Annotated in this window: 62 protein-coding genes, 1 pseudogene and 1 riboswitch (2 of these 64 cut by a window edge); of the genes and pseudogenes, 53 read left to right on the top strand and 10 right to left on the bottom strand. The window is 35.6% G+C overall.

All coding sequences use genetic code 11. The annotated features are described in order from the left end of the window. The 5 genes from HMPREF3031_RS01400 to HMPREF3031_RS01380 form a co-directional block, all read left to right on the top strand. A protein-coding gene (locus HMPREF3031_RS01400; RefSeq protein ID WP_002481431.1) for a FecCD family ABC transporter permease crosses the window boundary here: on the top strand, window positions 1-363 show its end. The gene continues 645 nt to the left of window position 1, outside the view; only the last 363 of its 1,008 coding nucleotides appear in the window; the start codon falls outside the window, past its left edge; the stop codon is at window positions 361-363. Beyond that, complete coding sequence (locus HMPREF3031_RS01395) at window positions 360-1,376, top strand: FecCD family ABC transporter permease (RefSeq protein WP_002481432.1); 1,017 nt, start codon at window positions 360-362, stop codon at window positions 1,374-1,376. Before HMPREF3031_RS01400 ends, HMPREF3031_RS01395 begins: the two co-directional genes overlap by 4 nt. A gap of 115 nt (window positions 1,377-1,491) precedes the next feature. Beyond that, window positions 1,492-1,992 (top strand): hypothetical protein, encoded by a 501-nt coding sequence (locus HMPREF3031_RS01390; protein WP_002481433.1) that lies wholly within the window; start codon window positions 1,492-1,494, stop codon window positions 1,990-1,992. Window positions 1,993-2,317: 325 nt separating this feature from the next. Next, complete coding sequence (locus HMPREF3031_RS01385; RefSeq protein ID WP_002481434.1) at window positions 2,318-3,385, top strand: YkvI family membrane protein; 1,068 nt, start codon at window positions 2,318-2,320, stop codon at window positions 3,383-3,385. 228 nt (window positions 3,386-3,613) lie between these two features. Further along, window positions 3,614-4,642 (top strand): alpha/beta hydrolase, encoded by a 1,029-nt coding sequence (locus HMPREF3031_RS01380; protein WP_002481435.1) that lies wholly within the window; start codon window positions 3,614-3,616, stop codon window positions 4,640-4,642. A gap of 156 nt (window positions 4,643-4,798) precedes the next feature. On the opposite strand, the gene HMPREF3031_RS01375 is transcribed toward HMPREF3031_RS01380, so the two are convergent. Next, window positions 4,799-5,305: a GNAT family N-acetyltransferase gene (locus tag HMPREF3031_RS01375; RefSeq protein ID WP_002481436.1), complete on the bottom strand. Its 507-nt coding sequence runs from the start codon at window positions 5,303-5,305 to the stop codon at window positions 4,799-4,801. Between the two features lie 207 nt (window positions 5,306-5,512). Here HMPREF3031_RS01375 and HMPREF3031_RS01370 point away from each other — a divergent pair, with 207 nt between their 5' ends. From HMPREF3031_RS01370 to HMPREF3031_RS01345, 6 genes are all read left to right on the top strand, one after another. Then, on the top strand, window positions 5,513-6,193 hold the full coding sequence (locus HMPREF3031_RS01370; protein ID WP_002481437.1) for a response regulator transcription factor: 681 nt from the start codon (window positions 5,513-5,515) through the stop codon (window positions 6,191-6,193). Further along, window positions 6,180-7,223 (top strand): sensor histidine kinase, encoded by a 1,044-nt coding sequence (locus HMPREF3031_RS01365; protein WP_002481438.1) that lies wholly within the window; start codon window positions 6,180-6,182, stop codon window positions 7,221-7,223. The genes HMPREF3031_RS01370 and HMPREF3031_RS01365 overlap by 14 nt, the downstream gene beginning before the upstream one ends. A 90-nt stretch (window positions 7,224-7,313) precedes the next feature. Continuing rightward, on the top strand, window positions 7,314-8,075 hold the full coding sequence (locus HMPREF3031_RS01360; RefSeq protein WP_002481439.1) for an ABC transporter ATP-binding protein: 762 nt from the start codon (window positions 7,314-7,316) through the stop codon (window positions 8,073-8,075). Further along, window positions 8,065-9,963, top strand: coding sequence for an FtsX-like permease family protein (locus HMPREF3031_RS01355; protein ID WP_002481440.1), 1,899 nt, complete (start codon window positions 8,065-8,067; stop codon window positions 9,961-9,963). Before HMPREF3031_RS01360 ends, HMPREF3031_RS01355 begins: the two co-directional genes overlap by 11 nt. A gap of 389 nt (window positions 9,964-10,352) precedes the next feature. Beyond that, window positions 10,353-10,970: a DUF47 domain-containing protein gene (locus HMPREF3031_RS01350; protein WP_002481441.1), complete on the top strand. Its 618-nt coding sequence runs from the start codon at window positions 10,353-10,355 to the stop codon at window positions 10,968-10,970. Between the two features lie 13 nt (window positions 10,971-10,983). Then, window positions 10,984-11,991, top strand: a complete 1,008-nt coding sequence (locus HMPREF3031_RS01345; protein ID WP_002481442.1) for an inorganic phosphate transporter — start codon at window positions 10,984-10,986, stop codon at window positions 11,989-11,991. 216 nt (window positions 11,992-12,207) lie between these two features. Here the strand turns inward: HMPREF3031_RS01345 and HMPREF3031_RS01340 are convergent, their stop codons facing one another. Further along, window positions 12,208-13,002: a CHAP domain-containing protein gene (locus tag HMPREF3031_RS01340; RefSeq protein WP_061054879.1), complete on the bottom strand. Its 795-nt coding sequence runs from the start codon at window positions 13,000-13,002 to the stop codon at window positions 12,208-12,210. 358 nt (window positions 13,003-13,360) lie between these two features. Between HMPREF3031_RS01340 and HMPREF3031_RS01335 the strand changes: the two genes are divergently transcribed. From HMPREF3031_RS01335 to HMPREF3031_RS01230, 22 genes and pseudogenes are all read left to right on the top strand, one after another. Further along, on the top strand, window positions 13,361-14,008 hold the full coding sequence (locus HMPREF3031_RS01335) for a Bax inhibitor-1/YccA family protein (protein WP_051035999.1): 648 nt from the start codon (window positions 13,361-13,363) through the stop codon (window positions 14,006-14,008). Between the two features lie 277 nt (window positions 14,009-14,285). Continuing rightward, complete coding sequence (locus HMPREF3031_RS01330) at window positions 14,286-16,460, top strand: helix-turn-helix domain-containing protein (RefSeq protein WP_002481445.1); 2,175 nt, start codon at window positions 14,286-14,288, stop codon at window positions 16,458-16,460. 155 nt (window positions 16,461-16,615) lie between these two features. Continuing rightward, window positions 16,616-16,972, top strand: coding sequence for a transcriptional regulator, SarA/Rot family (locus tag HMPREF3031_RS01325; protein WP_002481446.1), 357 nt, complete (start codon window positions 16,616-16,618; stop codon window positions 16,970-16,972). Window positions 16,973-17,167: 195 nt separating this feature from the next. Further along, complete coding sequence (locus HMPREF3031_RS01320; protein WP_002481447.1) at window positions 17,168-17,884, top strand: YebC/PmpR family DNA-binding transcriptional regulator; 717 nt, start codon at window positions 17,168-17,170, stop codon at window positions 17,882-17,884. 3 nt (window positions 17,885-17,887) lie between these two features. Beyond that, on the top strand, window positions 17,888-18,379 hold the full coding sequence (locus tag HMPREF3031_RS01315; RefSeq protein WP_002481448.1) for a cupin domain-containing protein: 492 nt from the start codon (window positions 17,888-17,890) through the stop codon (window positions 18,377-18,379). 384 nt (window positions 18,380-18,763) lie between these two features. Next, entirely contained in the window at window positions 18,764-19,243 is a 480-nt protein-coding gene (locus tag HMPREF3031_RS01310; RefSeq protein WP_002481449.1) for a hypothetical protein, read from the top strand. A gap of 30 nt (window positions 19,244-19,273) precedes the next feature. Next, window positions 19,274-19,726: a hypothetical protein gene (locus HMPREF3031_RS01305; protein WP_002481450.1), complete on the top strand. Its 453-nt coding sequence runs from the start codon at window positions 19,274-19,276 to the stop codon at window positions 19,724-19,726. A 391-nt stretch (window positions 19,727-20,117) separates the two neighbouring features. Beyond that, a complete protein-coding gene (gene gvpQ / locus HMPREF3031_RS01300) occupies window positions 20,118-20,606 on the top strand; it encodes a gas vesicle protein GvpQ (protein ID WP_002481451.1) in 489 nt (162 codons plus the stop codon). Window positions 20,607-20,666: 60 nt separating this feature from the next. Next, window positions 20,667-21,017, top strand: a complete 351-nt coding sequence (gene gvpJ, locus HMPREF3031_RS13640; RefSeq protein ID WP_002481452.1) for a gas vesicle protein GvpJ — start codon at window positions 20,667-20,669, stop codon at window positions 21,015-21,017. 75 nt (window positions 21,018-21,092) lie between these two features. Then, on the top strand, window positions 21,093-21,362 hold the full coding sequence (gene gvpO, locus HMPREF3031_RS01290; protein WP_002481453.1) for a gas vesicle protein GvpO: 270 nt from the start codon (window positions 21,093-21,095) through the stop codon (window positions 21,360-21,362). Between the two features lie 57 nt (window positions 21,363-21,419). Further along, complete coding sequence (locus HMPREF3031_RS01285; RefSeq protein WP_070724559.1) at window positions 21,420-22,184, top strand: GvpL/GvpF family gas vesicle protein; 765 nt, start codon at window positions 21,420-21,422, stop codon at window positions 22,182-22,184. A 1-nt stretch (window position 22,185) separates the two neighbouring features. Then, window positions 22,186-22,440 (top strand): gas vesicle protein GvpG, encoded by a 255-nt coding sequence (locus HMPREF3031_RS01280; RefSeq protein ID WP_002481455.1) that lies wholly within the window; start codon window positions 22,186-22,188, stop codon window positions 22,438-22,440. A 3-nt stretch (window positions 22,441-22,443) separates the two neighbouring features. Next, window positions 22,444-23,253 (top strand): GvpL/GvpF family gas vesicle protein, encoded by an 810-nt coding sequence (locus HMPREF3031_RS01275; protein WP_002481456.1) that lies wholly within the window; start codon window positions 22,444-22,446, stop codon window positions 23,251-23,253. Between the two features lie 17 nt (window positions 23,254-23,270). Then, window positions 23,271-23,534 carry a gas vesicle protein gene (locus tag HMPREF3031_RS01270; RefSeq protein WP_002481457.1) on the top strand — a complete coding sequence of 88 codons (264 nt, stop codon included), beginning with the start codon at window positions 23,271-23,273 and terminating at the stop codon, window positions 23,532-23,534. Then, window positions 23,518-23,802 (top strand): gas vesicle protein K, encoded by a 285-nt coding sequence (locus HMPREF3031_RS01265; protein WP_002481458.1) that lies wholly within the window; start codon window positions 23,518-23,520, stop codon window positions 23,800-23,802. Before HMPREF3031_RS01270 ends, HMPREF3031_RS01265 begins: the two co-directional genes overlap by 17 nt. 40 nt (window positions 23,803-23,842) lie before the next feature. After that, window positions 23,843-24,157: pseudogene (locus tag HMPREF3031_RS01260) on the top strand (gas vesicle protein); the annotation flags it as partial. Between the two features lie 97 nt (window positions 24,158-24,254). Beyond that, on the top strand, window positions 24,255-26,390 hold the full coding sequence (locus HMPREF3031_RS01255; RefSeq protein WP_002481460.1) for a YtxH domain-containing protein: 2,136 nt from the start codon (window positions 24,255-24,257) through the stop codon (window positions 26,388-26,390). A gap of 21 nt (window positions 26,391-26,411) precedes the next feature. Then, entirely contained in the window at window positions 26,412-26,798 is a 387-nt protein-coding gene (gene gvpU, locus HMPREF3031_RS01250; protein WP_002481461.1) for a gas vesicle accessory protein GvpU, read from the top strand. A gap of 237 nt (window positions 26,799-27,035) precedes the next feature. After that, window positions 27,036-27,608 (top strand): ribonuclease FAU-1 family protein, encoded by a 573-nt coding sequence (locus tag HMPREF3031_RS01245; protein ID WP_002481462.1) that lies wholly within the window; start codon window positions 27,036-27,038, stop codon window positions 27,606-27,608. Window positions 27,609-27,740: 132 nt separating this feature from the next. Continuing rightward, a complete protein-coding gene (locus tag HMPREF3031_RS01240) occupies window positions 27,741-28,610 on the top strand; it encodes a LysR family transcriptional regulator (RefSeq protein ID WP_002481463.1) in 870 nt (289 codons plus the stop codon). A gap of 185 nt (window positions 28,611-28,795) precedes the next feature. Continuing rightward, window positions 28,796-29,992, top strand: coding sequence for a sugar efflux transporter (locus HMPREF3031_RS01235; RefSeq protein ID WP_002481464.1), 1,197 nt, complete (start codon window positions 28,796-28,798; stop codon window positions 29,990-29,992). A 14-nt stretch (window positions 29,993-30,006) separates the two neighbouring features. Next, the gene (locus HMPREF3031_RS01230; RefSeq protein WP_002481465.1) at window positions 30,007-30,495 is read left to right on the top strand and encodes a DUF456 domain-containing protein; all 489 of its coding nucleotides are present in this window, start codon (window positions 30,007-30,009) and stop codon (window positions 30,493-30,495) included. Window positions 30,496-30,572: 77 nt separating this feature from the next. Here the strand turns inward: HMPREF3031_RS01230 and HMPREF3031_RS01225 are convergent, their stop codons facing one another. Then, complete coding sequence (locus HMPREF3031_RS01225) at window positions 30,573-31,259, bottom strand: DUF1129 family protein (RefSeq protein WP_002481466.1); 687 nt, start codon at window positions 31,257-31,259, stop codon at window positions 30,573-30,575. 204 nt (window positions 31,260-31,463) lie between these two features. Here HMPREF3031_RS01225 and HMPREF3031_RS01220 point away from each other — a divergent pair, with 204 nt between their 5' ends. The 3 genes from HMPREF3031_RS01220 (at window position 31,464) to HMPREF3031_RS01210 (ending at window position 32,950) form a co-directional block, all read left to right on the top strand. Then, window positions 31,464-31,844: an SA0632 family lipoprotein gene (locus tag HMPREF3031_RS01220; RefSeq protein WP_002481467.1), complete on the top strand. Its 381-nt coding sequence runs from the start codon at window positions 31,464-31,466 to the stop codon at window positions 31,842-31,844. A 71-nt stretch (window positions 31,845-31,915) separates the two neighbouring features. Continuing rightward, window positions 31,916-32,227, top strand: a complete 312-nt coding sequence (locus HMPREF3031_RS01215) for a hypothetical protein (protein WP_002481468.1) — start codon at window positions 31,916-31,918, stop codon at window positions 32,225-32,227. A 177-nt stretch (window positions 32,228-32,404) separates the two neighbouring features. Beyond that, window positions 32,405-32,950 carry a GNAT family N-acetyltransferase gene (locus tag HMPREF3031_RS01210; RefSeq protein ID WP_002481469.1) on the top strand — a complete coding sequence of 182 codons (546 nt, stop codon included), beginning with the start codon at window positions 32,405-32,407 and terminating at the stop codon, window positions 32,948-32,950. Window positions 32,951-33,025: 75 nt separating this feature from the next. Here HMPREF3031_RS01210 and HMPREF3031_RS01205 read toward each other — a convergent pair whose 3' ends face one another. The 4 genes from HMPREF3031_RS01205 to HMPREF3031_RS01190 all read right to left on the bottom strand — a co-directional run bounded on the left by HMPREF3031_RS01205 (window position 33,026) and on the right by HMPREF3031_RS01190 (window position 35,834). Continuing rightward, entirely contained in the window at window positions 33,026-33,601 is a 576-nt protein-coding gene (locus HMPREF3031_RS01205) for an LOG family protein (RefSeq protein ID WP_002481470.1), read from the bottom strand. A 12-nt stretch (window positions 33,602-33,613) separates the two neighbouring features. After that, a complete protein-coding gene (locus HMPREF3031_RS01200; protein WP_002481471.1) occupies window positions 33,614-34,066 on the bottom strand; it encodes a YaiI/YqxD family protein in 453 nt (150 codons plus the stop codon). Continuing rightward, on the bottom strand, window positions 34,067-34,768 hold the full coding sequence (locus HMPREF3031_RS01195) for a hypothetical protein (protein ID WP_070724556.1): 702 nt from the start codon (window positions 34,766-34,768) through the stop codon (window positions 34,067-34,069). Window positions 34,769-34,934: 166 nt separating this feature from the next. Continuing rightward, complete coding sequence (locus tag HMPREF3031_RS01190) at window positions 34,935-35,834, bottom strand: undecaprenyl-diphosphate phosphatase (RefSeq protein ID WP_002481473.1); 900 nt, start codon at window positions 35,832-35,834, stop codon at window positions 34,935-34,937. A 419-nt stretch (window positions 35,835-36,253) separates the two neighbouring features. On the opposite strand from HMPREF3031_RS01190, the gene HMPREF3031_RS01185 reads away from it, so the two are divergent. Then, the gene (locus HMPREF3031_RS01185; protein ID WP_070724554.1) at window positions 36,254-37,894 is read left to right on the top strand and encodes an ABC transporter ATP-binding protein/permease; all 1,641 of its coding nucleotides are present in this window, start codon (window positions 36,254-36,256) and stop codon (window positions 37,892-37,894) included. Beyond that, window positions 37,891-39,558, top strand: coding sequence for a thiol reductant ABC exporter subunit CydC (gene cydC / locus HMPREF3031_RS01180; protein WP_070684252.1), 1,668 nt, complete (start codon window positions 37,891-37,893; stop codon window positions 39,556-39,558). Before HMPREF3031_RS01185 ends, cydC begins: the two co-directional genes overlap by 4 nt. 180 nt (window positions 39,559-39,738) lie before the next feature. Here cydC and HMPREF3031_RS01175 read toward each other — a convergent pair whose 3' ends face one another. After that, entirely contained in the window at window positions 39,739-40,179 is a 441-nt protein-coding gene (locus HMPREF3031_RS01175; RefSeq protein WP_023015420.1) for a MarR family winged helix-turn-helix transcriptional regulator, read from the bottom strand. Between the two features lie 248 nt (window positions 40,180-40,427). Here HMPREF3031_RS01175 and HMPREF3031_RS01170 point away from each other — a divergent pair, with 248 nt between their 5' ends. The 5 genes from HMPREF3031_RS01170 to HMPREF3031_RS01150 all read left to right on the top strand — a co-directional run bounded on the left by HMPREF3031_RS01170 (window position 40,428) and on the right by HMPREF3031_RS01150 (window position 45,721). After that, window positions 40,428-41,357, top strand: coding sequence for a CobW family GTP-binding protein (locus HMPREF3031_RS01170; protein WP_002481478.1), 930 nt, complete (start codon window positions 40,428-40,430; stop codon window positions 41,355-41,357). Window positions 41,358-41,553: 196 nt separating this feature from the next. Then, window positions 41,554-42,462: an aldo/keto reductase gene (locus HMPREF3031_RS01165; protein WP_002481479.1), complete on the top strand. Its 909-nt coding sequence runs from the start codon at window positions 41,554-41,556 to the stop codon at window positions 42,460-42,462. Between the two features lie 25 nt (window positions 42,463-42,487). Continuing rightward, the gene (locus tag HMPREF3031_RS01160) at window positions 42,488-42,775 is read left to right on the top strand and encodes a hypothetical protein (RefSeq protein ID WP_002481480.1); all 288 of its coding nucleotides are present in this window, start codon (window positions 42,488-42,490) and stop codon (window positions 42,773-42,775) included. 190 nt (window positions 42,776-42,965) lie between these two features. After that, the gene (gene mdh / locus HMPREF3031_RS01155) at window positions 42,966-43,904 is read left to right on the top strand and encodes a malate dehydrogenase (RefSeq protein ID WP_002481481.1); all 939 of its coding nucleotides are present in this window, start codon (window positions 42,966-42,968) and stop codon (window positions 43,902-43,904) included. Window positions 43,905-44,185: 281 nt separating this feature from the next. Then, window positions 44,186-45,721 carry an SLC13 family permease gene (locus HMPREF3031_RS01150; protein WP_002481482.1) on the top strand — a complete coding sequence of 512 codons (1,536 nt, stop codon included), beginning with the start codon at window positions 44,186-44,188 and terminating at the stop codon, window positions 45,719-45,721. A gap of 70 nt (window positions 45,722-45,791) precedes the next feature. On the opposite strand, the gene HMPREF3031_RS01145 is transcribed toward HMPREF3031_RS01150, so the two are convergent. After that, window positions 45,792-46,073, bottom strand: coding sequence for a hypothetical protein (locus HMPREF3031_RS01145; RefSeq protein ID WP_002481483.1), 282 nt, complete (start codon window positions 46,071-46,073; stop codon window positions 45,792-45,794). Beyond that, entirely contained in the window at window positions 46,070-46,687 is a 618-nt protein-coding gene (locus tag HMPREF3031_RS01140) for a DUF1361 domain-containing protein (protein ID WP_002481484.1), read from the bottom strand. Before HMPREF3031_RS01140 ends, HMPREF3031_RS01145 begins: the two co-directional genes overlap by 4 nt. A gap of 286 nt (window positions 46,688-46,973) precedes the next feature. Between HMPREF3031_RS01140 and norA the strand changes: the two genes are divergently transcribed. From norA to HMPREF3031_RS01090, 10 genes are all read left to right on the top strand, one after another. Beyond that, complete coding sequence (norA, locus tag HMPREF3031_RS01135) at window positions 46,974-48,143, top strand: multidrug efflux MFS transporter NorA (protein WP_002481485.1); 1,170 nt, start codon at window positions 46,974-46,976, stop codon at window positions 48,141-48,143. A 133-nt stretch (window positions 48,144-48,276) separates the two neighbouring features. Continuing rightward, a riboswitch (SAM riboswitch) is annotated at window positions 48,277-48,382 on the top strand. Between the two features lie 94 nt (window positions 48,383-48,476). After that, window positions 48,477-49,289, top strand: a complete 813-nt coding sequence (locus tag HMPREF3031_RS01130) for a MetQ/NlpA family ABC transporter substrate-binding protein (RefSeq protein WP_002481486.1) — start codon at window positions 48,477-48,479, stop codon at window positions 49,287-49,289. Between the two features lie 15 nt (window positions 49,290-49,304). Continuing rightward, window positions 49,305-50,258 carry a lactate/malate family dehydrogenase gene (locus HMPREF3031_RS01125; protein WP_002481487.1) on the top strand — a complete coding sequence of 318 codons (954 nt, stop codon included), beginning with the start codon at window positions 49,305-49,307 and terminating at the stop codon, window positions 50,256-50,258. 343 nt (window positions 50,259-50,601) lie between these two features. After that, on the top strand, window positions 50,602-50,943 hold the full coding sequence (locus HMPREF3031_RS01120) for a hypothetical protein (protein WP_002481488.1): 342 nt from the start codon (window positions 50,602-50,604) through the stop codon (window positions 50,941-50,943). Window positions 50,944-51,036: 93 nt separating this feature from the next. Beyond that, window positions 51,037-51,525, top strand: coding sequence for a Cys-tRNA(Pro) deacylase (gene ybaK, locus HMPREF3031_RS01115; protein WP_002481489.1), 489 nt, complete (start codon window positions 51,037-51,039; stop codon window positions 51,523-51,525). Between the two features lie 130 nt (window positions 51,526-51,655). After that, a complete protein-coding gene (locus HMPREF3031_RS01110) occupies window positions 51,656-52,414 on the top strand; it encodes a DeoR/GlpR family DNA-binding transcription regulator (protein WP_002481490.1) in 759 nt (252 codons plus the stop codon). Window positions 52,415-52,418: 4 nt separating this feature from the next. Next, window positions 52,419-53,333 carry a 1-phosphofructokinase gene (gene pfkB / locus HMPREF3031_RS01105; RefSeq protein WP_002481491.1) on the top strand — a complete coding sequence of 305 codons (915 nt, stop codon included), beginning with the start codon at window positions 52,419-52,421 and terminating at the stop codon, window positions 53,331-53,333. Window positions 53,334-53,346: 13 nt separating this feature from the next. Next, window positions 53,347-55,290, top strand: coding sequence for a PTS fructose transporter subunit IIABC (locus HMPREF3031_RS01100; protein ID WP_002481492.1), 1,944 nt, complete (start codon window positions 53,347-53,349; stop codon window positions 55,288-55,290). A 414-nt stretch (window positions 55,291-55,704) separates the two neighbouring features. Further along, a complete protein-coding gene (locus tag HMPREF3031_RS01095; RefSeq protein WP_002481493.1) occupies window positions 55,705-57,093 on the top strand; it encodes a hemolysin family protein in 1,389 nt (462 codons plus the stop codon). A 193-nt stretch (window positions 57,094-57,286) separates the two neighbouring features. Next, a protein-coding gene (locus tag HMPREF3031_RS01090) for a DM13 domain-containing protein (protein ID WP_002481494.1) crosses the window boundary here: on the top strand, window positions 57,287-57,671 show its 5' portion. It continues 44 nt past the right edge of the window; only the first 385 of its 429 coding nucleotides appear in the window; it begins with the start codon at window positions 57,287-57,289; the stop codon falls past the right edge of the window.

Genomic DNA, 57,671 nt, shown 5'->3' with positions numbered 1-57,671 from the left:
TTACTAAGTCGACAATTAACAATTTTAAACTTAGGAGAAAGCTTAGCTAAAGGCTTAGGCCAAAATGTGCGCGTCATTCGTACAATCAGCTTAATACTAACGATGCTGTTAGCAGGTGTTGCTGTAGCAATGGTCGGACAAATTGCCTTTGTCGGTTTAATCGTGCCACATATTGTACGCTTTTTAATTGGTACGGATTATGCGAAAGTGATTCCGTTAACTGCTGTTTTAGGCGCATTTTTAGTTCTTTTAGCAGATACCGTCGCACGTATGTTAGGAGATGCGCCAGTCGGTGCGATTGTTTCCTTTATTGGCGTGCCTTACTTTATCTATTTAATTAGAAAAGGAGGTCGCTCAATATGATAGAAGATAAATTACGAAGACGTCAGTGGCTGGCTTTATTAATAACTAGTGTCCTTTTGTTTGCGGCCTGTGTTTGGAGTATCACGTCAGGTGAATATCAAATGTCAGTCGGCACGTTCTTTAAAACTTTATTTGGTTTAGGTGACTATACGGACAGTTTGATTCTACTAGATTTTAGACTGCCGAGAATGTTAGTAACGATTCTGGCAGGTGCTGCATTAAGTTTAAGCGGTGCGATGATGCAGAGTGTAACCAATAATCCACTAGCTGAACCTGGTATTTTAGGTATTAATGCAGGAAGCGGCTTCTTTATCGCACTCTTTATTGTCATCGGACAAGTGAGTGCAGATAGCTTTATCTATGTTTTACCAATACTGAGTATGACTGGCGGTATTTTAACTGCATTAATTATTTTCTATTTCAGTTATTCTAAAGAACGCGGTATGACTCCAGCTAGTATGGTCTTAGTCGGTGTCGGGTTATCTGCCGCACTCTCTGGCGGTTCGCTGACATTGATGTCTAAATTTGATAAAGACCAAGCAGAGTTTATGGCAACATGGCTTGCGGGTAATATATGGGGTGATGAATGGCCGTTTGTCATCGCATTATTACCATGGTTGATTGTCATCATACCGTTCCTGTTTATGAAAGCAAATACATTAAATATCTTGAATACCAATGACTTATTAGCACAAGGCTTAGGTGTAAATGTCAGACGAGATCGTATGATTATTTTACTGGCTGCTGTTGCTTTATCATCAGCAGCTGTAGCGGTAAGCGGTGCTATCAGCTTTATTGGTTTAATGGGACCGCATATTGCGAAAACGATTGTGGGACCAAGACATCAACTCTTTATGCCTTTAGCAATAGTTATTGGCTCGTTCTTACTAGTATTCTCGGATACAGTTGGTCAAGTGATTTTACAACCATCAGGTATTCCAGCTGGTATTGTCGTTGCGTTAATCGGTGCACCTTATTTCTTGTATTTAATGTATCGTACACGTTCATTGTAATTTAACGTAATGAAATATTGTTATACGTTATAGTAATTGATGTGAAATCCAAAAAAATATGGTAAACTAATACTAATTGTAGATAAAATCTGTTCAACAATAGGAGGACATTGGCATGAAAGATTTAATCAAGCGACATGTCTTAAACGGCGAATTTGAATCTGTGAAACGATTAATGTCCGAATCAGATTTTATGGAATTTGAAGAACATTACATTTCAAGTGCGCATGAAGCAGAAAGTGTTATGTTTTATACGTGTATCTTAGATATGATCAAAGATGGAGAAACAGCTGAAATGCATGATTTAGCATTCTTACTCCTTGTTTATCCATTAAGTGACTTAGAAGGTGCATTGGATTCTGCTTACTATCATGCAGAAGCTTCCATAAAACTCACTGAGGGCAAAGAAGTGAAGAGTTTACTACAAATGTTGTTGCTCCATGCAATTCCTGAACCTGTTATTTCTGATAAAAAAGCTTTCGATATTTCTAAACAGATCTTGAAATTAGATCCTAATAATAACGTAGCCCGTAATATCCTTAAACAGACAGCGAAACGAATGGATAACGTGGTGGTCAGCATTGATGAACTGAACCAAAATCGTGATGCAAAATAATGAATTTAAAATGAATTAAAGGGTATCTCACATGAGGTATCCTTTTTGTTTTGCACAAAAAAATATTTATCCATAAGTTTTACTAATGGGTATGTTTACAAAGTTTAATGAGTAATTCTATCAAATTGAGGGTAATTTATTGTTGTGTTTGGGTAATTACACTTAACGGCTATTGCGCAATTGAGTGTTTTATTGTTACTATATACTTTTCATGGAATAAGTAATGGCCTTTTTCAGAAAAAGACAGAAACATAAGCTATGGATAGTAAGTATTAACGTTGGCAAGCATTGTTTTTAATTACACGAGGAGGTATTCAACGTTATTATGACGTTTAATAAAGAAACAGTAAAAATTGGCTTTGCCTATGTCGGTGTAGTCGTCGGCGCAGGTTTTTCAACAGGCCAAGAAGTTATGCAATTCTTCACTGAATATGGTCTATGGGCTTATATCGGTGTTTTAATTTCAGGTGTTATCTTAGGATTCATCGGAAGACAGGTCGCAAAGATAGGGACAGCTTTCGATGCTGAAAACCACGAATCAACTTTGGCATATTTATTTGGAAAATACGTTGGACGGATCGTCGACTATATACTGGTCTTCTTCTTATTCGGAATTTCTGTCACAATGATTGCAGGGGCAGGTTCTGCATTCCATGAAAGTTATGGCATCCCTACATGGTTAGGTTCACTGATTATGGTAATTGCTATTTATATTACATTACTTATGGACTTCAATAAGATTGTCCGCGCACTTGGTGTGGTAACACCTTTCTTAATCATCTTAGTGATTGTGATTGCAGGTGTTTACCTATTTAAAGGTCAAGTGCCATTTAATCAAATTAACGCAGAAATGCCTAAGACAAGTCCGCTTTGGGGCATTATCATGGGAACAGTTTACGGCGGTTTAGCGTTTGCGGTAGGATTTAGTACAATCGTCGCTATCGGCGGTGACGCAAGTCGTAGAAGAGTATCAGGTGCCGGTGCAATGTTCGGCGGTATCATTTATACGATTCTGTTAGCATTGATTACATTTGCATTGCAAACTGAATTCCCAGCAATCAAAGAAGCGGCTATTCCAACATTGACATTAGCGAATGGTATTCACCCAATCGTAACAATTGTATTGTCAATTGTGATGTTAGCCGTAATGTACAACACAATTTTGGGTCTGCTTTATTCATTCGCAGCAAGATTCACAACACCTTATAGCAAAAAATATCACATTTTAATCGTGATTATGATGCTTGTCGCTTACGGATTAAGTTTCGTAGGTTTCTCAAGTCTGATCAACTTCTTATACCCAACAATGGGTGTTATCGGACTTGCTATTGTTATTGGCGTGTTAGTGAAATATTTCAAACGTAAAAAAGAGAATGAACAACATATCGCATAAATTGCCCAATGTGTGACATTTACTAGATATAGCAGAAAACTTATGAATAATGAAGGTCAACTTACTGCTTGTAAGCAGTAATGATGAAAACAATAGGTATAGCGCAGCTGATTTTGCTGCGCTATTTTTCTTGATTTCACCCTTTGAGATGACTTTAAATATAAAGTACAATAAATACAAACTGAAAATTATCTTGCCGATAGAATAAAGAGAGGACTTGGTAATCAAATGAACAGTCGAAGAAAAAAATGGCTGGCAATCGGTGCGATTATCTTCGTGTTATTAGGCATCGCTGTCGGTGTTGGTATAAAACTTTATATGGACTATCAACATAAACAAAATATGAAACCTAAAGTCGCGATTAACAATAATAATGTAAAGGTCTTTAATAATATTACATATAGTAAAGCATTCCCGAAGAGTCAGCTTGATATCATCACACCAGCAGAATTAGATAAAGATGTGAAATTACCAGTGATTTTTTGGATGCATGGCGGCGGCTTTATTGCGGGTGATAAACAATATAAAAATCCATTGTTGGCAAAAATTGCAGAACAAGGCTATATTGTAGTGAATATTAACTATGCTTTAGCACCACAGTACAAATATCCGACCCCTTTAATTCAAATGGATCAAGCTGTAAAATTCATTAAAAAGAATCCGCATGAATTGCCGATTGATTTTACGCAAGTGGTGTTCGGCGGCGACTCAGCAGGTGCACAGTTATCCAGTCAATTTACTGCGATTCAAACAGATGAACAGTTAAGAAAAGATATGCACTTTAAACAACGTTTCAAACCGAAAAATATTCGTGCAGCTATCTTTTTCGGTGGTTTCTATAACATGAATACAGTCAGAGAAACAGAGTTCCCACGTATTCAACTCTTTATGAGAAGTTATACTGGTACAGAAGAGTGGGAAAGTGAATTCAGAGATTTATCTGAAATGTCGACAGTGGAACATGTCACAAAAGATTATCCACCGACTTTCTTATCTGTTGGGGATGCAGATCCATTCTTCAGTCAAAATCAAGAATTTGCACGGGTCTTAGAAGAAGACGGTACATCAGTCGATACATTCTTTTTTGATGGGTCACACCATTTAAGACATCAGTATCAATTCCATTTAAACTTACCAGAATCAAAAGAAAATCTAGTCTCTGTACAACGTTTCTTAAGTAGAAATACAAGCTCAACAACGATTAAAAATCCAGATGAGCAATTTGAACCGATTCAATTAAATCCTTATAAGGATTAGTATGTTAATAACAGATCATGTTTTAAAAGAAGTATCACAAAGTAATCGGCTTTGTAGATACTTCTTTTTGTTATAAGATAATAAGTGGGTTATATGTAAAATAGAAAATGAAAGTAATAAAAAACCTGATATGTTTGTGACATATCAGGAGAAATATTAGTGCAATAGTTTAGCCATAACGTATTCACTATAGTATTTATTATCTATTTTGAGTTTATCGCGCATTTCGCCTTCAATTTGATAGCCTGCTGATTTGAATAAATCTACAGCATGCTCATTTTGAGGGACAACTAATGCTTCTAAACGACGAATATCGTGATTGTATGCCCATGCATCCACTGCATTTAATAATGATTGCCCAACACCTTTGCTGCGGTATTGTGCGCGAATGCCAAGACGCACGCGTGTTTCGTGGCGTGTACGTTCATATTCGCGAGATGTGACAATCGCAAAACCAATCAACTTACCGTCGATTTCTGCAAGATAAATAGTATTCGATGGAGAAGTGATAAAATGTTCAAGCTGTTGTAATGCGCTTGAAAGAGATGGCACATATTCGCCAGGGCTATACAGCATATAGCTAGATTCATCATAGATATCTTTTAATAAAGCAATATATGCATCTGCATCATTGATACTTATTTCTCTAATCGTATGTTCCATAGACACCCTCCATAATATAAGGTAGTATTACACTGAGTATAGCGTAAATGACGATTGTCTGCATCGTTTTTAGTTTCATTTTACTTTAAAATGATAGAACGCAATGATTGTTAGAGAATCGCACAAAGATAAGTGTAAAATAAAAGTTGTGAAATGTAAATGAAACAGTTTTGAAATAATTTCGAAATAAAAACAATAGGTGATAACATGAAAATTTTATTGGTAGAAGATGACAAGTCCTTATTTGAACAATTAAAAAAAGAACTAGAACATTGGGATTTGCAAGTGTCTGGTATTGATGATTTTAATCAAGTTATGGAAGCATTTGAACAGGAACAACCAGAAATTATTATCATGGATGTAGAGTTGCCGAAATATGACGGGTTTTATTGGTGTCGTGAAATACGTAATCAATCGAATGTACCTATCTTATTTTTATCAGCGAGAGATAATCCAATGGATCAAGTTATGAGTATGGAACTAGGGGCAGATGATTTTATGCAGAAGCCTTTCTATACTAATGTCTTAATCGCGAAGCTTAAAGCCATATATCGCCGTGTATATCAATTCAATCTAGAGGAGCAACGTATGTTGTCATGGGGCGATGTCCAAGTGGACCTTGGTAAAGGCGTATTAGAGAGAGGAAATGAAACCGCACATCTTTCTAAAACTGAAATGCTTATTCTAGAGATTTTATTAAAACATCGTAATCAAATTGTCAGTCGTGATGAGATCATTACGGCGTTATGGGATGATGAAGCGTTTGTGAGTGATAATACGTTGACGGTTAATATCAATCGACTACGTAAAAAGTTAGCAGACTTTGGATTAACTAATGCGATTGAAACACGGGTCGGCAAAGGATATTTAGCACATGACAATATTTAAACGTATCTCAAATTACTTAGTCTCTCGTTTGAATTGGTTGGCGTTGATTGTTGGCTTTCAAATATTTTTAGTGATTTTAGCTGTACTAGATCAAAATTTATCTGTTGAATCTATGCTTTATGTCATTTTATGTAATGTTATCTTCACATTGGTGTTCCTCATTTTTTCTTACAACTATGAAACTTCGTTCAACAAAAAATTGTCTGAAATGAAAGAGGTTGAGGAGTTGAAGCATAAAGAAGCGGCCAATACTCCGATGGAAGAAGAAGTCTTACAATATTTATATCTGATGATTCAAAGACAAAAACAAATTGTATCTAGGCAATCTGTGCAATTAAAAGAAAATGAACAAAGCCTTACGGAATTTGTGCATGAAATTAAAACACCTTTAACCGCATTGAAATTAATCATTGATCAAGAAGAAGATATGACTCGTCGACAAGCTTTATTGTTTGAATGGTCACGCATGAATGAAATGTTAGACCAACAATTGTATTTATCACGATTAAGCCAAAAGCACCAAGATTTATATTTTGAAGGCGTTTCATTAAAACGTATGGTGATTGAAGAAATTCAGTTAACACGTAATATTTGTAGACAGCGCGGTATTGGGTTCGATATAGATTTTAATGAAGAAGATAATGTCTTTACAGATATGAAATGGTGCAAGATGATGATTCGCCAAGTCCTTTCAAATGCGGTGAAATACAGTCAAGCGGGTACAGAGATACAAATCATCACTAAAGAAGTCGAAGGACATATTGTGCTTGAAATCAAAGATACAGGACGCGGAATTGCTTCTCAAGATATGCCGCGTATATTTGAACGTGGTTTTACGTCAACACAATACCGCCACGAGACAACTTCTTCAGGTTTAGGTTTATATTTAGTGGATCAAATCAAACAGCCATTACATATACAAGTATCGGTTGATTCTATTGCAGAAGAAGGGACAACAGTCTCTTTTATCTTCCCTAAACAGAACGAAATGTTAGAACGTATGTCTGAAGTGACAAAATCGTCACTTTAAACATGCGTTTTGTAATATCAAATCAACGACCATAAAATCACTTATGCGTACACTATAAATACAAGAGTTAAGAAAAAAGGAGCGCAAAAAATGGAAATTCTAACAGTATCCAATTTAACAAAAGTATTTGGAAATAAGCATGTGGCGCATGAAGTGCTGAAAGGCATCTCGTTTAAAGTTGAAAAAGGTGAATTCATTTCAATTATGGGACCGTCTGGTTCTGGTAAAACGACATTATTGAATATGTTAAGCTCCATTGATTATATAACACAAGGTTCAGTGGAACTTAACGGACATCAATTGCAGAAATTAAGTAACAAAGCACTGTCAGAAGTGCGTAAAAAAGAAATCGGCTTTATTTTCCAAGATTATAATTTATTAGACACGTTGACAGTTAAGGAAAATATTATGTTGCCGTTATCTATTCAAAAGTTATCCAAAAAAGAAGTGGATGCACGATTTGATGAAGTGACAGAAACATTAGGTATCAGAGATTTAGCAAATAAATATCCATCTGAAGTTTCAGGTGGTCAGAAACAAAGAGTTTCTGCAGCCCGTGCATTTATCACACGTCCAGCAATTATCTTCGCAGATGAACCAACAGGGGCGTTAGATTCTAAAAGTGCACAAGATTTATTAAGACGTTTGAAAAATATGAATGAACGCTTTGATACGACTATTTTAATGGTGACACATGATCCGGCAGCAGCCAGTTATTCAAACCGTGTCATCATGTTGAAAGATGGTCAAATACATTCTGAGCTATACCAAGGTGAACGTTCTAAACAAGCGTTCTATAAGGAAATCATTCAAGCACAAAGCGTCTTGGGCGGTGTGTCTTATGACGTTTAGACATATTGTATTAAAGAACTTAAGACAAAACATCAGACATTATGGTTTATATCTTTTTTCTCTCATAATGAGTATTTCCTTGTACTTTAGCTTTGTGACATTAAAATATACAGAAACAATCAATAATAGTGAATCTTCGAAATTAATTCAAAAAGGCGCGAGTTTAGGTAGTGTTGTACTGTTCATTATCATTATAATCTTTTTAATGTATGTGAATCAGCTCTTCATTAAACAAAGAGATAAAGAACTTGGACTCTATCAATTAATCGGATTAACGAAAGTAAATGTAGTTCGTATGTCGATGTTAGAGCAATTTGCGATATTTGTTGTCACAGGTCTTGTCGGCATAGTTGTCGGCTTAGTAGGGTCTAGAATTTTATTATTGATTGTGACGAAATTAATGCAAATGAATGAAACGGTACATCTGCATTTCAGCTTAAAAGCAGTAGGCGCAACGGCATTGATGTTAGTAATTGCGTACATCTTAGTTATTGTTCAAAACGCAATCTTTATCAAACGACGTTCCATTTTAGGATTAATGCAAACTCGTCGTACGGCTGATGTGAAATCAAATAAAATTACAGTACTTGAAGCAATCAGTGGTATTGTAGGGCTTGCGATGATTATTTCAGGATATGTTATGGCGGTTGATACAAAGCTTTTAGCGAATATGGCTATTCCGTTTTTAATTTTATTCCTGACAATTGTCGGTGCTTATTTATTCTTTAGAAGTACGGTATCTTTATTATTCAAGACGTTGAAGAAAAGAAAAAAAGGCCAAGTTTCAATTAATGATGTCATTTTCACGTCATCTATTATGCATCGTATGAAAAAGAATGCCTTATCATTAACTATTATTGCGGTCATTTCTGCGATTACAGTAACTGTCCTTTGTTTTAGTGCCATACAAATGAAGATGGAAAAAGTGCAACTCAATATGTTTTCGCCATATGATGTGACATTACAATCGAAACATGATGTGGATTTATATGAAAAAGCATTAAAAAAACATCATATCGATTATGACTTAAATTATAAAGAGTTGTTGATGGTACAGTCTCAGAAGAATAATTTATTTAAGAAAAATGTCGGCTACGAGATAGGTATTCGCGTCACAAGTGAAAAATATGTCGACAATGCAGGGCTCTCTGATCATACCGCAAAACTTTCGCACCCTTTTGGAACAGGTATGCTCTTAAAACCGATTACTAATGATTCTTATGTAGCATTTCAAGATAAACAAGGACAACAACTCTTCCGTGTGAAAGTACAAGACACTGAACTTGATACACGTTTCAGCTTGCTTACGTTACGTGGCGGTGTGTTGGTAATCGTCAATGATGAAGACTATCGTTTATTGAAAGAGAAAGGGGAAATAGATAAAGATGACCTTTCTACGCAATATGGCTTTACTATTACAGATAAATCTCAAATGAAAGAAGCTTCGAAAGCATTGGATGAAGTTGATCCAGGTTATGAGACAAAAGAAGAAATAGCTAAGGATAATAGAGAAAATAATGGTATGTTCTTATTCATATCATCATTCTTAGGTATTGCTTTCTTAATTGCGGCAGGTTGTATTATCTACATTAAACAAATGGATGAAACAACAGATGAAATCGGTAACTTTAAAATATTGAGAAAGCTAGGTTATACACAAAATGACATGCGTCACGGTTTAAAACTTAAAATCATGTTCAACTTTGGTTTGCCATTGATAGTAGGTTTGGCACATGCATACTTTGCATCATGGGCATTCTTGAATTTGATGGGATCTGATGATCATTCTCCAGTCTTTATCGTAATGGGAGTTTATACATTGATTTATGCATCATTTGCGATTATTGCTTATATACACACAAAACGTACTATAAAACAGTCAATATAGTATAGTAAACTTACTTCGAAAACTTGAAATAATGAGTTTTCGGAGTATTTTTTTGGATTGGAATGTGTAAGAATGGTGAAGTTAGGTAAAATTTTTAGAGAGGAAGTATTTACTTTTCGCTTAGGATTGTGGAAATTTTGAAAACTTAGCGAAGTAATCGGACATTACAATTATGTTCAATTGTTAAGATTTTGTAAATAGAATTGTAGTGTTGTAAATTTTGTGCTATTTTCTTTTTAGGAAGGTAAAATTTATTTGAAGCTAGTGTGAAGATGGTATACATATTAGTTTCAAAAGTATCACACGATTACTTTTTACAATTATATACTTTTGAGTTCAAATTTATGAAATGTGATTGGGAAGCAATCGCTGAAAATGGAGGATTTTCAATGTTTAACAAGAAAAAGGATAAGTTCATGGTTAAATTGGAGGAAATGGTATTCAATTTAGATCGCGCAGCAATTGAGTTCGGGAAAATGGACTTTAACACACACCTAGATTTAAAAGCTTATTCTGATAATATCAAAACGTATGAGTCACACGGTGACGAATTAATGCACCAAGTAATCTCAGACTTGAACCAAACGTTCATTACCCCAATCGAGCGTGAGGATATTTTATCTTTATGTAACGCTATTGATGATGTTTTAGACGCAATGGAAGAAACATCAGCAATGTTCGAAATGTATTCAATCGAGTATTCAGATGAATACATGGCTGAATTTGTAGATAATATTCAAAAAGCAGTAGCTGAAATGAAATTAGCTATCGGCTTATTAGTAGAAAAGAAACTTTCTCACATGCGTATTCATTCAATTAATATTAAAGAGTTTGAAACAAATTGTGACGGTATTTTAAGACAATCAATTAAACATATCTTCAATAGTGAAACAGACCCAATCACATTGATTAAAATTAAAGACATATATGAAAGCTTAGAAAACATTGCAGATAAATGCCAAGCAGTCGCAAATAATTTCGAAACAATTATCATGAAAAATAGCTAAGGAGTAATATAAAATGGATTATATTATAATTATCACTGTAGCTATCGTTATTTTTTCATTGGTGTTCGACTTTATTAATGGTTTCCACGATACAGCGAATGCGGTAGCTACTGCAGTGTCGACAAGAGCACTGACACCAAAACGCGCAATCTTTTTAGCAGCGATTATGAACTTTATCGGTGCATTAACATTTACAGGTGTAGCAGGGACAATTACAAAAGACATTGTGGATCCATTTAAATTGCAAAATGGATTAGTCGTGGTATTAGCGGCTATTTTCGCAGCGATATTCTGGAACTTGTTAACATGGTACTTCGGTATTCCAAGTTCTTCATCACATGCCTTAATCGGTTCGATTGCAGGTGCAGCGGTTGCATCTCAAGGTTCATTTTCAGTGTTGCATTTCCAAGGCTTCACTAAAATTATTATTGTGTTGATTGTATCGCCATTGATTGCCTTTTGTGTAGGTTTCATTATGTATAGTATTGTTAAAGTCGTATTTAAAAATGCGAATTTAACAAAAGCTAACCGCAACTTTAGAATATTCCAGATTTTCACAGCATCATTACAATCATTCTCACATGGTACAAACGATGCGCAAAAATCAATGGGTATCATTACACTAGCTTTAATTGTTGCGAACTTACAAGATGGTAACAATGTTGAACCGCAATTATGGGTTAAAGTAGCCTGTGCTGCCGCTATGGGTCTAGGTACAGCAGTAGGTGGTTGGAAAATCATCAAAACTGTCGGCGGTAACATTATGAAGATTCGCCCAGCTAACGGGGCTGCTGCAGATTTATCTTCAGCATTAACAATTTTCGTCGCATCTTCATTACATTTCCCATTATCAACAACACACGTTGTATCTTCATCTATCCTTGGTGTAGGGGCATCTAACCGCATCAAAGGAGTGAAATGGAATACAGCTCAACGTATGATTGTAACTTGGGTAATTACATTACCAATTTCAGCATTCGTCGCAGCAATGATTTACTGGATTATGAATATTTTCTTATAATCATTCTCAATCATTGAGACATAAACATAGAGAACATTAAATAGAAAGCGGATCATTTTCTGATTTTGAAAATGATCCGCTTTTTTGCGGTAAATCGGGCTTAGAACTATATAAAAGCTATTGAGGCGCTCAGTTTGATTAGCATGTTACATCATCTATTGGTTTCCAAATTTAAGCCAAAATAAAAAGACGATGCGTCATCGCCTTTTTAGATTATTAATGAATGTAGTTATAGCTAGAAGCCATTGAAGCAGGAATTGTACGGTAGTCGACAATGCCTGGAGGTGTATTGTAGTTCATTTCAGAAATTAAAATGCTGCCATCACCATTCACTTGTTCTACATATGCAACATGACCGATTGGTCCTTCATAGTTCTGCATAATTGAACCAGCTGCAGGTGTGTTGTTTACTGTGTAACCGTCAGCTTGTGCATTGTTTGCCCAATGATCTGCGTTCCACCAGTATGTACTGATTGGTTGGCCTGTTTCAGCACGACGATTGAATACATGCCAAGTACATTGTCCCCAGTCATATAAGTTAGCATGATTAAATGTCGGTGATTGGTTCGTTGCAGGTGTAGCTGTAGGTGTACCGCCTGAACCACCAGCTGCGCCAGAAATTTTTAATTGTTGGCCAGGGTGAATTAAATAACCATTCAAGCCGTTAGCTGACATGATTGCCTCAGCAGATGTACCATATTGATTTGCGATGATATTTAATGATTCACCAGCTTGCACTGTATGTGTGCCACCAGAAATGTTAACAGTCGCCCCTGTATTTGAACTTTGACTGCTGCCATTTACTGTAATGACTTGGCCAGGGAACACCATATTATTTGATAAATTGTTATCTTGTTTAATGCTTTCGATAGAAGTGCCGTATTCTTGTGCAATAGACCAAAGTGATTCACCAGCTTGTACTGTATGCTGTGTCGATGCATCAGCATCTTGTTGAGTAAGCGCTAAGGCTGCACCTGTTGCAACTGAAAATGTAACTGCTAACTTTTTCAAATGAGATTCCTCCTCTAATAAGTTTGGTTCAGTAATTATACATTCGTTTTATATTTGCTATGTAATACGAATATCAATCATTATTTCTATACTTCCACATCTTATCAAAAATATGCGGAGATTTGTCGGTTGTTACGTGCTTGTAATAATTTTTAATAAAACCTGAATTGTCTAAAATTCAGAAAACACTAGACAATATAGGGTTTATTGAAGGAAAATTTGGATTTTGATAATACTAATGTAATGTTTGTAATGAAAAATGACAATACACTAAAGCGCTTTGAAGATTTATAGTTGCTAAATCAGAAAGTGGAAATCAGAATACACTCTATGAAATAATAATTAACAAATAGTTTCAATGAAGGAGTTGAACAACTTGGTAAACGCAACACATACTACCTCTAAATCGAGTGCTTATGCGAAGGTTTGGCTTTACTTTATGTACTTTTGGCTTATTTTTGGTATTGGTACATATTTTGGCCAGTATCTGCCTGATGCTTGGAGAAGACCACTCTCTATCGGTTTGACGGTATTAATTTTGATTTCGTTATTTGTGAATCGATCACGTAAATTCGGCTTTTTAATATCTAATATATATGCTGTAGCAATTGGGTTATTAGCTTATGCTGCATTTACGACATACATGCAGAATTTAGGTCCAGAGTTATTTTATAAAAACGTAGCACTTGCAGTAGGTGCCTTTATTGCGTTTGGTGTCATTGGATACTTTTTCGTGCAGAATGCATCAAGTATCGGCAAATATCTATTTGTAGTATTAATCGCGTTAATTGTGGCCACTTTAATTGGTTTCTTTGTGCAAAACCCGATTTTTTATACTGTTATCAATGTTGTAGCAGTTGGTTTATTCTTGCTGTATACATTGTATGACTTTAACAGATTGAAACGAGGACAATTTGCACCAAGTGAAATGGGCTTTAATTTATTTGTGAACTTATTGAATATTATTATTAATATCTTAAGTTTAGCTAATCGTTTTAGAGATTAATATCATCAAGAATAGGACTGGAACAAAGAAAAACAATGTTCCAGTCCTTCATTATATTATACAATCTAGTTATCATTGATAAGAATAGTACGATATAATCATACGTTACGTAATTTGAAACAACATAAAAATACTATTAAGTTTTAAAATTTGTGTCTAATTGCGTTGTGTGCTAAATTTGTAGAGTATAGTCCTAGAGAAATTACAGGAAGGAATAAAATAAAGAGAGATGTATCATTACGACTTAAAACAGCTTATTTTATTAAAGGTTATATAAATGAGAAGTAGTATTATCGATTTATACGCAGCTGAAAATTTGCCAGCCAATCGTTGTTATGATGGAGTGTTATTACTTTGGCCAGTAAACGATACAGCAGAAATCCAAAGGTCCGCTCAAGTTGAAACAGTAAATAACACGGTTTGTCTCATCAACCATAATGAAGTTTTTCAAGTTTCGAAAAACAAAAAGATGATGATGGTTTATGTTGCGAGTGATTGGTTCCTTGAGAAGGATTTCGCTTTTTTTAATTATTGCTTTAATATTCAAATGGTTCAGTCGAACAGTAAAATTGAAAAAGCAATGTTGATCTTATTGGAAAAGTATCTTGAAGAAACCTTAACAGAAGAACTGATTAAAAAATGTATTAGTGAGATATGCGACATTTTAATTGAAGAGGCGAGTGTTGAAATCAAACATACGTCACACCAGTTAATTGCATCGCTAGATTATAGAGAAAAGAAAATCGTAGATTATATCAACGAACATATTGGAGAGAAACTGACTTTAGAGACAGTAGCTAAAGAAGTTTATATTTCTCCGACAACACTCTCTTCTTCCTTTTATAAAATATTTAATATGGGTTTCAGAAATTATATTGAAACATTACGAATTGGACTTTCTATAGAAATGTTAGTAACGACTGACCGAAAAATTTTGGATATCTCTGAAGAAGTAGGTTTCAGTAATTTCAGTGGTTATTATCGGAAATTTAAACGTCATTTAGATACCACGCCTAATGACTACAGACATAAATCTAAGCTGAGTAAAGACCTTTGTTATTTAGTAAAGGATCAAGATTCTGAAGTCAGTGAACAAGGTAAAAAAGTATATTTAAAGAAAATCAAAGACATACTGAAGAACTGGACAGAAGATAAAGAGAACATTATTTATGTAGATAATAATAATCCCATCTATTCTCCTACACGTCCGTTTGTGATGACGATTCAAATTCGCACGCTTGAAGAATTGAAGGAAGTGATGGTTTATCACAGGCATCAAGAAATCTTTGATTTCGATGATGAAGTGATGTTCTTAATCCATCCAAGTATACCAACGATTCATCAACATTTTAGCACGAGTGAACTAGTTGCTATGCTTGATACTATCTATCAAAGCAATGCGAGAGTAGCTTTTGAACTTGAATCAAAAGAAGATATTGATTATGTGAAACATGAATTATTACAGTCACGTGCATTTACAGATCATCAAGCCTATGCAGATCTTAAAAAGGATACATCTAAGATTTCGATAACATTTAGTTTGCAGAATCAATCATTGAAAGACATCTATATACAAAAAATGAGAATTAAAGAAATTGGGTTTAATGTTAATTTTAACCTAGATGTTACTAAATTGTTTAATGATCCTGAAAAATTTAAAGCATTAGAACTCCCAATTAAACGAGTGAATTTTGATTATTTCTTTATTGATAATGAAAAGTTGAAACATCCTTATTTGGAAAAATCTTATAAAAAAATGCCGATGAAACAACTAGTCAATTTGAATGCGCTGCAGTCAGTTATGAAACAAGTTCATTTAGAAGAACGTAAATATATACTGCTTAATGTTCCGAATAGGAAATTATTGAATGAAGATATGAGTCTCTTAGATAGCACACCATTAATGATGTATATGTTTATGCGCTTTTATAGTATTTTATCTGGAATCGGCGTGGATTTATATCAACGTACTGATACGAATATCGCATTTCTTTTTGATACAAATGGTTTCAAGACCACACTGTATTTTTTATATAGACAACTGTCTGGATTTGAGACGTTTTATTTCTATGAAGATGATGCTTGTCTCATGACACGTGGGGATGAACATTACAGTATTATCGTCTATGACTGGCGTATTATTGAAAATGAAATACATGAAGGTAATCAAAGTTGTCATCGTTTCTATATCGGTTTTAAAGATAAAAGTTTAAGAGACAATTATTTGGTAACACGTGAAGTAACAGATTATAAACACGGTAATATCAAGGAGATTATTTCACCCAATATCATGCCTACATTTAAATGGCCAAAAGATTTAAAACGTAAGATAAAAAACGCCAATAATCCAAAGTTTGATGTATTTGAACACAACTTTAACAATGGCACATTGAGTGTTGATGTTGAATATAATTCATTGCAATTGATTTCTTTATATAAAACAACGAAATAGATTGAAGTTTATAAAAGGTAATTGTATTTTATATAATTCAATTTGTCGTACTTAGGAAAATTGCAAAGACAATGTGGGGAAACACTAAAGACTTTTAGAGTTTTAATATTCATACTTAATGTATTATATCGATATAAAATCTGGAGGCGTATACTTTGAAAAAAAGTAACTTAGAGAAATTGCTCAATGAATACAAAAAATTTATGGATTTGACACGTTTCATTGAAGAAACATATAAAATCAACATGAATGACTTTGTAATACTTAATTGTGTTCATGAGAATTGCACCGAAGAAAAGATGTTAATGCAGCCCTTTTTAAAGATTGCAACAGATTCATTTGAAATTAGCCGAACTAAAGTTTTGGCATCCATTCGTAAACTAGTCAATCAAGACCGTGTCAGCAAAGTCCGTTCTGAGTCTGACGAACGTAAGGTTTATATTTATATGGATGATAAAAACATAGAAAAACTTGATCAAATGCTTAAAGACATTGATAAGTTTTTAGGTTGATAATACATCTGAACACCCCATACTAGAGAGATATAATATTGTGGATGAACAGCCCGGTTTTTGGGCTGTTTTTTTATGAGGATTCAAAGTAATTATGCACAAAAGGGGAACTTGGTTTTCAATAACTATATATTAAGCGTGAAATCATGTATAATAGTTGATGTTAAAAATTGAGAGCGAAAGCGAGATGGAAGTATGGGACGTAAATGGAATAACATCAAAGAGAAAAAAGCCCAAAAAGATAAAAATACAAGTCGTATTTATGCGAAATTCGGTAAAGAAATTTATGTAGCTGCGAAATCTGGTGAACCTGATCCAGAATCGAACCAAGCATTACGTTTAGTGCTTGAACGTGCAAAAACGTATAATGTACCGAAAAACATCATCGACCGAGCGATTGACAAAGCAAAAGGTAATGATGATGAAAACTACGATGAATTACGTTATGAAGGGTTTGGTCCTAGCGGTTCAATGCTGATTGTTGATGCATTGACTAATAATGTTAACCGTACTGCATCAGATGTACGTGCTGCTTTCGGTAAAAATGGCGGTAACATGGGTGTATCAGGTTCAGTATCATATATGTTCACACATACAGGTACTTTCGCATTTGAAGGCAAATCTGCAGATGAAATCTTAGAAGTTTTAATGGAAAAAGATTTAGATGTGCGAGATGTTGTCGAAGACGGTGATTTAACTATCGTTTATGCTGAACCAGATCAATTTGCACAAGTACAAGAAGCTTTAAAAGAAAGCGGCGTTGAAGAATTCGAAGTTGCTGAATTTGAAATGTTACCTCAAAACGACATCCAATTATCAGATGAAGACAAAGCAACTTTAGAAGGCTTAATCGATGCGTTAGAAGATTTAGAAGATGTTCAAAACGTTTATCATAACGTGGACTTGGATTAAGTAATGGAACATTCTGTATCGGAATGGGTGCGCCAATTAGATTTATTACCGCATCCAGAAGGCGGCTATTATAAAGAAATTATTAAAGCTGAACGCCAAGAAGAAGGACAAGCACGTCCAGCTTATACGAGTATTTATTTTTTATTAACAGATGATAATATCTCACATTTTCATCGTATAGATGCAGATGAAATTTGGTATTACCACTATGGTAACACTTTAACAGTGCATATGATTTATCCTAATGGCCAATATGAAGCGGTAGACCTTGGACCCGATAAAACAAAGGGTGAAGTGCTACAACACGTTGTGCCTGCAGGTACAATTTTTGCATCTTCGATTAAAGATGAAAAAGGCTATGCGCTGGTTGGATGTATGTGCCAACCAGGTTTCATGTTTGAGCATTTTGAAATGTTTGATCAAGCGGAACTTAAAAAAGCGTATCCTCATTTGATTGAAGTGATTGAACACTATGCACTAGAAACTATTGATTGATTTTAAAATTGAATCTATGTTTTACCAGGCACTTGCTTTAGATTTTGGGAACGAGCCCAAGCTAAAACAAGTGCTTTTTTTGTATCTCGAAATATTTTAACTATAGCAGAAATTTATATTAGGGTAACACCTAGAATTTAATACGTCTTACGAATCAGCTATTTAATCTATTCGCATTGATGAAGTTTAAATGTTTAAAGCGAATATTGGAGAGGATTTTATTGGTAAATAGTTTTTATCTTACAGGCTAATTCTCAATCGATAAAAATAAAATACAAAATACGTTTTACCTAAAAAGTATAAATGAATACGAAAATGATTTGTTTGTAAATTAGAGTTGAGGGTAAAAACAATAATACCAATTAAAGAGAGAGGGGTGTTATCGTGAGCAGGTATAAAAAGGGCGTAAATATTAAAAAGAAGAAAAACAAGGGCAATAAAAACATTCATGTCGCTGATGCTATTGTAGGCGGTGTGTTCGGCGCAACTTTCGGCTGGTTCTATAGACGAGAAGGCACTCAAAATATGATTCACCGTGTAAAAGAATCAGAGTTATTCCAAAATATTGCTTCAGATGTTTATGAAATTACTGAAGAAAATATTAAAGCCTACATCGCGATGAATATTGAAAATAAAACCCGCGATTTTTTTCAAAAGCCCGATGAAGAGGACGAAGACGAAGAATATTATGAAGATGATGAAGAATTTGAAGAAGCATACGTAGAAGATGAAGACGATGCTTACGATGATGAAGACGAAGAAGAGTTAGATGAAGAAGAATATTACGAAGCATTATTAGAAGAAAATGAACAGCTTAAAGAAGCTATCAGTCGTTTAGAAGATCGCTTTGAAGAGTTACTGTAAAAACATTAAGAAAGTAGAGGGGAAAACAGTATGAGCAAACAAATTAAAAACCAGACAGAAAAAACTAAAAAGTTACAACCTAAGAAGAAAAAATGGACATCTAGTCCCGTATACCGCACAGTGGCTGGGGGAGCAGTCGGTGCAGGTCTTGGTTATGTCTTAAAACCTAAGCAAGATAAAAAAGCACTTTATACTAAAAAGAATGCTTCAAATGCATCATTAAAAGATAAAGCTTCTGATTTAAAAGACTCTATCTTTGGTGATGATAAGAAGAAAAAAGGCAAAAAAGGTAAGAAAAATGCTAGGTTATTCAGTAAAAATACTAAAGGTAAAAAACGTAAAAAGAAACCAAATAAGAAACAGTTTCAGTTATTGAAATCCGAAAATGAAACATTGCAACAACGTTTACAATTTTTAGAAGATAAATTAGATCAATATACAACATCGAAAAAACGTAAGAAATCTCTTTTCCGTAAAAAATAAACTTTGGTTAAACGTTCAATCGAAAAGGTGCACAGTTAAAAAAACTGGCACCTTTTTTAACTAGTAATACAAGCACTTTCAAAACCTCAAGATGTTAAACGTCAATACAATGATTGTAATGTAGATTAAGAGAATGTTTCAAAAGTTGTAATTGTGTTTGAGTTTAAATTCAAAGTGGTGCTGTAATTAACATGAAAGAAAATAGATTTTACAACTAAATCGAATATTCAACTAAAAACAATAAATAATTTAAAGGTATTCAGACATCCTTTGAATCAAACGATAAGAATGTACAGAAAAACATCTTAGACATCTTTATTTATTTTATTTATTGATAAGTCAAAGGTGGTTTCTATCAAAAAAGAAAATATCAATTTAAAGGAGGTCTACAATGCCTAATAAAATGGTGAAAAAAGCTGCTGGTGCAGTGGCAAAAAAAGCAATTGAAAAGACTCCTGACGAAATTGAAGATAAAGCAAAAGATAAATTAAAAGATAAAGCACACGAGATGATGGAAGAGAAAATAACAGAAGGCGTTCAAGATAAAGCAGATCAAGCAGCAGGCAAATTACAACAAGTGAAAGAGAAAAACCAAGAAGTTGTGCCTGAAGTTGCAGATAAAGCAACAGACAAAATGCAAGGCGCCCTGTTAAAGACACGTGATAAATTAGGACAAGTCAAAGAAGCTGGGGAAGCATTCCAAGAAAAAATCAACAAAGATGAGTCCGGCAACAGCAAGAAAAAAATCAAAGGTGTTCAAGACATCAAAAGTGTTCAAAATATCAAAGGTATTTCTAACATTAAAAGCTACAACGACATTAAACATGCCTCAGACATTAAGGGAGTAGAAGATAATAAATCAACATTGATTGACAACTAAAAGAAACATTAAAAGTTTAACGAATGAAAACAATATCAATTTGAGAGGGGATTGAACATTATGAGTTCAGTACAAAGAAGTGCAGATACGTCTAGTTTAGCAGAAGTAATCGACAGAATTTTAGATAAAGGTATCGTTATTGATGCTTACGTTAGAGTTTCAGTAGTAGGTATCGAAATCTTAACTATCGAAGCAAGAATCGTAATTGCCAGCGTAGATACTTGGTTAAGATATGCAGAAGCTGTAGGCTTACTGCGTGATGAAGTTGAAGAAGAAGGCTTACCAGGCCAACAACAAGAACAACTTTCAGGAGATACGAACCAACAGCAACAAATTTCTCAACAAAGTGAACCAGAAGAAGCAGAAACAAAAGAAGCAGACGACAAGAAAAAATCAAAATATAGTGTTTAATTTTTAAATTAAAAGGGAGGCGGCGACGGAATGTTGTCGTCATCTCTTACTATATAAGATTGATGGAGGATAATTATGACGATCAAAGAACTTATGAGTAAAATTAGAGAATTCTTCAATGAAAATGTAGCACCGCCTTTCAAAATTACTTCAATCGAAGAACGTGAAGGCGATGAATCAGGTTGGACTGCGACAGTTGAAGTGATTGAAGAGAAAGAATATATGAAACGTTACGCGAAAGATGAAATGCTTGGCACGTATAGCGTTGTATTAGATAAAGATGGCGAAGTCACTTCATTTAAACGTGAAGGTATTCGTTACAGAAGTAAAGTAGACGGTAGTTAATTAATAAACGCTTTAATTAAAGGACACTAATACTAGGTACTCAAAGGAGATAAGCTTATGGCACAAGAAGAAACAGGGATTTATATATTTTGTGGAACACAGACAGATCAAAACGACGATTTCGGAACTGTTGAAGTAGAAGGTGAAAATCGTGAGTTGTTCACAATCAGATATAAAGATGCAGCTATTGTTGCTGCAGAAGTTCCGATGAAGATTTATGCACCGAAGAAAGATAATTTAATGATGCACCAAAATGTTGTGGCGACTGTTATGAAAGAAAAAGATGCAGTGATTCCTATCAGTTTCGGTAACGTATTTAAGTCTAAAGACGATGTTAAAGCTTTACTTGAAAAATTGTACCCGCAATTTGAAACGTTATTCCCTGAAATCAAAGGAAAATTTGAATTAGGACTAAAAGTCATTGGCAAACAAGAGTGGTTAGAGTCAGTAGTGAATGACGACCCTAAATTACAGGAAATGGCAAAATCAGTACGCAGCAAATCAGAAGATGCAGGCTACTATGAACGTATTCAACTGGGTTCTGCGACACAAGATGTTTTCAAGCAATTATCTAATAAAATAGAAGCGGATATTTATGAACCGCTCGCAGAGTTGAGTGCATCTGCTAAATCGAATGAACCTCAAAGCGAGAAAATGCTATTAAATGCAGCATTTTTAGTTGATGAGAAAAATGATCAAGCCTTTGATGATTTAGTAAATAAACTCTATGAAAAATGGGAAGACAAAGTAGAGTTCAAGTACACAGGTCCATGGGCCGCTTACAACTTTGTGAATATCCGTCTTAATATCGAGGGATCATAAAATGATAGTATATGGCTCACTTAAGTTATTGAAAAAAATTGCAGAACAAGTCAAAGATGAAGCGGACAAAGAACTTTATGACCTTCCGACAATTGAAAAGAAATTAATTCAATTACAAATGCAAGAAGAACTAGGTGAGATACCAGAAGACGAATACAAGGAAAAAGAAGAACAATTATTAGCACGTTATGAAACGGCTAAACAAAAAGAAATTGATGAAGCAGAAGCAATGATACAACAAAAGGAAGATGAATAGCGAATGGAAAACTTGTTATATTTATATGCACTTGTTCCAGAAGCGGAACTAGAAAACCAAGACCTTCCTTCCCTAACTGGTTTTGATGGTGAAGGCAGCTTATATACAGTTCCTGTTGATGATAAAATCACAGCAATTGTATGTGATTTAGATGGGAATGAATATTCAGAAGAAGTAATCGAAGATAAAATCGATAATGATATGGAATGGCTACAGAAGAAAGCTGTTCATCATCATGAAACGATTGAAACACTTTATCAAAACTTTACTTTAGTTCCATTGAAGTTCTGTACGATTTACAAAACAAAAGACAGTTTGAAATCAACAATTCAAGGTTATAGCGAAAAAATTACTGCCACTTTCAATTTCCTAGAAGATAAAGAAGAATGGACAGTTAAAATTTATACAAACGATAAGAAACTTCGCAAAGAAGTCAGCAAAAATAACAAAGCTGTTGAAGAAAAACGTGAAGAAATCAAAGACTTGCCACGCGGCCGTCGTTTCTTTGCGGAAAAGAAAATTGACAGCATCGTTGATAAAGAGTTAGAAAATGAAAAAGACCGAGTCAGCGAAGACTTACATCAAAACCTCAAAGCATTAGCTGTTGATTTCTCAATTAAAAAGAATTGGGGCAGAGATGTAACAGGTTTAGAAGAAGAAATGGTATATAACAGTGTCTATCTTGTACCTAATGAAAAGGTAAATGATTTTCTTGAAGTCATTGATGACACTAAAAATGAATTACCTGAAGAAGGATGGCATATAGAAGTCGCTGGACCTTGGCCTGCCTACCATTTTTCTAGCTTTAACTAATATGGAGGTGGATAGAGATGCCGTCGACAAGAGAAACTATAGAAAACAAAGAAGTCGGTCTCATTGATATTTTAGATGTCATTCTCGATAAAGGTGTTGCGATCAGAGGAGATTTAATCATTTCGATTGCCAATATAGACTTAGTCTATTTAGACTTACGTGTTTTGATTTCTTCAGTAGAAACATTAGTACAGTCTTCTATGGGCAATCGTCGACATGATATTACTTCCGAAGCATTTGATGAACAAAGGAGGGAACTTCTAGATGCCACAGATGAATAATAATAGCTCACGTATCAACTTAGGCCAAGATAATGCAGAAGATGGATTAGCGCAATTAGTAATGACAGTAATTGAGTTATTGAGACAAATTGTAGAACGCCATGCCATCAGACGTGTAGAAGGCGGAACACTGACTGACGAACAAATCGAAGAGTTAGGTGTTGCCTTAATGGATTTAGAAGAAAAAATGGAAGAACTGAAAGACGTATTTGGACTAGACGATGAAGATTTAAACATCGACTTAGGTCCTTTAGGAAGACTTATGTAACAGTTCGTTATGAATTTGATTAAGGGAGTGAGAATAAGTTATGGCAAATGAACAACTGCCTCCTGCTTCAAACGGTTCTAGTAACTTAGTAGATGTATTAGAGAAAGTATTAGATAAAGGTGTCGTAATCGCCGGAGATATCAGAGTCGGCATCGCAGATGTCGAATTATTGACCATCAAAATTCGTTTAATCGTAGCTTCAGTTGATAAGGCTAAAGAAATGGGCTTAGATTGGTGGGAAACAGATCCGTATCTCACATCTAGAGCTACAGACATGAAAATTGCAGAACAACAAAATGCTGAAGCTGAAAACAAAGAACTACAAAAGAAAGTTGAAGCTTTAGAAAATAAACTCAACGAACAAAATGAAGCACCTTCAACAGAGAAGTCTACAGCTAAAAATGCTTCAACCAAAAAGGCATCCGATAAGCAATTAGATGGAGAGGATAAGGATGAGTAAAAAATCTAGAAAAAAACAAAAAAAGAATCAAAAGCGTGAAATCAACTTAACCAAAACCATAGCTGGTGGATTAGTAGGGGCTTCTTTCGGTTATCTTACGGCTCCTAAGAGCCGTAAGAAAATCGTAAAAGAATTAAGTAAAATTGTATTAAAAGGGACTGCCAAAGAATTTGGTCATACAACTAAGAAAAAAATAAGCAGCTTAACACCTTCCCCTAACAATCCTTTCAAAAAAAAAGCACCCGACGAAGAAAAATCACACGACATTCAAGAAGATGAAGACAAAGAAGAAAACACAACAGTATTAGTCCAAGGTGAAGATGATCGAGAAAATGAAGAAAATCAAAACGATCAAGACAACGATGAAAATGACACTGATGAATCTGAAACAGAGGAAGTAGAAGATACAGAAGACAACGAAGAAACTGAAGAAGATGATTCAGCAGACGAAGACAGCGATAAGCCTAAAGGTAAGAAGAAAAAGAAATTCTTCGATAGATTCAAATCGCATAAATCTGATAAAGAAGAGTCAGATGATGATGAAGACTCAGAAGATGAAGAGAACGATGAACAAGATAAAAAAGCATCAAAAAAATCTAAGTCAAAAGAAGATGACACATCGAAAGATGAAGACACTGATGAATCAGAAGAAACTAGTGCGGATAAAAAAGCATCAAAAAAATCTGAGCCGGAAGATGAGACAGAATTAGTATCAGAAGATGACACATCAGAAGCAGATGAACCTGACGAATCAGAAGAAGAATCCGACGACGCAGCTGAAGAGTCCAAAGAAGACACTTCAAAAGACGAGGACGCATCAGAAGCAGATGAATCTGATCAATCAGAAGATAAATCAGACGATGAGACTGAAGAGTCCGAAGACGAAGCTGAAGATTCTAAAGAAGACACTTCAAAAGACGAAGAAGCATCAGAAGAACCTGAAGGGGATGAAAAAACTACAAAAGCATCAGCCGGAAAAACTTCTGAAAAACCAGAATCAGAAGAAGAGTCTGAACCAGAATCAGAAGATGACACTTCAGAAACAGGTGAACCTGAGGAATCAGAAGAAGAATCAGAGGGTGAGACTGAAGAGTCTAAAGACGAAGCTGAAGATTCTAAAGAAGATACTTCAAAAGATGAGGACGAGTCAAAAGAATCTGAATCAGATGATGAGGTTGAAGAGTTAGAAGACGAAGCAAAAGATTCTAAAGAAGACACTTCAAAAGACGAAGAAGCATCAGAAGAACCTGAAGCGGATGAGAAAACATCAAAAGCATCAGCTGAAAGAACTTCTGAAAAATCCGAGCCAGAAGAAGAGTCTGAATCAAAATCAGATGATGAGACATCAGAAACAGATGAATCTGATCAATCAGAAGAAGAATCAGACGATGAGGCTGAAGAGTCCAAAAATCAAGTTGAAGATTCTAAAGTTGATGACACTTCTGATGATAAAGATGAAGCTTCAGATGAGAAAAAAGAATCCGAAGAAGATAGTAAATCAGACGATGAGGAATCCAAAGACGAAGCTGAGGAAGATTCAACTGAATCAGATGAGTCTAAAAAAGCAGATAATGTAAAACCTGATTCTGAGGATTCAAAAGATGAAGAGTCTAATTCGAAAACAAAACAGCAGCCTAAGAAATCTACATCAAATAAAAAAGCTAATGATTCTAAATCAGATGATCAATCTGATGAAGATGATGAAAGCGAAAAAAATGATAGTAAAGAAAAGGCAACGGGGGAATCTAAAAACTCAAAGATGCCAACTGAACCTGAACAAACTAAAGATGAAGACAACGAGGAAGAGAAGGGTTCAAAAGAAAAAGACACTCAATTCAACCAAGTTGCCAGAGCAAAACTCAAAGGCTTGAAAACATCAACGGCAAGCCTGTTCAAAAAGGATGATAGTGATGACGAACAATCAGAAGAAATTGAAGAAAATGAAAGACAAGAAACTAAAACAAATCAACAAGATGAAAAAGAATCTGAAGAAAAACTTCAAGAAGAACAAGAAGAAACCTCTTCTAGGCAAAAAGAAAAAACACAGACCACTAAGAAGCAAGAAGAAACGTCTGAAGAAAAAGCTGGAACGTGGATAGAAAGTCATGATGACACAGGTGACAGATAATTAAACGAGAGGAATGATATAATGAGTAACAAACAAACATCTAAAGATGATATTCTTGAATCATTTGTAAAAGCCGCAAACGAAGACGACTTTACTCTAGATATTTCGTTATTAGTCGACGGTGCCATTGTGACTGGTACATTGATTTCAGCGAAAGAATACTTTAAAACATTAAGCAAATCATTTAAAGGCGGCAATGCAACGTCTAAACAATTTAGCGAAGACTTAGATGAAGCTGGTGACTATGCCGCTGAAAGTGATAACGATGAAATCAATTATATTCACTTAAAAGATACAAGTATCTTTATCAGTGAGAATAAACCTACACCTTCAAGTGGTAAGTTGATTTGGAGAGGTAAATTAAGCGAAGTAAACAGTTTCTTTTTAGGAAAAATTAAAAGTAATTAAAACTTAATATAAGCACTGAATAAATAGTGTGATATAAAACAAGGGGCCGTACTTATCAGCTGAAAGTACGGTCCTTTCTATTGTTGTAAGCTATTTCTGTTTTACTTACAGGACTCCATTGTTATGTGTACAACTTGTAAAAAGAGCTTTTAATTTGTGTAATACTTTTAATAATATCAAACATTGAGTGACATGTATGTGACAGTTTTATATAATAATGTCAAGGAGTTGGTGACAGTGAAAGTAAAATACATCGACAAACGTCACTGGCGTCGTCTGATTGAAAGAGATTATACTGAAGTTAAGGTGAATAATAATAAATTCAAAGGAATCATTGGCTTAATCACAATGAAGAAAGTAAAGGAACCTTTAAAAGTTTCTGTCGTCGGTAAAACCATGATAGTCGCAGATGATAACTATCAATGGCTTCAAATTGTACCGGATAAGAAACGTTACAGTATAACAGTGATGCTAGATGAAAAAGGCAACCCACTTGAATATTATTTCGATATCAATATTAAAAATATCACGCAAAAAGGTAAAGCACGCACAGTAGATTTATGCTTAGATGTTATTGTATTGCCTAATGGAGAATATGAGTTGGTTGACGAGGATGATTTATTACGAGCATTAGAAACAAAACAAATTTCGAAGAAACAATATCACGAAGCATACATCATTGCACATCAGTTAATGATGAAGATTGATCATGATTTTCCAAGTATGCAAGAAAATATCATGTATTGCTATAATAAGATTAAACATAAGTATTTAAACGATAAACATACGACGCATCATCACCGAGGATAACAGTCAGGAGAACCCAGCACACAGTGTGAAAGAGTGTTTGTATGAAAGGTACCATGCTGTCGCTGTCATAAGACTGCCGCATGGTTTTTATTTCATAGTAGAAAAGGATTGAAGGAAGTAGGAGGATAAAACGTGAAGATTGAGGATTACCGTTTGTTAATCACGTTAGATGAAACACGTACATTGCGTAAAGCAGCTGAAATTCTTTATATTTCTCAACCTGCTGTAACACAACGATTAAAGGCCATAGAAAGTGCCTTCGGCGTTGATATTTTTATTCGTACTAAGAAGCAGTTGATCACTACAACTGAAGGTGCAATGGTTATTGAACATGCGCGCGACATGTTGAAGCGCGAGCGTTTATTTTTTGATAAAATGCAAGCACATATGGGCGAAGTAAATGGCACTATCTCTATAGGGTGCTCTTCTTTAATCGGCCAAACTTTATTACCCCAAATACTTAGTCACTATAACGATCAATACCCCAATGTTGAAATTCAAGTAAAAGTAGGTTCTACTGATCATATAAAAGCGCATCATCGTGATTATCACGTGATGATTATCCGTGGAAGCAAGATTTTGAATTTGAACAATCAGCATTTGTTTAATGATAAACATTATTTTATTTATCCTAAGGGTCAAAGAGATAGAGCACCAGAACTGCCGTTTATTGAGTTTCAAGCTGATCCGATTTATATTAACCAGATTAAAGAATGGTATGGTCGTAATTTAGGACGTGATTATCATGCGATGATATCCGTAGACCAAGTTGCGACTTGTAAAGAAATGTTAGTCGGCGGTGTAGGTGTAACTGTATTACCAGAAATTATGGTAAAAGATTTAGACACAGAACGCTTTGACTTTGAGCAAGTTGATATAGAAACACATCCGTTAGTGCGTTCAACCTATCTAAGTTACGATTCTAGTATGTTGCAATTGCCACAAGTGGAATCATTTGTAGAATTAGTCGTAAATGATATTGCGAAAGCTCCGCAGAATTAACTGATGTGTAAATAAGACATCCTAGCTAGGGTGTCTTTTTCTCTTGTGTGAAGATTTCTATATAGAAACGCCGCTTTTTGAAATTATATGCTGTTTTAATGGAAATCTTTGTACATCTATTCCAAAAGGTAAGAAAATTGATTAAACTAGAGATTATCTAAATAAGTTTTAAGAGAGGTTAGACTATGTTTGCAGCGTTACTGCACATTAAAAATTATAAATTATTCGTAGTTAATATGATGCTGGTCGGTATGGGGATTGCGATTACGATTCCTTATCTTGTTTTATTTGCGACAAATGAACTTGGTATGACAACTACTCAGTTCGGTGTCTTATTAGCACTAGCCGCAATCAGTCAGTTTACTGTTAATACCATTGTGGCACGTTTTTCTGACAGAGGGAATGTAAACCGTAAAGTCTTAATTATCGGTGCGCTGTTTATGGGCGCAATGAGTTTCGGTATTTACTTCTATGTTCATACAATCTGGCTGTATATTGCGTTATATGCTTTGTTCCAAGGTTTGTTCGCACCTGCAATGCCTCAACTTTATGCTTCAGCTCGTGAATCTATTAATGCATCCTCTTCACGCGGTCGTGCAAAATTTGCTAATACAGTATTACGTTCTATGTTCTCGTTCGGGTTTTTATTTGGTCCGTTAATCGGAGCTTTGTTAAATAAAAGTATGGGCTATGCCGGTTTGTTCGGCGGTACAGTAGTTATTTTATTATTTACACTGTTACTTCAAGTCTTCTTCTTTAAAGAAGTGAAAACAAATCGCCCAATTGAAGAAGGGACACATATCGAGCGTAAAGCCCCAAGTATGTTGACACACAAGAAATTAATCGTACCATTTGTTGCATTTATCTTACTCCATATTGGACAGTGGATGTACACGCTTAATATGCCTCTATTTGTGACGAATTATCTTCATGAGAGTGAAGACTATGTCGGAGTGCTTGCGAGCTTGTGTGCAGGCTTAGAAGTGCCATTTATGATTATCCTAGGTGTTTTGTCTGCGAAACTTGAAACAAGAACCTTATTGATATTCGGCGCATTGTTTGGTGCACTCTTCTTCTTCAGTATCGGAGTGTTTGATAACATTTATATGATGATGCTTGGACAAGTCTTTTTAGCAATGTTTTTAGCGGTATTATTAGGGATTGGTATCAGTTACTTCCAAGACATCCTGCCTGATTTCCCGGGTTATTCTTCAACACTCTTTGCGAATGCGCTTGTAATAGGTCAACTATGTGGGAATTTACTTGGCGGTGTGATGAGTCAAATCGTAGGATTAGGGAATGTATTCTATGTATCCGCTGCTTCTTTAGCATTAGGAATGATTTTAATCTTCTTTACGAAAGAGCAGAAATTTATTGAATAAGAAAGAGGTTTACCATGCTAGCAACAATTTTATGGCTATTGATTATTGCGTGTTTCGTTACCGCATTTATTGGTTTGATTAAACCTGTTATCCCATCAATGCCAATGATGTGGATTGGATTTTTAATTTATCAAATCGGTTTTCATAACGGAAAATTATCTTGGGTCTTTTATATCTCAATGATTATTTTAACAATCTTTATTTTTGTGGCTGATCTGATGATGAGCCAATACTTCACTAGACGCTTTGGCGGTTCTAAAGCAGGGGAAATCACAGCTTTAATCGGTGTGATTGTCGGTTGTTTTGTTTTCCCGCCATTCGGTATTATTTTAGTTCCGTTAATCGCAGTGTTTATTGTAGAAATGGTATTAAGACGTGACCCAATGACTGCACTTAAAGCCAGTTTTGGTTCAGTTGTCGGCTTTTTAGCAAGCACTGCAGCTCAAGCCATGGTCATGATCATTATGGTCATTTGGTTCTTCTTAGCAATTTTAATTAACTAAATTATTGAGAAATAGTGCAAACACTAACAGCCTCAAAAGCAAAGATAATCTTGCTTTTGAGGCTGTTTTTTAATTTATCATAAATAAGTATTGCTGTTTTTCTTCACAAAATGATGGTCGACATAAAACGCAATTGGCGTGATGATGAATGAGACAATAATAAATGTCCAATTACCAATATGGATGGACGGACCAAATGTAAGGTAAGATTGCGGGATATATAAGACATAAAATAACAGCGCAATTAAGCCGAAAATAACCGCATAAGTTAAAAGCCAAACCCAGTTAGACTTATTGAAAGCTTGTATTTGTACCGTTTTAAAAATCCACCATACGAATAAAAAGATGATAAATAATCCCATTAAAACGATGATTGGGAATGTGAAATAATAGATAGGTTTTTCACCTATGAAGAAGCCTATAAATCCTTTAAAGAACGCAAAAATACCAAGTAAAAACAAAATGTGATGCCAAATATATTTGAAAATATTTTGTACCGTTTCGTTTTTTAGTTTTTTAATCGTTTCTTTCGCATGCGCACGAGGATTATGATCAAAGAAATCCATGGCTAACATACCCTGGTTTTCTGATTTTAGCAGTTCTTTTAAAATACGATTCAACATTAATTCAGAATCATGAGGGTTGACGCGTAAATCAGCACGAATATAAGTCATATAGCTTTCGAAAATTTCGCGGTCTGTATTATTAAGATGCAACGCTTTTACGTTATTTTCGCGCATCAATTGTTCTGTAGATTTAGCCATTGCTTTTGCCCTCCGATTCATATTATACAATCAAGCATATTATGACTAAATTGCGCGCATAAATCAATGATTGAAGCAATATCTCGCTTTCTTTTTTTAGTGTATGCGTGGAAACTATGAGCGAAGCCGGATACATGGTAAAATATACATAGCAAATTGACGTTACATAGGCGTTGGATTCATGGTAAAAGGAGTTAAAGATACATGAAAAAAGTGATGATGGTGCTGTTAGCTTCAACTTTAATGTTAAGTGCTTGCGGTAAAAGTGACGAGAAGACAGCGCTTGAGAATGATATCAAACAACTAGAGAAAGAAAACAAACAGTTGAAAGATAAAAAAGAGAAGTTGGAAAAAGAACAAAAATCAGTGAAAGAACGTGTAGATAAGTTAGAAGATGAAGTGAAAGATAAAGTTGCGACAGAAAGAGCAAAACAACAATCTGAAGCAGAAGACAAAGCTAAAAAAGAACAAGAAGCTAAAGATAAAAAGGAAAAAGCAGCAAAAACGTCATCTAACACAACAAAAGAAAGTGATCAAAAATCACACACACCGCATTCTGACAAGAAAGAAAACAAACCGTCTTAAGCGTTTGTTTGAAAAGTCAGAAGGGTATTAAATAGGTAATGGATAAACGAACTAAAGGAGTCGATTGAATCATGTACGAACAACAATTTTTTGAATTAGAAGGTAATAAGATGACTTTAAGAGAACTCGGCAAAGCCATCGAAAAAATTACAGGCTACCAACATGATGCGCCTTCAGCACAAGTAAGACGCAGAGTTGCGCAAAAGCCTAATTTTGAATCAGATACAGATACATTTGAAGCAACTTATAAATTAAGTCATTTAGGCGATTTTGTTGACGTAGTATTTACAGCACCTAAAAGCGAACGTGATCGTTTACAAGAAGTGCCTGTAACTGTTCAATTAATCAGTTATAATACGCGTTCTGAATTTCCTCAAGCATAATCGCAACTATAAGTAATTTCGACAATCTTATAAAGTATACAAAAAGCGCTTATAAGTGAAGTCATATCGCTTTGCATTACTATCATGATTAGAGAACACTTTACTAAAGTGCTTTTTTGTATATCGATTTTTTAGATAGAGCACAAGAGATTGAATGGGTGTACGAGGTGGAATCAAATGAGTGTATATTTGGAAACACAACGTTTAAAGTTAAGAGATTGGGAAGATAAAGATTTATTACCATTTCAAAAAATGAATGCGAATCGACAAGTTCGCAGATTCTTCCCAAGTATATTAAGCTATCGCCGTTCTGAATTGGATATGCAGGCGATGCAGAAACAACTGAAACAATCAGGCATTGGTTTATTTGCGGTAGAATTGAAAGAAAGCGGAGAATGGATTGGCTTTATCGGATTGAATTATCTCCCTAAACGCAGTCAGTATCCATTTAAAGATCTGCCTTTCTTTGAAATCGGATGGCGTTTGATACCTGAGGTTTGGGACAATGGTATCGCAACAGAAGGGGCAAAAGCAGTGCTTGAATATGCCAAAGAAAAAGGTATCGAAGAAGTTTATAGTCTGACAGCCAAAACAAATATGGCTTCAAGAAGAGTGATGGAAAAAATCGGTATGACATATTTAGAGGATTATGAATTACCGAATGTGTCAGCAGCACATCCATTAAAAACACAAGTCAGATATTATAAAAAGCTGAATGAATAAAGCGAGAAACTCAAGGTGACGTTTCTCGCTTTTTGTTTGGAATGAACATAGAGTATGTTATTTAATTTAGAAGTGTTAATCATAAGTACGTGTACCGACAGAACGATAGTGTTCTAAACCGTCGAATAAATCATCTAAGTTATCATAAAGCGGAGCTAAGCCGCGATATTTATCATCAATGAAACCAGCTTCAATCATAGATTCAATGAGTTGTTGAAGCGGTTCGAAAAAATTGTTGATATTAAAAACTGCCATCGGTTTATCGTGGATACCGATTTGTGCCCAACTATATGTTTCAAAGAATTCTTCAAGTGAACCAGCGCCGCCAGGTGCTAAGATAAATGCATCAGCTAATTCGCTCATTTTGGCTTTGCGACCATGAAGTGAATCTACTAACACTAAATCTGTTAAGCGTTGGCTCGTAATTTCTTTATCATCTAAGCTTTTCGGCATCACACCAATCGCTTCTCCACCGTTATCTAAGACGCCATTAGAAATTGCGCCCATTACACCGACAGAGCCGGCACCGTAGACTAAAGTATAACCATTTTCTGCCATGTATTTACCTAAAGCATAGCCTTGCTCCATATAAACTTTATCTTTCCCTCTGCTTGCGCCGCAAAATACTGCAATACGTTTTAATTTACTCATAAATGTCATCTCCTAAGAAGAAATCTGATTGATTACACGTTTAAATGCTTGCTCAAAATGATTGCGTGTCTCTTCTGAGAACTTTTTCGGACCTTTATGACGTCCGCCTTGACGTCTGGTTTGTGCATTCAAATAACGTTGTTCGAGTAAGGAATTAATATTCTTATCACTATATAGCATACCATTATGATGCATCACGTACTGTATTTTATTAATCAATAGGTTAGCTAAACCATAATCTTGTGTGACTACAATGTCATTTGGCTTGGCTAATTGAACAATTTTATAATCCACTTGATCAGGACCATCATCGACGTAAACGACACGAACATGGTCAGGATAATCTCGCATTGAAAAGTGTGCATAACTACGTACCAACACAACAAAAATGCCTGTCCCTTCAGTCAATTGAATAATTGAATCTGTAACGGGACAAGCATCACCATCAATAATGACTTGTGTCATTTAGAGATTCGGCTTATTTTCATGTTTTTGAATCTCTGCGATGCGTTCTTCTTCGTTGGCACGTCTAGCTTCTTCTTCAGCTTTTAAACGTTGTTCAATGCGATCTTCTAAAATACGGTTCATGTCATAAGCTTCATCTTTATTTTCTTGTTCAAGTTCTTCACCTTTATTGTGAAGTTGTTTGTCAGATTGACCGCCTGGTACAAGTCCGACTTTTTTCTCGTATTTCTGAGCGTCTTTTAATTCTTTCACGAGACGTTTACGAATTGCTTCTGAATCTTTATCTTCTTTTTTATGGCGTTTTTCAATGTTTTTCTCTAATTTCTTCGCCATTTTTTCAGCTTCTTTAGCGTTTTGTTTTTCTAATTTGTCACCTTTAGCTTTGATGCGTTCTGGGTCATTGGCTTTCGCTTCTTTTTTAGCTTGGCGTTTTTCTTCGATTTCTTGTTTCTTCTCGCTTACATATTGTTTAAGGTCAGAAGATTTATTAGAAACCGCTGACGCAGCTTTAGAAGATTTATCTGATACACCGCTCGCAAATTGTGAAGACTTGTCAGAAACACTTTGTCTTAAATCTGCGGTTTTATCATTCAATTTTTGTACATCAGGATGATCTTTGATGCGTTTTCTTTCCACAATTAAAGGTACAAGAATGATAGGTAATACCGTTAACAATGTTCTAATTAATCGTTTCTTCTCCATTTGAATGGCCTCCATTTATTAGTATATAACATTTAAATACCCCGACTGATTAGGGGATAAACGAATACCCTTGTATCATACATAACTTTTTCCATCGATTAAAGCATCAGTAATTGAAGGCATGAAAAAAACCAGCATTGAAATTCAATGCTGGCGAGTGTATCAATTAAATGCCTTTTCCGATTCCGAATCCGAAATAAAGGATTGCGATAAAGATAACTAAAATAATACGGTAAATCGCAAAAGGTACCAATTTAATACGGTTAATTAAGTTTAAGAATAAGCGGATAGATAATAATCCGAATAAGAATGCGGCAATAAAGCCGATTAAGTAAAACGGAATGTGATTTAAATGAATATATTCCATATGTTTTACCAATGATAAACCACTTGCGGCTAACATAACTGGTACAGCCATAATAAATGTGAAGTCAGAGGCAGCTTTATAGTTTAATTTCATTAATACCCCAGTTGAAATTGTTGAACCGCTTCGACTGAACCCTGGCCACATCGCAACCGCTTGTGATAAACCAATAATAAATGCTTGAACATAAGTAATTTGATCAAGGTGCTCACGGTGTGCATAACGACGGCTGAACTTTTGTGCGAAAATCATATAGAACGCACCTAATAAAAGTCCAATCATAACAGTCGGCACACTGAATAAGTATGTTTCGATTAAATCATCGAATAATAAACCTAAAACACCAGCAGGAATCATCCCTACTAAAACGTGCCAAATCGTTAGACGTTTGTGTTTAGATTGAGCCGTTCTGCTTAAAGTTTCTCCTTCAGTATGTTCCGTAGATGGTGCAGTATGTTTATACTTTCCAAGGCGGAACATTTCAAAATAACGGTTTCTAAATACCCACGCTGCCGCAAATACAGAACCTAACTGTATGACGATCTTAAAGGTGAATGCGGATTCTGATCCTAAGAAGCTCGTCGATTTCAGCCAGATGTCGTCTACAAGAATCATATGTCCTGTTGAGGATACAGGCGCAAATTCTGTCAAACCTTCGACAATCCCCAAAATCAGCGCTTTGAGTAATTCTAACAATAACATAGTGTACCTTCCTTATTTCAAAATATATTTTGTATGAATGTATGTAAATACCAGTTGAAACAACTTTTATGATAGCACATAAAAAAATCTTTGTGCTACTAATTCTCGTAGTAAATTGAAAGATAAGACTTAAGATGTAGGTCTTTCAAAAATTATGACAAAACTTTGAAGGTTAATTTCTTATTTGAAATTAATTTTGAGTCGAATAAATTGAAAATTCTACTTATATGTTTTAAGTTAAAGATAAGACATTTTTGACACAAATGACTATTAAGGACATAAGACGTCCTGATATCTATTAATTAAAGATGAAACGATAGTAAAGTGGGTGGGACAAGTATGCATGACATACATACGTGTTCCACCTTTATTGTGTCAAAATTAATCGATGCCTGATTAAATAAAAAGGGTGAAAAAAGATGAAACATTTAATGCGTTACGCACTGAAATACAAGCAATACCCCATCGTCATGGGTATCATTTGTGCACTATTAGCTGTGATTGTAGTCGTACAAAATGTGACCATTGCGAAAGTGTTAGATAAAATGCTGATTCAGAATTCGCATCATTACCATATTTCAACGTTATTGATGATTTTATTGGTCGCTTTATTATTACGTGCAGTATTGAATATGTCCAATCAATGGATGGGGACAGAACTCGCATATAAAGTGAAAGGCACACTGCGTCGTCGTATGGTAGATCATCACACGAAACAACCTGTCGGTGCTCAAATGAGTGTGATGACTGAAAGCATTGATGGAATTACGCCATTTTATCAAGATTACTTACCTCAAGTGTTTAAAGCAGTACTTGTACCTGTAGTGATTATTATTGCGATGTGTTTTATTCATTTGAATACTGCGATTATTATGATGGTGACAGCACCTTTTATTCCTGTGTTCTATATCATTTTCGGATTAAAAACACGTGATGAATCTAAGGAACAAATGACTTATTTAACACAATTCAGCCAGCGCTTCTTAAACTTAGCGCAAGGCTTAGTCACTTTAAAATTATTCAACCGTTCTAAACAAGCTGAACAAGCTATTTATCAAGAAAGCACACGCTTTAGAGATTTAACAATGAATATTTTACGCAGTGCCTTTTTATCTGGGTTGCTATTGGAATTTATCAGTTTGTTAGGTATTGGTTTAGTTGCGCTAGAAGCAGGGCTTGGTTTGGTGCTCTTTCATAATCTTACTTTCGAAACAGCTGCGATTGCGATTATTTTAGCACCAGAGTTCTACAACTCTATTAAAGACCTTGGCCAAGCATTCCATACTGGTAAACAAAGTGAAGGAGCAGCAGATGTCGTATTCGATGCGCTTGATCAAGAAATGGATGACGCTACTTTAACCAAACAACACGTCAATCCTAAACAAGAGGCGTTGATTCAGTTGGAACATGTATCTTATCGTTATCCAGAAGCAGATAGAGCAGCAGTTAAAGATGTGAGCTTTAATATTTATGAAGGTGAACAGATTGCCTTAGTCGGTCCAAGCGGTGCAGGGAAGACGACACTTTCTGAATTGATTTTACAGCACAGACAACCGACAGCTGGCTATGTTTCTTTTCAATTCGAACACTTAAAAATGGGTGTGTTAAGTCAACAACCTTATATTTTCAATGCGACAATTAAAGAAAATGTCTCAATGTTTGAAGCGGTTGAGGATGAAAAGGTGATTGAGGTGTTAGCAGCGGTTGGTTTAATGGAAAAAATCAATCAATTGCCTCAAGGTATTGAAACGTATATCGGAGAAGGCGGCGAGATGTTATCAGGCGGGCAAATGCGTCGTATTGAATTATCGCGTGTATTGTTTGCACAACCAGAATTGGTTGTTTTTGATGAGCCAGCCACAGGTTTAGATGTTTGGACAGAGCGTACGATTCAAGAAGCACTGAATACTTATTTTAAAGAAAGTACCGTTATTATGATTGCACACCGTGAAAGTACAATTCGTATGGCACAACGTCGTATTTATATGGAAGGTGGCCATATAATTACAGATGATCAAGTCATTTCCACGCAAAGAGACAAAGGACGTGATAGACAATGAAACGACGCGGCATTCAATTTAAGTTAGATAAAGATTTAGCTTTAGCGATATTGTTTGGAGTTATCGGTAGTTTAGTCGCAATCGGTATGTTCTTTTTAAGTGGTTTAATGATTGCGCAAGCTGCGAAAAATGTACCGTTATATGGTTTGATTGTCTTAGTGGTCAGCGTGAAAATGTTTGGGATTATCCGTGCGATTATGCGTTATTTTGAACGTTTATACTCACATCGAACAACTTTCACGATGTTAAGAGACGTCAGAACACAATTCTTCAAAGGCTTGATTCAAGTTGTACCGGATATTTATCGTAAATTTAAATCCAGTGATTTGATTGCACGAATGGTATCACGCGTTGAAGCATTACAGAATATTTATTTACGCGTTTATTATCCGCCTGTGGTTATTGGTATCACGGCAGCTATTACGATATTAACCTTGTGGTTCTTTTCTTGGATGCATGCCGTCTTATTATTAGTCAGTATGTTAATTTCATTAGGTGTCTTACCTTGGATTTCTGCGAAGCGTGCACAATTATTGAACGCACGAGCAGCTCAAGATGAATCATCATTTTTAAGCCGCTTCTACGACTATAAAGAAGGCTATGAAGAACTAGCACGATTCAAACAATTAAAACCCTATCATCAATCTGTACTTAAGGCACTCTCTAAATACAGCCATCAACAACGTAATGAACAACGTTTCTTAACGCTTTATGAATTTATGTTAGATTTAGTTTCTATGTTGGCCTTGTTCTTTTGTGTTTGGTTAGGTGTCATACAAGTTCAAAATGGACAATTAGATGTCATCTATTTAACAAGTATTGTATTAATGTTGTTGACGTTATTTGAACAAGCAGTAACGATGAGTAATGTGGCTTACTTTAAAGCAGATACAGACCAAGCATTAGTAGAAATTGAAGAGGTCTTGCAAGAAGTGCCAGAAACACCTGAAAGTTCAAAACAAATGAATAATACGCAGATACTAGCAGTTGATGATGTGACTTTCCAATATGAACATCAAGTTACAAAGGTATTAGAACATATTCAATTAGATATCCAGCCTGGTGAAAAGCTTGCGATCATTGGACCTTCAGGTTCAGGTAAGAGTACTTTACTGCAAGTGCTGGCTGGTTTATATCAAACAACACAAGGTTCTGTTACTTATCAAGGTCAATTAGTATATGAGATGTCTGAAGCGTCTAAAGCAGAGACGTTTAATGTCTTATTGCAGCACCAGCAACTCTTTGATGGTACAGTGCGTGATAATTTATTATCAGATTACAGCGATAATGAAATGCGTGCTGTCTTAGATGACTTAGGTTTAGCGTATATTGATTTAGACTATGAAATTACCATGAGTGGGGAAGGACTATCAGGTGGAGAATTGCAGCGGATTTGTCTTGCGAGATTATTCTTAAGAACAGCACCTGTTTGGCTAATAGACGAACCGACACGTGCATTAGATTGGCATAATAGCCATCATGTGATGCAACGTCTCTTTACCGAAAGTGAGACGCTTATTGTCGCAACGCATGATTTAGAATTGTTACCGCAATTTGATCGCATTATCGTCATGATTGAAGGTCAAATTATTGAAAGTGGCACTTATGACGGTTTGCTTCAACAACATGGTGCACTTTATGACATGGTGACTTTAAACCGATAAGACTATGTATTTACTCAAAAGATAAGCACACTGAATCCAATGCTGAGAAGTAAAATGAAGAAATAGAAAAAGCGGTTGAGACCTCTATGACAGAAGTCTCAACCGCTTTGTTTTTGCTTTATTTAAAAGTGAAAAAACTAAAAATGCAAGTTATCACTCTAATTTTAATGGCATTCGAAATTATGAGTTTTGCTTAGTTAAAGAATCAATCAGTTTATCTAATAAACGATTCAATTCTTTTTCTTCTTTTTTGTTTAATCCTGAGATATCGCCTAAGTGGTTACAAGCACCGCCTAAATCTTCTTCAATCGCTTCGCTCTTTTCAGTTAAGTGAACAAACACTTCACGTTGATCGACTTCAGAACGCTCTCTTTTGATTAAATCTACTTGTTCCATTCTTTTTAAAAGTGGGGATACTGTACCAGTATCTAATGCAAGTTCAGTAACGACTTTCTTCACATTAACTGGTGATTCTTCCCATAAAATTGTTAATACTAAAAACTGCGGGTAAGTTAATTTGTACTTCTTAAAAACGTTATTTGAATAGTAGCGATTTACTTGTCTTTGAGCGTTGTACAAACTAAAGCATAAACGTCCGCCTAAATTAAGTTTTTCAGTCATAAGTTCTCCTCCAGACATTCTATCCGTTATATTTTTCTGTGTACCGGAATTCGTTCCGTCTTGTTGTGAAAGTTTGAGCAGTGACAAAAATGGAAATTTTATCTATTTTGTCGACTCCTCACAAGCCATGTTAAAATTAAAGCATGCATTGATTTTAGAAGATATCTTGCATTAAATCAAGTTGTAACATAATATAATATGTCCATTAATGATTGTACCATTAAGTCCTTTAGAAATGAGTGTTAAAAATGGAACGAAATAATAATAGTAAATTATCTATTTGTATTGTAACAGGTTTTCTAGGAAGCGGTAAAACGTCTTTCCTTAAATATTATACTGAGCAATTATTAAAAAGAGATGAGAAAATCACTGTAATTATGAACGAATTTGGTGATTTCGATGTCGATAGTAAAATTTTAGGAGATAAAGTTCAAACGATTTCCTTGCAGAACGGATGTGTCTGTTGTGATTTACAACAAGACCTTATCGCGCAACTATCAGCAATAATCAATCAAAATCAGTCACAATTCGTCATTATTGAAGCCACAGGGATTGCACATCCACTTCAACTCATCCAAGCTTGCTATGATCCATTGCTTACTGACTATGTTAATCCGCCGCTTGTGGTCGGTTTAGTTGATGCACCTAGATTTTTACATCGTGCGGATTATTCTGAATCAACGCAAGCATTGATGGAAGAACAGCTTGCAGTCAGTCAAACGCTGATTGTCAATAAGACAGATTTAATCAGCCAAGATGAGCAGCAAGTGCTGATCGAAGCTTTAAAACAAATCAATTCGAATGATGCCATCTATTTTACAACCTATGGTCAAGTCAATATTGATGAATTGCAGGCATTAGAGCCAGTCAATATGAAGCCAAAACACCAACATTTACATCACCATGGTATCAGCTCAATTGCGTATACCTTTACTTCGCCTATAGATAGACAAATGTTTTACCAGTTTATCTTACGTTTGCCAGACAACGTCTATCGTTTGAAAGGTTATGTAAGATTCAGAGATGCACCAGAAACAACGTATTTATTCCAATTCGCCAATGGGCTGCCAGATTACGAGCCGATTCAAGATGAGGTGCAAAAGACTATTGTATTGATTGGTGAACAACTCGATAAAGAGCGTTTACGCAATCAATTAGATGCATTGCAGTTCACTTGAAAATTGACGTGCATATCAAGGTAACACTATAATGAATACAACGTTTAATAGTACAAGGAATTTGTAGGGAATACAATACTAAAATATTTTAATCCATTATGCATCCCTACTACACTATAGTGAACCTCATTTTTAAATTTAGCAAGCGCTAACATAAGTTGTAATAAAAATGAAATGAGTGAGAGGGGTAAACGCAATGGATCGTGTTAAAATCAATCGTAACGTAACTTATTCAAAAATGATTCAAGGTTTTTGGAGATTAAATGATTGGCAGATGACAACCCAAGACTTAAACCGTTATTTGCACCAGTTAGTCGAATTAGGTGTAACGACAATGGACCATGCAGATATTTATGGTGATTATCGTTGTGAACAGTTATTCGGAGAAGCATTGGCTTTGTCACCTGAACTCAGAGACCAAATTGAATTAGTTTCGAAATGCGGTATTATCTTGCCGACCGATCAATTCGCACAATTTGATGGCCATCGTTACGATTTAAGCAAACAACATATTGTAGAAGCGGTGAACCGTTCATTGCAGAATCTACAAACAGACACACTTGATACGTTGTTGATTCATCGTCCATCTCCGCTCATGGATCCAAATGAAGTCAGAGATGCACTTGATGTTTTAGTAGAAGCAGGTAAAATTAAATCATTCGGTGTTTCTAACTTTAATAACACACAGTATGATTTGCTGAACCAAGGTATTAAATCACATAAACTGCATATCGCAGTGAATCAACTAGAAGTTTCACCGTATCATGCAGCACCTATTTATGATGGAACAATTGATCATATGTATCGAGATGACGTTAAGATTATGGCATGGAGTCCGCTTGCAGGCGGTAAATTACTGAATGTAGAAGATGCTAAATCTAAACGTGTCATGTCTATCATCAGCCCACTTGCTTATAAATATAATGTGGCTCCAGCCAGTATTGTCACAGCGTGGTTGGTGAAACATCCAGCTACGATAATGCCAATCATGGGTACAAGTCAAATTGAACGTATGCACGATGCGGTAAAAGGGTTAGAACTGACTTTAACAGATCAAGAATGGTTTGATATTTATGTTGCAGTCTTAGGTCAAGACATCCCTTGATAAGTGAAATAAAGGAGAATAAGAAATGAATTCAGAAGAACAATCACGTGCGCGCATGCGCTTTGAACGTAACCTTATCGTCTTTCCATATATTATTTTTGCGATTATCGTCTTTTTCTTTACAACGATTTTTTCAGCACCAACTGTTGTACTGACATTATTCGGTATTTTCTTTATCTATAACGCAGTGTTATTATTCGTTGCGTTTATTAAGCATTACACACGTACGATGATTTTATTATTAGTGTTAACAATCTTCGTCGGTCTCATGTTTACCATCTCAGCAACTGCGCAATTTGCGGGCAGATACTAAGCAATTAAATAAGTAAAATAACTCCCTCTATAAGTGTTTTTCAACACTCTATATAGAGGGAGTTTTATATTGTCATAAAGAATTCAAAAGAAATGAAAACGTTTTCTTTATTAATAGGACTAGCTTTGATATTCTTAAAGTAAATAAGAATGTATAAAGAAAAATAAATTCGTATTGAGGGGGATTCAAGATGGGGAAAAGAAAAGTCGCAATTATTGGTGCAGGTCATACAGGTGCAACCTTAGCATTTATGTTAGCTGAAAAAACTTTAGCAGATGTGGTGTTATTAGATAAACCTGAAAATGAAAAGCCAGCACGCGGCAAAGCGTTGGATATTTCGGAAAGCGGACCGATTTTCAATTTCAACAACAAAATTAAAGGGACATCTGATTATCAAGATATTACTGGTTCAGATATTGTGGTGATCACTGCAGGTGTCGCACGTAAACCTGGGATGAGTCGTGATGATTTGATTCAAATTAATGAATCGGTAATGGCACAAGTGACAGAGGGTATTAAAACTTATGCGCCGGACAGCACGATTATCGTGTTGACGAATCCTGTGGATGCGATGACATATGCAGTATATAAATTGTCAGGTTTCCCTAAAAATCGTGTGTTAGGGCAATCAGGTATTTTAGATACAGCACGTTATCGTACATTTATCGCAGAAGCATTAGATGTTGCGCGTACGGACGTTTCAGGATTAGTACTAGGTGGCCACGGAGATACAATGGTACCGTTATTAAGTACGACTACAGTAGGTGGTGTGCCAATCACTGAACTATTGGAACAAGATAAAATCGATGCGATTGTGGACCGTACGCGTAAAGGCGGAGCTGAAATTGTCGGCTTGCTTGGCAACGGTTCAGCTTATTATGCGCCAGCCGCTGCGATTTTTGAAATGGCTGCAGCGATACTTAAAGACGAAAGACGTGTATTACCTGCAATTACGTATTTAGAAGGCGAATATGGCTTTAATGATATTTGTTTAGGTGTTCCGACATTAATCGGTGAAAATGGTGTCGAACAAGTCATTGAAACAAAACTTTCTGATGATGAAAAAGCACAGTTAAAAGCTTCAGCAGATGCGGTAGAAGAAGTAAAAAGTGCTTTAAAATATTCATAAACTATGTGGTAAAGTAAATTATTATATATTGGAACAGGAGACGGACGATTCTAAAGCGTTCGTCTCTTTTTTGTACTTTCTCGTTTTATTGTGAAAAAATCTACAAATTTTCGAATAACCCTCTTTTTGTAACCGCATTCTTGTTATAATGGACTTGAAAATGATTAAATATTTCGAAAAATGGTGAACGCATGTATGGGACTGGATAAGCGTACCGTCTTTTCAAATATTTAAAATACGTACTTCTTGAGTACACTAAGCAAATAAGGGAGGAAATCAATATGGCAAGAAAGGAAGCATCAGTGAAATCTGACAAGAAGCAAAAGGGTGTGAAGCCGCTATGGATTATCATCAGTTTTATCGTATTGATAGCGATTGTGTTGATACCAGTGAGCGGTATTCCGGTAATGGCTAAAATGTCACTTGCGATTTTAGCCTTTGCGGTCATTATGTGGGTGACGGAAGCGGTCTCTTATCCAGTATCCTCAACGATGATTGTAGCTTTGATCATACTATTATTAGGATTTAGTCCTGTACAAGATTTAGCAGAAAAACTAGGGAACCCTAAAGCAAATGGTGCCGCTTTACATGGTGCGGATTTATTCGGAACAGGCAATGCTTTGAAGTTAGCATTCAGTGGTTTCTCAACTTCAGCAGTTGCTTTAGTAGCAGCAGCACTATTCTTAGCAGCTGCCATGCAGATTACTAATTTGCATAAACGTTTAGCATTATTGGTCTTATCGATTGTGGGTAATAAGACCAACCGCATTGTGGCGGGTGCAATTATAGTATCTATTATTTTAGCGTTCTTCGTACCATCTGCGACAGCGCGTGCCGGTGCAGTTGTTCCTATTTTGTTAGGGATGATTGCGGCGTTTAAAGCTTCTAAAGAAAGTAAGCTTGCAGGTTTATTAATTATCACTGCAGTACAAGCAGTATCTATTTGGAATATCGGTATTAAGACAGCAGCTGCTCAAAATATCGTTGCAGTCAATTTTATCAACCAAAGTTTTGGTCATGATATTTCATGGGGACAATGGTTCTTATATGCAGCACCTTGGTCTATTTTAATGTCGATTGCACTTTACTTCATTATGTTGAAAGTTATGCCGCCAGAACAAAAAGAAGTGAAGGGCGGTAAAGAATTAATTCAGAAAGAATTAAATAAATTAGGCCCAGTGTCACCACGTGAGTGGCGTTTGATTGTGATTTCTGTTTTATTATTATTATTCTGGTCAACTGAGAAAATATTACATCCGATTGATTCATCTTCAATCACTTTAGTTGCGATGGCAATTATGTTAACACCTAAAATTGGTGTGATGAGTTGGAAAGAAGCGGAGAAACATATTCCATGGGGAACAATTATTGTCTTTGGTATTGGTATCTCACTCGGAAACGTATTATTAAATACTGGCGGTGCGCAGTGGTTAAGTGATAAGACGTTCGGTTTAATGGGCTTACAACATTTACCATTGATTGCGACAATCGCATTGATTACTTTATTTAATATCTTAATTCATTTAGGTTTCGCAAGTGCAACAAGTTTATCTTCTGCTTTGATTCCAGTCTTTATTTCTTTAACGGCAACATTACATTTAGGCGATCAAAGCATCGGCTTTGTGTTGATCCAACAATTTGTAATTAGTTTCGGTTTCTTATTACCAGTAAGTGCACCACAAAACATGTTAGCTTATGGTTCAGGTACATTTACAGTTAAAGACTTCTTGAAAGCAGGTATTCCATTAACAGTAGTAGGTTATATCTTGATTCTGATCTTCAGTTTCACATACTGGAAATGGTTAGGTTTAATATAAAATCATAATGAATTCAAAAAGACGATGGCATCAAGTCCATCGTCTTTTCTTTAGAAATAACATGTAGGTTTTAGTATTGCCATACAAAGAAACACACATAAAGTGCTATATATTCTACGAACGTTAAAAGATACATATATTTCAAACGTAGCTTTACATTGAATGGTACTTCCCAATTCGGATACTTTTGTTCAAAATAAGCAATTTGAAGCAAGTAGATACCGATACCTAATGGCAGTAGCATTAAACCGATACTGACAAGAAATGAAAAACCAATTTCATGGATAAAGTGTCCGATAATCAATTGGATAACTATCAGTACCGCAATAAATACAAGAAGTTGCATTGTCATTTTGCCATGCGCACTCCTTTCACCATGATCAATATCATTGCTTGTAGCAAGGTCATAACGAATAAGAAGAAAAGACCTTTCGCGTCTAAGAATTGAACAACATCTCTGATAATAGAAAGTGGTTGAGTGACTAAGTAGACACTATGGAATCTCAAGAATCGTCCCATCGCAATTCCTAAACTATTCGCAAACATTAAGCCAATGACGATAATGTAATTGAATAAAGGTTTATTGGTTAAATGGAATAACTCAATGTTAATCAAAATATAACAATAAACTGCAAAACAGACGCCACCGACTAAGAAGGTAAAGTACAACCATTCTATAGGTCTGACCCCTTCCATAATCGTAAATGCAAATTGGTTAAGATGGATAAGGTCTGTCACCATATAAAAGGTATTCGGGAAGATTAAGACAAAGATTGCTGCGAAAACAATAAATAGCGGCCATTCGAAACGTCGCTTCGGTATAAATAGCTTAAGTAACCAAACGAGTTCAAAAGGAATATATGCTAAGAATAAGTTTAATGCCATGAATTGGTAAAATTGATTTAAAGGCAATGTCAGCAGCATTAATATCACAAATAATATGCGTGCAATATAACGTGATTGCATTTCAAAGTCCTCTCTTTAAACATCCCTGTTAACGGATGGATTATCTGAAAACAACAATACTCGTGTTTCAGACGTATTTAGATGAATATATTACAGGTTTTCAGCCTAGATATCAATTAAAAGTATAGCATTTAAAAGACATGTTAAGCATAGAAAAAAGAAATGAGGGAAGAATTAGACTAAAATAATTCAATATTATTTGATTGAGCCGCAGAATAACTATGGTGTATAATAGGTAGTCACGAAAAATTTGACTGAATCAAACAACGCAATAAAGGAGGAAATCATGAGTAAGCAATTAATCACCTTATATTTTAATATTTTTCTAGTCTTCTTAGGTATCGGATTAGTTGTACCGGTGTTACCCGTCTATTTAAAGGACTTAGGTTTAAATGGAAGTGATTTAGGTATTCTTGTTGCGGCCTTTGCGTTAGCGCAAATGGTAATTTCGCCATTCGGAGGCAACTTAGCTGATAAATTAGGGAAGAAATTAATTATTTGTATCGGTTTAGTATTATTCGCTGTTTCTGAGTTCATCTTTGCGATGAGCAGCAACTATCCGCTTTTGATTGTTTCAAGAATTATCGGTGGTTTCAGTGCAGGTATGGTAATGCCTGGGGTTACAGGTATGATCGCAGATATCTCACGTCCTGAAGATAAAGCGAAAAACTTCGGCTATATGTCAGCAATTATTAACTCCGGCTTCATTTTAGGACCTGGCTTTGGCGGCTTTATGGCAGAGTTCTCTCACCGTTTGCCATTCTACTTCGCTGGGAGCCTAGGTGTCGTAGCATTCTTTTGTTCTTTATTCTTTATCCAAGGTGCAAAACGCGAAACGACAGATGGTTTCCATACAGTTATCGAACCGCAAGATTTAGCTAAAATTAATATCAAAGCTTTTATTACCCCGGTAATCATTACGTTCGTTTTAGCATTCGGACTTGCAGCATTTGAAACACTTTATCCATTATATACTGCAGATAAAGAACATTACGCGCCAAAAGATATTTCTATCGCGATCACAGGCGGTGGCTTAGCAGGTGCGATCTTCCAAATCTTCTTATTCGATAAATTTATGAAGTACTTTAAAGAATTAACATTTATACAATTATCACTGCTTTATTCAGCAATTATGTTGTTTTTATTGATTGTTGCACATCATTACTGGTCAATTATGATTATCAGTTTTATAGTATTTATCGGTTTTGATATGATACGTCCAGCTATAACGAATTACTTCTCGAATATTGCGGGTAATCGTCAAGGGTTAGCAGGAGGCTTGAACTCTACCTTCACAAGTATGGGGAACTTCGCAGGCCCGCTCGTTGCAGGTACATTATATGATGTGAACTTAGAATTTCCATTGTATATGTCCGTGACAGTCATGTTATTAGGTATTGTGATTATTATGGTTGAGAAGACCATTAGAAAAAGCAGAAAGCTGAAACAAAGTTAAATTATGATATAGAAAGTGTGCTGTTGTGCTTACAACAGCATGCTTTTAATATTTATTTATCTGAAAAATTTGAAAATGACATTGACGAAATGTGTCACTGGTGGTAACCTTAATACAATTCAATCAAATAGAACTCTTATCAAGAGAGGCGGAGGGATGTGCCCGACGAAGCCCAGCAACCATCGTGTAAACGAAGTGGTGCTAATTCACAAAAAGTCATAGACTTTTGAAGATGAGAGAAAGAATGAAAGCTTTCTCTTATTTTAATGAGAAGGCTTTTTTCTTTTGGTAAGGGTGATTTGATAAATATTACATAGGGATGGTGCAGTGGAAATGAAGAAAGTAAGTAGTTTAATCGGGTTATTGGTATTACTGGTCGTACTCGCAGCGTGCGGCAAAGGTGGAGACAAGGAGAAAATCACAGTAGCAGCTTCTCCAGCTCCGCATGGTGAGGTATTAGAACATGCGAAAAAAGCTATGAAAGATAAAGGGTATGATTTAGAAGTTAAAGTCGTTAATGATTATAAAGTACCTAATAAATTATTAGATAAAGGAGACGTGGATGCGAACCTTTTCCAACACGTTCCTTATTTAAAGGCTGAAAGAAAGTCACATGGTTATAAAATTGAAGAAGTCGGTAAAGTCTTCACAACACCAATGGGTGTTTACAGTAAAAAATATAAAAACATCAAAGATATTCCAAAAGGTTCAACAATCTATGTTTCAAACAACCCCGCTGAAGAAGGACGTTTCTTATCTTTCTTCGTTAATGAAGGATTGGTTAAAATCAAAGATGGCGTGAAAATTGAAGATGCGAAATTCGATGACATTGTTGAAAATAAAAAAGATTTAAAATTCAATAATCAACAAGGTGCAGAATTCTTACCAAAAACATATAAAAGCGGTGAAGGTGCTGCTGTTATTATGAACTCAAACTATGCGATTGATAATGGTTTAACACCTTCGAAAGATGCGATTGTGATGGAAAATGAATCATCACCATTTGCGAATATTTTAGCAGTTAAAGAAGGTCATAAAGACGATAAAAAATTCCAAGAACTCATCAAAGTATTACAGTCTAAAGACATGAAAGAATTCATTAAGAAAGAATACGGTAAAGACGTAATACCATATGAAGCGAAGTAAAGGAGTCGAATGAATATGGCTAAATTAGGAATTATTGGTGTAGGACGTGTAGGCAGCCAAGTCTTAACAGATGCACAATATTTAGGACATTTTTCAGAAATTGTCGTGATTGATACGAATGAAAACTTAGCACAAGGTGAAGTGTTGGATCATCATCATATACAAGGTTTGAATCATACACATCGCACAAAAATTCATGTAGGCAGTTATCAAGATATAGTGGATGCGGATGTGGTGATTGTGTCAGCGAGTGCGGCTTCGACACCAGACATGAAAGATCGTACCTTACTCACTAAAGCGAATAGCGTTATTGTGAATGATGTGTTTAGACAATTATCAGCTGTGACGAAAGAAGCTATCGTCATTTTAATTTCAAATCCAGTGGATGCGATGACGTATCTTGCACATCAAGCAGGCTATCCATCTGATAAAGTGATCGGTACAGGTACCATTTTAGAGTCAGCACGTTTTCGTACTTTAATTGCTGATCACTACAATGTGGATCCTAAAGATGTAGAAGGTTTTGTATTAGGAGAACATGGTTCACATTGTGTGCCAATCTGGAGTCGCGTGCGTATTCATGGGATTGAATTACCAGAATTTGAACAATTAACGGGTCATGCGCCAATTGACCGCGGAGCGATTTCTACGGCAATTGACGAAGTCGCGTTTGATGTCTTTAAGAAAAAAGGTTGGACAAACTCAGCGATTTCAAGAGCGGCTGTTCAACTTGCACAGTCGATTTTATTTGATGAACATAGTATTGAACCCGTCAGCGGATTAGTTCAAGGTGCTTATGGATTAGTCGATGGTGCATTAAGTTTATTGACACTGGTTGATAGAAACGGTGTGAAACAGCGTTTGCCGATTGAATTGTCTAATGAAGAACAAAAACAATTGGAAGCGGCACATAACTTCATTCAAACTGCGATTGAACAGGGCGAAGCGGCAATTCAAGCACAAGTATAACCGTCATATAAACGAGCAATCTAACATCAGGTTGCTCGTTTTATTTTTGTAATAATTCTTTGATAATCATACTCAATCGTAATATATTGTCATACAAGACGCTGCTTTGTCATTTTATGAGTATGATAAAAAGAGAATATAATTTAATTTAACTTCTGAAAGACAGTTAAAACACTATTGAAAGCTCTTACACAATTCAACTTTATCTCACTACATTTCGTGTCGGTTCTGTTACATATGTTACGTATATTACATTTGGTTTAAATAGCTTACTACCTACCAAAATGTCATGTTTTTTATGTTAATATTGAAATCACGAAATAGAGGTTAAGAGGTATTAGGAATGAGAGCGTTTATTTTATGGGTGTCCGCTGCCATTCTTTCATGTTGTTTGATTTTCTTATTAGTATTAGTCACAAATGAAAATGAACTCGCAAAATTCCAAAATGGAGTATCTACATTTATGCAAAGTGACAAACAGGTCTCATCTGATCATTCAGCCTCAGATGCACCGCCAACATATCGTAAAGCGGCAGGGGGACCATCAACACAACATGCAGACGCAGCGCATAAGAGTGAAGCTGAATCTAGTTCATTATTTGTGATTTCATTAACGTCCATCACAAATGAATTAAGCCATCAATGGCTTCAGCATTTTCCAAAACAAGGCAGTTATGACAACTGAACTCACTTATAGAGTTGAAGTTATGTCAGAACGCCTTGTTTTTTTATGTCATGATTTGTGTTCGCATGCTATATTAAGAGTGAGGTGAACGCAATGAAACAGAAGAAAACAAATGCGATGCGTATTTTAGATCGCGAAGGCATCGATTATGAAATGCGTACATTTAAAATGGGTAAAGATCATATTGAAGGACAAGAAGTCGCAAAACTAATTGATGCTAATCCGGATCAAGTGTTTAAAACACTCTTATTTATTAACAATAATCACGACCCGTATGTGTTTGTGATTCCAGTAGAACATCATTTAGATATGAAACATGCGGCACAAGCAGTAGATGAAAAGAAACTGCATTTGCTTCCGCTAGATGAGTTGACGAAAGTAACAGGTTATATTCGTGGCGGTTGTTCCCCAATTGGTATGAAACATCTATTTCCAACAGTGATTGACCAATCCGCGCAACAACATGAGAAAATATTTGTAAGCGGAGGTCTGCCTGGTGTCCAAATGGGTGTGAATGTTTCAGAATTAATTCAAGCAACGAAAGCAAAAGTAGCGGATGTTGCGACACATGAAGCAAATTAAGATGAGCAGTGTTGATGAGCATTTGCTCATCTTTTTTAATAGTTTATGATTGTTTTTGAATGATTTTGAAAGTTTTTGATTGAAAATGATTAAGAAAGCGCTTATAATAAAGAAGAAATGAGGTGGCGATATGATAACGCAGAAACGGTTTGAACTAATCATACAACTATTAAAAGAAAAAGAATTTTTAACACTACAAGAAATAATTGATTTAACAGGATGCAGCGCTTCGACAATTCGCCGAGATTTATCTAAGTTACAAAAAATGGGTAAATTACAACGCGTTCATGGCGGTGCCACGCTCAAAACAACAGCCTTGAGTGAACCGAAAATGTCAGAGAAGAAAGAACGTAATTTACAAGAAAAACGTGAAATCGCAAAAATCGCAGCTGCACAAATTGAAGACCGTGATTGTATTTATATTGATGCAGGGACATCGACTTATGAAATGATAGAACACATTACAGCACAAGAAATTGTCGCAGTTACTAATGGATTAACCCATGTCGAAGCATTATTACAGCGTGGAATTAAAACGTTGATTATTGGCGGAGATGTAAAAGCAAGCACATTAGCTTCTGTCGGACCGCGAGCGATTGAAACTTTGAAACATTATCATTTTGATAAAGTTTTCATCGGCATGAATGGGATGAATACAGAAGGTAAATTGACAACACCAGATGAACAAGAAGCTTATGTGAAAGAAACTGCAATGAAAGTGGGACATCATATTTTCGTCTTGCTTGATAGTTCTAAATTCGGACCTACGTATTTTGCATGTGTCAATGTACCGAAAGATGTACCGTTTGAAATTTTGACTTCAGCAAAAGCGCTAAAACGTTCAGATATGAAAGCATATCGCAACCATTATTCGATAAGAGGAGTGTAATAAAGTGATCTATACAGTAACTTTCAATCCATCGATTGATTACATTATGAAAGTAGACACGTTTCAAGAAGGCGGACTTAACCGTGCGAAAGAAACGTATAAATTTGCAGGAGGCAAAGGGATTAACGTTTCGCGTGTGCTGAACACTTTAGAAACACCTTCGACTGCATTGGGATTTGTTGGTGGATTTCCTGGGAAATTTATCCAAGATGCTTTACAACAAGCTGGTATTAAAAATGATTTTATTGAAGTAGAAGAAGATACACGTATCAATGTGAAATTAAAATCAGGTCAAGAAACAGAAATCAATGCAGGTGGACCTACTATTTCAAATCAAGCGTTTGAAGCGTTATTAACACAAATTAAAAACACGAATGCTGATGACACTGTTGTTGTGGCAGGAAGTGTACCGAAAAGTATTCCTGATAATGCCTATGAACAAATTGCGAAAATCACACAAAAAACTGGCGCCAAATTAGTTGTAGATGCTGAAAAAGACTTGGTTGAGACTGTATTACCATATAACCCGTTCTTTATTAAACCGAATAAAGATGAATTAGAAGTTATGTTCAATACGCAAATTACTTCTGATAATGATGTAGTGACACACGGAAAAGCTATTCTTGATAAAGGCGCACAAGCAGTGATTGTTTCACTTGGCGGTGAAGGTGCAATTTATATTGATGCTGAATATTGTATTAAAGCTTCTGTACCAAAAGGCAATGTATTAAATACAGTGGGTTCTGGAGATAGTACTGTTGCAGGTATGTTAGCAGGTTTAGCACAAGGTTTTGATGTACATGAAGCATTTCGTAATGCCGTAGCCTCTGGAACAGCAACAGCATTCAGTCAAGATTTAGCAAACAAAGAAATGATAGAAAAAGTACGTTTTGAAATTGAATTAACGGACTTGAAATAGGAGTGAGAAAAATATGAGAATCACTGAATTATTAACGCGAGAGACAATCGCGATGGATTTAGATGCGACATCAAAAGAAGGTGTCATTGATGCTTTAGTAGATCAATTAGACCATGCAGGTATTTTAAGCGATGTCAAAGCGTTCAAAGAAGCGATTATGGCACGTGAAGGGCAAAGTACAACAGGTATCGGTGAAGGGATTGCGATTCCCCATGCGAAAGTTGACGCAGTGAAAAAGCCGGCTATTGCCTTCGGTAAATCAAAAGCCGGCGTAGATTATCAAAGTTTAGACGGACAACCTGCACACTTATTCTTTATGATTGCAGCACCTGAAGGCGGTGCACAAACACATTTAGACGCGTTAGCTAAATTATCTGGTGTCTTAATGGATGACGATGTCAGAAAAGCATTGTTAAACGCAGAAACACCAGATGAAGTTTTGGCAATTATTGATCGTGCAGACGATGAAGCACCAGATGAAGAAGAGGAAACAGCGCCAGTTGAAGCGAATAAAGACGCTGAATCCGAAGAGCCATATGTTATCGGTGTGACAGCATGTCCAACGGGTATTGCACATACGTATATGGCAAAAGATGCTTTATTGAAACAAGCGAAAAAAATGGGCGTCAAAATGAAAGTTGAAACAAACGGGTCAAGTGGTATTAAAAACCGTTTAACTACTGAAGATATTGATAAAGCACAAGGTGTTATTGTTGCAGCGGACGTGCATGTAGAAACAGATCGTTTCGATGGCAAAAACGTCGTAGAAGTTCCTGTTGCTGATGGCATCAAACGTCCAGAAGAATTAATCGACCTTGCTTTAGCAACTGACCGTACACCATTTAAAGCAAGAGAAGGCAGAGGTAAAGGTCAAGCAAGCGGTAAACAAGAAAAACAAAGTGTCGGCAAAACAATTTATAAGCACTTAATGAACGGTGTTTCTAACATGTTGCCACTTGTAATTGCCGGTGGTATTTTAATGGCAATTGTATTCTTGTTCGGACCAAACTCATTCGATCCGAAATCTTCAGAGTATAATGCATTTGCTGAACAATTGTGGAACATTGGTAAGAACAGTGCGTTCTACTTAATTATTCCAATTTTATCAGCATTCATCGCACGCAGCATTGCTGAAAAACCAGGTATGGCAGCTGGTTTAGTCGGCGGTATGTTAGCAATGAGCGGTGACTCTGGATTTATCGGCGGTATTATTGCCGGTTTCTTAGCAGGTTATTTAACAGAAGGCATCAAAGTGATGACGCGTCGTATGCCACAATCACTTGAAGGTTTAAAACCAACATTAATTTATCCGATTTTATCTGTCACTATTACAGGTCTGTTAATGGTTTATGTATTTAACCCACCAGCAGCTTGGGTGAACCATTTATTATTAAACGGTTTAAACAGTTTATCAGGAGCAAACATTATGTTACTTGGTTTAGTGATTGGTGCCATGATGGCCATTGATATGGGTGGTCCATTCAACAAAGCAGCTTACGTATTCGCAACAGCGGCATTAACAGAAGGTAACGCTGCACCAATTACAGCAGCTATGGTCGGCGGTATGATTCCACCGATTGCATTAGCACTTTCAATGTTGTTCTTTAAACGTAAGTTTACAAAAACACAACGTGGTTCAATTGTACCTAACTTTGTGATGGGTGCATCATTCATTACAGAAGGTGCTATTCCATTTGCGGCAGCTGACCCAATTCGCGTAATTCCGTCAATGATGATCGGCTCAGGTATCGGCGGTGCCATTGCACTTGGCTTAGGTTCATCTATCGGAGCACCGCATGGTGGTATCTTTGTTATCTTAGGTACTGACTTCTCCCATTCATTACAAACAATTCTAGCGATTTTAGTCGGCGCAGCCATCTCTGCAGTGATTTACGGTTTCATCAAACGTAAACCGACAGCAGACGAAATTGCCGCATCTGAATCAATGGATGAATAATGAGTTGAATTTTACGAGAATTTAGCGCATTATAGTAAAGGCGTGCTATTAGAAATGACACGCATCACGAATCTAATTTACTGTGGTAGGTAAATGTATATTCGAATAAACAGTTAAGAGAGAGACAGCCTGTTTATCGGGCTGACTCGCTTCTTAGCTGTTTATTTTTATTTGTAAAGAGGTATCATAAAATACCAAAAAAATAACTTGAATTCAGTCTGAAAAAATTACTATTTGAATGGTGATTATGATATGATAATCTTGTTAGATTTTACGCTAGTTGGGAGGTGTCGCTGTGGAAATGGGAAGGATGAACTAGGCATTTGTCACTTTGCTCAAAACGATGCGCTAAACATCATTGCCGTACATAGCGGCATATAACTTGGAGGTGAATCCCTAGCAATAGGGAACTAATTGGATAGTACGACCATAATAAACTTGTTAATATTTATATTTTTAATCGCACTGACTACTGTGTTTGTTGGATCAGAATTTGCTTTGGTGAAAGTCAGAGCTACTAAAATTGAAGAAATGGTTGCAGAAGGCAACGGCAGTGCGGCTGTCGTCAAGAAAATGATTTCAAATCTTGACTACTACTTATCAGCATGTCAGCTCGGTATCACTGTTACATCTTTAGGACTAGGTTGGTTAGGTGAACCTGTCTTTTCTAAATTATTACATCCTATTTTTGAACTGATACCGTTACCCGATGCTTTGAATACAACCATTTCAATCGTTATTTCATTCTTAGTTGTGACATATCTGCATGTAGTATTAGGTGAATTGGCACCTAAAACATTTGCGATTCAGCACACTGAGAAAGTTGCGTTACTTTATGCACGTCCGCTTTACTACTTCGGCTTAATCATGAAACCATTAATTTGGTTAATGAATGGTTCTGCACGAATGATTATCCGTCTATTTGGTATTGATCCAGATGAAAACAATGACGCGATGTCAGAAGAAGAAATTAAAATGATTATCAACAACAGCTATAACAGCGGTGAGATTAACCAGACAGAACTTGCTTATATGCAAAACATCTTCTCATTTGATGAGAGACAAGCGAAAGATGTCATGGTCCCAAGAACACAAATGGTCACTTTAAATGAACCTTTTACTGTAGACGAACTATTAGAGACACTTAAAGAATACCAATTCACTCGTTACCCAATTACAGAAGACGGCGACAAAGACCATATCAAAGGTTTTATTAATGTGAAAGAATTCTTGACAGAGTATGCTTCAGGCAAACCTATCAAGATTGCAAATTATATTCATGAATTGCCATTGATTTCAGAAACAACACGCATCAGTGATGCATTAATCAGAATGCAACGCGAACGTGTACACATCAGTTTGGTTATTGATGAATACGGCGGAACTGCTGGTATCTTAACAATGGAAGATATCTTAGAAGAAATCGTGGGTGAAATCCGTGATGAATTCGATGATAATGAAGTGAATGATGTGATTAAATTAAATGATGACACATACCAAATCAATGGTCGTGTGTTGTTAGAAGATTTAACAGATCAATTAGGTATCGAGTTTGATGACTCTGAAGATATCGATACAATCGGCGGATGGTTACAAGCACATAATACAAACTTACAGAAAAATGACTACGTCGATACGTATTTTGATCGCTGGATTATTTCAGATATTGAAAATCACCAAATCATCACAGTCATTTTAAAATATGAATATAACGCTGAACGTCAGTCTCTTTCAGAAGAAGATGAAGACGATGACAACAATAATAAAAGAAACAAAAGAGATAAAAAAGATAACGATGAATAATCGTAATACTGTCAAATCCCTTTTAGACCGTACTTAAAGTACTAGGTTTAAAAGGGATTTTTTAATGTTTAGACACAAATCCGACATGAATTGAAGTTATAACTTAGTTAATAAATAGTTAATGGTATGATATAAATCGCTCATTTATAATAAGCTTAATCATTACAAAAATAAAATGAAATGAGGGTTTATGATGAATAGTAAAACATATTTATTAGCTACTACACTTTTAGCAACAAGTATTACTTTAGCAGGTTGTAATAATGAAAAAGATGAACAGCCAAAAGAAAAAACAGAACAGACATCACATGAACATAAACACGATCACCATAAAGTGCTGACAGGTGAATTTAAATCAGGTGAAGAGGAAGTGTCTGGTCACGTTAAAATCGAAAATCACCAAATTAAGTTAACAGATTTTAAATCTGCGAAAGGTCCAGATTTGTACGTCTATCTGACAAAGGACGGCAATATTAAAGAGGGCAAACAACTAGAAATGGTCGACTACAATAAACCAACACAAACTTTCGACATCAAAGACGCTGACTTAGATCAATATAATGAAGTGACTATTTATT

The organism is Staphylococcus sp. HMSC072B07, from assembly GCF_001815505.1.
In the GTDB taxonomy this organism is placed as follows: Bacteria; Bacillota; Bacilli; order Staphylococcales; family Staphylococcaceae; genus Staphylococcus; species Staphylococcus simulans.
Note: the sequence above shows the minus strand (reverse complement) of the source record. Positions and strands in the feature narration are given on the sequence as shown.

Excerpts from the sequence above, each read along its gene's own strand:
- HMPREF3031_RS01160 (WP_002481480.1), top strand. The coding sequence starts at position 42,488 with ATGAATTCAGAAGAACAATCACGTGCGCGCATGCGCTTTGAACGTAAC.
- HMPREF3031_RS01165 (WP_002481479.1), top strand. The coding sequence starts at position 41,554 with ATGGATCGTGTTAAAATCAATCGTAACGTAACTTATTCAAAAATGATT.
- HMPREF3031_RS01110 (WP_002481490.1), top strand. The coding sequence starts at position 51,656 with ATGATAACGCAGAAACGGTTTGAACTAATCATACAACTATTAAAAGAA.
- HMPREF3031_RS01100 (WP_002481492.1), top strand. The coding sequence starts at position 53,347 with ATGAGAATCACTGAATTATTAACGCGAGAGACAATCGCGATGGATTTA.
- mdh (WP_002481481.1), top strand. The coding sequence starts at position 42,966 with ATGGGGAAAAGAAAAGTCGCAATTATTGGTGCAGGTCATACAGGTGCA.
- HMPREF3031_RS01200 (WP_002481471.1), bottom strand. The coding sequence starts at position 34,066 with ATGACACAAGTCATTATTGATGGTGATGCTTGTCCCGTTACAGATTCA.
- HMPREF3031_RS01345 (WP_002481442.1), top strand. The coding sequence starts at position 10,984 with ATGGATTATATTATAATTATCACTGTAGCTATCGTTATTTTTTCATTG.
- ybaK (WP_002481489.1), top strand. The coding sequence starts at position 51,037 with ATGAAACAGAAGAAAACAAATGCGATGCGTATTTTAGATCGCGAAGGC.
- HMPREF3031_RS01170 (WP_002481478.1), top strand. The coding sequence starts at position 40,428 with ATGGAACGAAATAATAATAGTAAATTATCTATTTGTATTGTAACAGGT.
- HMPREF3031_RS01120 (WP_002481488.1), top strand. The coding sequence starts at position 50,602 with ATGAGAGCGTTTATTTTATGGGTGTCCGCTGCCATTCTTTCATGTTGT.
- HMPREF3031_RS01355 (WP_002481440.1), top strand. The coding sequence starts at position 8,065 with ATGACGTTTAGACATATTGTATTAAAGAACTTAAGACAAAACATCAGA.
- HMPREF3031_RS01285 (WP_070724559.1), top strand. The coding sequence starts at position 21,420 with ATGGCACAAGAAGAAACAGGGATTTATATATTTTGTGGAACACAGACA.
- HMPREF3031_RS01335 (WP_051035999.1), top strand. The coding sequence starts at position 13,361 with ATGAAGGAGTTGAACAACTTGGTAAACGCAACACATACTACCTCTAAA.
- HMPREF3031_RS01220 (WP_002481467.1), top strand. The coding sequence starts at position 31,464 with ATGAAAAAAGTGATGATGGTGCTGTTAGCTTCAACTTTAATGTTAAGT.
- gvpJ (WP_002481452.1), top strand. The coding sequence starts at position 20,667 with ATGAGTTCAGTACAAAGAAGTGCAGATACGTCTAGTTTAGCAGAAGTA.
- HMPREF3031_RS01275 (WP_002481456.1), top strand. The coding sequence starts at position 22,444 with ATGGAAAACTTGTTATATTTATATGCACTTGTTCCAGAAGCGGAACTA.
- gvpU (WP_002481461.1), top strand. The coding sequence starts at position 26,412 with ATGAGTAACAAACAAACATCTAAAGATGATATTCTTGAATCATTTGTA.
- HMPREF3031_RS01175 (WP_023015420.1), bottom strand. The coding sequence starts at position 40,179 with ATGACTGAAAAACTTAATTTAGGCGGACGTTTATGCTTTAGTTTGTAC.
- HMPREF3031_RS01235 (WP_002481464.1), top strand. The coding sequence starts at position 28,796 with ATGTTTGCAGCGTTACTGCACATTAAAAATTATAAATTATTCGTAGTT.
- HMPREF3031_RS01360 (WP_002481439.1), top strand. The coding sequence starts at position 7,314 with ATGGAAATTCTAACAGTATCCAATTTAACAAAAGTATTTGGAAATAAG.
- HMPREF3031_RS01320 (WP_002481447.1), top strand. The coding sequence starts at position 17,168 with ATGGGACGTAAATGGAATAACATCAAAGAGAAAAAAGCCCAAAAAGAT.
- HMPREF3031_RS01195 (WP_070724556.1), bottom strand. The coding sequence starts at position 34,768 with ATGGAGAAGAAACGATTAATTAGAACATTGTTAACGGTATTACCTATC.
- HMPREF3031_RS01265 (WP_002481458.1), top strand. The coding sequence starts at position 23,518 with ATGCCACAGATGAATAATAATAGCTCACGTATCAACTTAGGCCAAGAT.
- HMPREF3031_RS01130 (WP_002481486.1), top strand. The coding sequence starts at position 48,477 with ATGAAGAAAGTAAGTAGTTTAATCGGGTTATTGGTATTACTGGTCGTA.
- HMPREF3031_RS01330 (WP_002481445.1), top strand. The coding sequence starts at position 14,286 with ATGAGAAGTAGTATTATCGATTTATACGCAGCTGAAAATTTGCCAGCC.
- HMPREF3031_RS01280 (WP_002481455.1), top strand. The coding sequence starts at position 22,186 with ATGATAGTATATGGCTCACTTAAGTTATTGAAAAAAATTGCAGAACAA.
- norA (WP_002481485.1), top strand. The coding sequence starts at position 46,974 with ATGAGTAAGCAATTAATCACCTTATATTTTAATATTTTTCTAGTCTTC.
- HMPREF3031_RS01255 (WP_002481460.1), top strand. The coding sequence starts at position 24,255 with ATGAGTAAAAAATCTAGAAAAAAACAAAAAAAGAATCAAAAGCGTGAA.
- HMPREF3031_RS01370 (WP_002481437.1), top strand. The coding sequence starts at position 5,513 with ATGAAAATTTTATTGGTAGAAGATGACAAGTCCTTATTTGAACAATTA.
- gvpQ (WP_002481451.1), top strand. The coding sequence starts at position 20,118 with ATGCCTAATAAAATGGTGAAAAAAGCTGCTGGTGCAGTGGCAAAAAAA.
- HMPREF3031_RS01150 (WP_002481482.1), top strand. The coding sequence starts at position 44,186 with ATGGCAAGAAAGGAAGCATCAGTGAAATCTGACAAGAAGCAAAAGGGT.
- HMPREF3031_RS01205 (WP_002481470.1), bottom strand. The coding sequence starts at position 33,601 with ATGAGTAAATTAAAACGTATTGCAGTATTTTGCGGCGCAAGCAGAGGG.
- HMPREF3031_RS01210 (WP_002481469.1), top strand. The coding sequence starts at position 32,405 with ATGAGTGTATATTTGGAAACACAACGTTTAAAGTTAAGAGATTGGGAA.
- HMPREF3031_RS01350 (WP_002481441.1), top strand. The coding sequence starts at position 10,353 with ATGTTTAACAAGAAAAAGGATAAGTTCATGGTTAAATTGGAGGAAATG.
- HMPREF3031_RS01190 (WP_002481473.1), bottom strand. The coding sequence starts at position 35,834 with ATGTTATTGTTAGAATTACTCAAAGCGCTGATTTTGGGGATTGTCGAA.
- HMPREF3031_RS01230 (WP_002481465.1), top strand. The coding sequence starts at position 30,007 with ATGCTAGCAACAATTTTATGGCTATTGATTATTGCGTGTTTCGTTACC.
- HMPREF3031_RS01390 (WP_002481433.1), top strand. The coding sequence starts at position 1,492 with ATGAAAGATTTAATCAAGCGACATGTCTTAAACGGCGAATTTGAATCT.
- HMPREF3031_RS01185 (WP_070724554.1), top strand. The coding sequence starts at position 36,254 with ATGAAACATTTAATGCGTTACGCACTGAAATACAAGCAATACCCCATC.
- HMPREF3031_RS01225 (WP_002481466.1), bottom strand. The coding sequence starts at position 31,259 with ATGGCTAAATCTACAGAACAATTGATGCGCGAAAATAACGTAAAAGCG.
- HMPREF3031_RS01315 (WP_002481448.1), top strand. The coding sequence starts at position 17,888 with ATGGAACATTCTGTATCGGAATGGGTGCGCCAATTAGATTTATTACCG.
- HMPREF3031_RS01145 (WP_002481483.1), bottom strand. The coding sequence starts at position 46,073 with ATGACAATGCAACTTCTTGTATTTATTGCGGTACTGATAGTTATCCAA.
- HMPREF3031_RS01140 (WP_002481484.1), bottom strand. The coding sequence starts at position 46,687 with ATGCAATCACGTTATATTGCACGCATATTATTTGTGATATTAATGCTG.
- HMPREF3031_RS01380 (WP_002481435.1), top strand. The coding sequence starts at position 3,614 with ATGAACAGTCGAAGAAAAAAATGGCTGGCAATCGGTGCGATTATCTTC.
- HMPREF3031_RS01365 (WP_002481438.1), top strand. The coding sequence starts at position 6,180 with ATGACAATATTTAAACGTATCTCAAATTACTTAGTCTCTCGTTTGAAT.
- HMPREF3031_RS01395 (WP_002481432.1), top strand. The coding sequence starts at position 360 with ATGATAGAAGATAAATTACGAAGACGTCAGTGGCTGGCTTTATTAATA.
- HMPREF3031_RS01125 (WP_002481487.1), top strand. The coding sequence starts at position 49,305 with ATGGCTAAATTAGGAATTATTGGTGTAGGACGTGTAGGCAGCCAAGTC.
- HMPREF3031_RS01385 (WP_002481434.1), top strand. The coding sequence starts at position 2,318 with ATGACGTTTAATAAAGAAACAGTAAAAATTGGCTTTGCCTATGTCGGT.
- HMPREF3031_RS01305 (WP_002481450.1), top strand. The coding sequence starts at position 19,274 with ATGAGCAAACAAATTAAAAACCAGACAGAAAAAACTAAAAAGTTACAA.
- cydC (WP_070684252.1), top strand. The coding sequence starts at position 37,891 with ATGAAACGACGCGGCATTCAATTTAAGTTAGATAAAGATTTAGCTTTA.
- HMPREF3031_RS01375 (WP_002481436.1), bottom strand. The coding sequence starts at position 5,305 with ATGGAACATACGATTAGAGAAATAAGTATCAATGATGCAGATGCATAT.
- HMPREF3031_RS01215 (WP_002481468.1), top strand. The coding sequence starts at position 31,916 with ATGTACGAACAACAATTTTTTGAATTAGAAGGTAATAAGATGACTTTA.
- HMPREF3031_RS01270 (WP_002481457.1), top strand. The coding sequence starts at position 23,271 with ATGCCGTCGACAAGAGAAACTATAGAAAACAAAGAAGTCGGTCTCATT.
- gvpO (WP_002481453.1), top strand. The coding sequence starts at position 21,093 with ATGACGATCAAAGAACTTATGAGTAAAATTAGAGAATTCTTCAATGAA.